49 protein-coding genes and 1 pseudogene are annotated in these 47,300 nt (G+C 62.0%); 21 read left to right on the top strand and 29 right to left on the bottom strand.

Going from position 1 to position 47,300, the window contains the following annotated elements; genetic code table 11:
- Positions 1-34: 34 nt before the first annotated feature.
- Positions 35-499: a hypothetical protein gene (locus RSA25_RS02160; protein WP_332807278.1), complete on the top strand. Its 465-nt coding sequence runs from the start codon at positions 35-37 to the stop codon at positions 497-499.
- A 165-nt stretch (positions 500-664) separates the two neighbouring features.
- Positions 665-928 carry a helix-turn-helix domain-containing protein gene (locus RSA25_RS02155; protein ID WP_332807277.1) on the top strand — a complete coding sequence of 88 codons (264 nt, stop codon included), beginning with the start codon at positions 665-667 and terminating at the stop codon, positions 926-928.
- 431 nt (positions 929-1,359) lie between these two features.
- On the opposite strand, the gene RSA25_RS02150 is transcribed toward RSA25_RS02155, so the two are convergent.
- From RSA25_RS02150 to RSA25_RS02140, 3 genes are all read right to left on the bottom strand, one after another.
- Positions 1,360-1,710, bottom strand: coding sequence for a thioredoxin family protein (locus tag RSA25_RS02150; RefSeq protein ID WP_332807276.1), 351 nt, complete (start codon positions 1,708-1,710; stop codon positions 1,360-1,362).
- A 60-nt stretch (positions 1,711-1,770) separates the two neighbouring features.
- Positions 1,771-2,094, bottom strand: coding sequence for a thioredoxin (trxA, locus tag RSA25_RS02145; protein ID WP_332807275.1), 324 nt, complete (start codon positions 2,092-2,094; stop codon positions 1,771-1,773).
- Positions 2,095-2,173: 79 nt separating this feature from the next.
- The gene (locus RSA25_RS02140) at positions 2,174-2,758 is read right to left on the bottom strand and encodes a TetR/AcrR family transcriptional regulator (protein WP_332807274.1); all 585 of its coding nucleotides are present in this window, start codon (positions 2,756-2,758) and stop codon (positions 2,174-2,176) included.
- Positions 2,759-2,956: 198 nt separating this feature from the next.
- Here RSA25_RS02140 and RSA25_RS02135 point away from each other — a divergent pair, with 198 nt between their 5' ends.
- The 4 genes from RSA25_RS02135 to RSA25_RS02120 all read left to right on the top strand — a co-directional run bounded on the left by RSA25_RS02135 (position 2,957) and on the right by RSA25_RS02120 (position 7,526).
- Positions 2,957-4,399 (top strand): dihydrolipoyl dehydrogenase, encoded by a 1,443-nt coding sequence (locus RSA25_RS02135; RefSeq protein WP_332807273.1) that lies wholly within the window; start codon positions 2,957-2,959, stop codon positions 4,397-4,399.
- A gap of 48 nt (positions 4,400-4,447) precedes the next feature.
- The gene (gene trxB, locus RSA25_RS02130; RefSeq protein WP_332807272.1) at positions 4,448-5,407 is read left to right on the top strand and encodes a thioredoxin-disulfide reductase; all 960 of its coding nucleotides are present in this window, start codon (positions 4,448-4,450) and stop codon (positions 5,405-5,407) included.
- Between the two features lie 13 nt (positions 5,408-5,420).
- The gene (gene dsbG, locus RSA25_RS02125) at positions 5,421-6,182 is read left to right on the top strand and encodes a thiol:disulfide interchange protein DsbG (protein WP_332807271.1); all 762 of its coding nucleotides are present in this window, start codon (positions 5,421-5,423) and stop codon (positions 6,180-6,182) included.
- A gap of 1,122 nt (positions 6,183-7,304) precedes the next feature.
- Complete coding sequence (locus tag RSA25_RS02120; protein WP_332807270.1) at positions 7,305-7,526, top strand: hypothetical protein; 222 nt, start codon at positions 7,305-7,307, stop codon at positions 7,524-7,526.
- A 51-nt stretch (positions 7,527-7,577) separates the two neighbouring features.
- Here RSA25_RS02120 and RSA25_RS02115 read toward each other — a convergent pair whose 3' ends face one another.
- Together RSA25_RS02115 and RSA25_RS02110 are read right to left on the bottom strand one after the other, a co-directional pair.
- Positions 7,578-8,132, bottom strand: a complete 555-nt coding sequence (locus RSA25_RS02115) for a cyclin-dependent kinase inhibitor 3 family protein (RefSeq protein ID WP_332807269.1) — start codon at positions 8,130-8,132, stop codon at positions 7,578-7,580.
- 1,167 nt (positions 8,133-9,299) lie between these two features.
- Positions 9,300-9,992 (bottom strand): hypothetical protein, encoded by a 693-nt coding sequence (locus RSA25_RS02110; RefSeq protein WP_332807268.1) that lies wholly within the window; start codon positions 9,990-9,992, stop codon positions 9,300-9,302.
- A gap of 202 nt (positions 9,993-10,194) precedes the next feature.
- Here RSA25_RS02110 and RSA25_RS02105 point away from each other — a divergent pair, with 202 nt between their 5' ends.
- From RSA25_RS02105 to RSA25_RS02095, 3 genes are all read left to right on the top strand, one after another.
- The gene (locus RSA25_RS02105) at positions 10,195-10,440 is read left to right on the top strand and encodes a helix-turn-helix transcriptional regulator (protein ID WP_332807267.1); all 246 of its coding nucleotides are present in this window, start codon (positions 10,195-10,197) and stop codon (positions 10,438-10,440) included.
- Between the two features lie 663 nt (positions 10,441-11,103).
- Positions 11,104-11,895 (top strand): hypothetical protein, encoded by a 792-nt coding sequence (locus RSA25_RS02100; protein ID WP_332807266.1) that lies wholly within the window; start codon positions 11,104-11,106, stop codon positions 11,893-11,895.
- Positions 11,896-12,236: 341 nt separating this feature from the next.
- Entirely contained in the window at positions 12,237-12,962 is a 726-nt protein-coding gene (locus RSA25_RS02095) for a class I SAM-dependent methyltransferase (RefSeq protein WP_332807265.1), read from the top strand.
- 471 nt (positions 12,963-13,433) lie between these two features.
- On the opposite strand, the gene RSA25_RS02090 is transcribed toward RSA25_RS02095, so the two are convergent.
- The 4 genes from RSA25_RS02090 to RSA25_RS02075 all read right to left on the bottom strand — a co-directional run bounded on the left by RSA25_RS02090 (position 13,434) and on the right by RSA25_RS02075 (position 16,373).
- Positions 13,434-13,970, bottom strand: a complete 537-nt coding sequence (locus RSA25_RS02090; protein ID WP_332807264.1) for a hypothetical protein — start codon at positions 13,968-13,970, stop codon at positions 13,434-13,436.
- 55 nt (positions 13,971-14,025) lie between these two features.
- Positions 14,026-14,730 (bottom strand): hypothetical protein, encoded by a 705-nt coding sequence (locus tag RSA25_RS02085; RefSeq protein ID WP_332807263.1) that lies wholly within the window; start codon positions 14,728-14,730, stop codon positions 14,026-14,028.
- A 384-nt stretch (positions 14,731-15,114) separates the two neighbouring features.
- Complete coding sequence (locus RSA25_RS02080) at positions 15,115-15,978, bottom strand: ImmA/IrrE family metallo-endopeptidase (protein WP_332807262.1); 864 nt, start codon at positions 15,976-15,978, stop codon at positions 15,115-15,117.
- Between the two features lie 2 nt (positions 15,979-15,980).
- Complete coding sequence (locus tag RSA25_RS02075) at positions 15,981-16,373, bottom strand: helix-turn-helix transcriptional regulator (protein WP_332807261.1); 393 nt, start codon at positions 16,371-16,373, stop codon at positions 15,981-15,983.
- 245 nt (positions 16,374-16,618) lie between these two features.
- Here RSA25_RS02075 and RSA25_RS02070 point away from each other — a divergent pair, with 245 nt between their 5' ends.
- Genes RSA25_RS02070 through RSA25_RS02050 form a run of 5 tightly spaced genes read left to right on the top strand, consistent with a single transcriptional unit; the run spans position 16,619 to position 21,072 of the window.
- Entirely contained in the window at positions 16,619-16,843 is a 225-nt protein-coding gene (locus tag RSA25_RS02070; RefSeq protein WP_332807260.1) for a DUF2188 domain-containing protein, read from the top strand.
- Between the two features lie 5 nt (positions 16,844-16,848).
- Entirely contained in the window at positions 16,849-17,835 is a 987-nt protein-coding gene (locus tag RSA25_RS02065; RefSeq protein ID WP_332807279.1) for a CBASS cGAMP-activated phospholipase, read from the top strand.
- Positions 17,836-17,843: 8 nt separating this feature from the next.
- Positions 17,844-18,986, top strand: a complete 1,143-nt coding sequence (locus RSA25_RS02060) for a CBASS cGAMP synthase (protein ID WP_332807259.1) — start codon at positions 17,844-17,846, stop codon at positions 18,984-18,986.
- Complete coding sequence (locus tag RSA25_RS02055; RefSeq protein WP_332807258.1) at positions 18,983-20,605, top strand: ThiF family adenylyltransferase; 1,623 nt, start codon at positions 18,983-18,985, stop codon at positions 20,603-20,605. The genes RSA25_RS02060 and RSA25_RS02055 overlap by 4 nt, the downstream gene beginning before the upstream one ends.
- Entirely contained in the window at positions 20,602-21,072 is a 471-nt protein-coding gene (locus RSA25_RS02050; RefSeq protein ID WP_332807257.1) for a Mov34/MPN/PAD-1 family protein, read from the top strand. The genes RSA25_RS02055 and RSA25_RS02050 overlap by 4 nt, the downstream gene beginning before the upstream one ends.
- 141 nt (positions 21,073-21,213) lie before the next feature.
- On the opposite strand, the gene RSA25_RS02045 is transcribed toward RSA25_RS02050, so the two are convergent.
- A complete protein-coding gene (locus tag RSA25_RS02045) occupies positions 21,214-22,368 on the bottom strand; it encodes a hypothetical protein (RefSeq protein WP_332807256.1) in 1,155 nt (384 codons plus the stop codon).
- 857 nt (positions 22,369-23,225) lie between these two features.
- Here RSA25_RS02045 and RSA25_RS02040 point away from each other — a divergent pair.
- The 4 genes and pseudogenes from RSA25_RS02040 to RSA25_RS02025 all read left to right on the top strand — a co-directional run.
- Complete coding sequence (locus RSA25_RS02040; protein WP_332807255.1) at positions 23,226-23,969, top strand: hypothetical protein; 744 nt, start codon at positions 23,226-23,228, stop codon at positions 23,967-23,969.
- Positions 23,966-25,816 carry a hypothetical protein gene (locus tag RSA25_RS02035; RefSeq protein WP_332807254.1) on the top strand — a complete coding sequence of 617 codons (1,851 nt, stop codon included), beginning with the start codon at positions 23,966-23,968 and terminating at the stop codon, positions 25,814-25,816. Before RSA25_RS02040 ends, RSA25_RS02035 begins: the two co-directional genes overlap by 4 nt.
- Positions 25,816-26,814 carry an ATP-binding protein gene (locus tag RSA25_RS02030; RefSeq protein ID WP_332807253.1) on the top strand — a complete coding sequence of 333 codons (999 nt, stop codon included), beginning with the start codon at positions 25,816-25,818 and terminating at the stop codon, positions 26,812-26,814. The genes RSA25_RS02035 and RSA25_RS02030 overlap by 1 nt, the downstream gene beginning before the upstream one ends.
- Positions 26,815-28,122: 1,308 nt before the next feature.
- Positions 28,123-28,629 (top strand): annotated as a pseudogene (locus tag RSA25_RS02025) (Wadjet anti-phage system protein JetA family protein); the annotation flags it as partial.
- Between the two features lie 661 nt (positions 28,630-29,290).
- Here the strand turns inward: RSA25_RS02025 and RSA25_RS02020 are convergent.
- From RSA25_RS02020 to RSA25_RS01975, 10 genes are all read right to left on the bottom strand, one after another.
- The gene (locus RSA25_RS02020; protein ID WP_332807252.1) at positions 29,291-29,857 is read right to left on the bottom strand and encodes a DUF6680 family protein; all 567 of its coding nucleotides are present in this window, start codon (positions 29,855-29,857) and stop codon (positions 29,291-29,293) included.
- A 60-nt stretch (positions 29,858-29,917) separates the two neighbouring features.
- Positions 29,918-31,225: a zonular occludens toxin domain-containing protein gene (locus tag RSA25_RS02015; protein ID WP_332807251.1), complete on the bottom strand. Its 1,308-nt coding sequence runs from the start codon at positions 31,223-31,225 to the stop codon at positions 29,918-29,920.
- Between the two features lies 1 nt (position 31,226).
- Positions 31,227-31,568 carry a phage coat protein gene (locus tag RSA25_RS02010; protein ID WP_332807250.1) on the bottom strand — a complete coding sequence of 114 codons (342 nt, stop codon included), beginning with the start codon at positions 31,566-31,568 and terminating at the stop codon, positions 31,227-31,229.
- Positions 31,568-32,551: a hypothetical protein gene (locus RSA25_RS02005; RefSeq protein ID WP_332807249.1), complete on the bottom strand. Its 984-nt coding sequence runs from the start codon at positions 32,549-32,551 to the stop codon at positions 31,568-31,570. The genes RSA25_RS02010 and RSA25_RS02005 overlap by 1 nt, the downstream gene beginning before the upstream one ends.
- A 133-nt stretch (positions 32,552-32,684) precedes the next feature.
- Complete coding sequence (locus tag RSA25_RS02000) at positions 32,685-32,837, bottom strand: hypothetical protein (protein ID WP_332807248.1); 153 nt, start codon at positions 32,835-32,837, stop codon at positions 32,685-32,687.
- 37 nt (positions 32,838-32,874) lie between these two features.
- Positions 32,875-33,126: a hypothetical protein gene (locus RSA25_RS01995; RefSeq protein ID WP_332807247.1), complete on the bottom strand. Its 252-nt coding sequence runs from the start codon at positions 33,124-33,126 to the stop codon at positions 32,875-32,877.
- Positions 33,127-33,129: 3 nt separating this feature from the next.
- Positions 33,130-33,408, bottom strand: a complete 279-nt coding sequence (locus tag RSA25_RS01990; RefSeq protein ID WP_332807246.1) for a single-stranded DNA-binding protein — start codon at positions 33,406-33,408, stop codon at positions 33,130-33,132.
- Entirely contained in the window at positions 33,390-34,481 is a 1,092-nt protein-coding gene (locus RSA25_RS01985; protein ID WP_332807245.1) for a replication initiation factor domain-containing protein, read from the bottom strand. The genes RSA25_RS01990 and RSA25_RS01985 overlap by 19 nt, the downstream gene beginning before the upstream one ends.
- Positions 34,474-34,719 carry a hypothetical protein gene (locus tag RSA25_RS01980; protein WP_332807244.1) on the bottom strand — a complete coding sequence of 82 codons (246 nt, stop codon included), beginning with the start codon at positions 34,717-34,719 and terminating at the stop codon, positions 34,474-34,476. The genes RSA25_RS01985 and RSA25_RS01980 overlap by 8 nt, the downstream gene beginning before the upstream one ends.
- Positions 34,712-34,921 (bottom strand): hypothetical protein, encoded by a 210-nt coding sequence (locus RSA25_RS01975; protein WP_332807243.1) that lies wholly within the window; start codon positions 34,919-34,921, stop codon positions 34,712-34,714. The genes RSA25_RS01980 and RSA25_RS01975 overlap by 8 nt, the downstream gene beginning before the upstream one ends.
- A gap of 229 nt (positions 34,922-35,150) precedes the next feature.
- On the opposite strand from RSA25_RS01975, the gene RSA25_RS01970 reads away from it, so the two are divergent.
- Both RSA25_RS01970 and RSA25_RS01965 read left to right on the top strand, forming a co-directional pair.
- Positions 35,151-35,642: a DUF3693 domain-containing protein gene (locus RSA25_RS01970; protein WP_332807242.1), complete on the top strand. Its 492-nt coding sequence runs from the start codon at positions 35,151-35,153 to the stop codon at positions 35,640-35,642.
- Entirely contained in the window at positions 35,639-35,929 is a 291-nt protein-coding gene (locus RSA25_RS01965) for a DUF3653 domain-containing protein (RefSeq protein WP_332807241.1), read from the top strand. The genes RSA25_RS01970 and RSA25_RS01965 overlap by 4 nt, the downstream gene beginning before the upstream one ends.
- 255 nt (positions 35,930-36,184) lie before the next feature.
- Here RSA25_RS01965 and RSA25_RS01960 read toward each other — a convergent pair whose 3' ends face one another.
- Positions 36,185-36,328: a hypothetical protein gene (locus RSA25_RS01960; RefSeq protein WP_332807240.1), complete on the bottom strand. Its 144-nt coding sequence runs from the start codon at positions 36,326-36,328 to the stop codon at positions 36,185-36,187.
- Between the two features lie 215 nt (positions 36,329-36,543).
- On the opposite strand from RSA25_RS01960, the gene RSA25_RS01955 reads away from it, so the two are divergent.
- Positions 36,544-36,822: a hypothetical protein gene (locus RSA25_RS01955; RefSeq protein ID WP_332807239.1), complete on the top strand. Its 279-nt coding sequence runs from the start codon at positions 36,544-36,546 to the stop codon at positions 36,820-36,822.
- 91 nt (positions 36,823-36,913) lie between these two features.
- Here RSA25_RS01955 and RSA25_RS01950 read toward each other — a convergent pair whose 3' ends face one another.
- The 8 genes from RSA25_RS01950 to RSA25_RS01915 form a co-directional block, all read right to left on the bottom strand.
- Positions 36,914-38,308 carry a DUF389 domain-containing protein gene (locus tag RSA25_RS01950; protein ID WP_332807238.1) on the bottom strand — a complete coding sequence of 465 codons (1,395 nt, stop codon included), beginning with the start codon at positions 38,306-38,308 and terminating at the stop codon, positions 36,914-36,916.
- A 94-nt stretch (positions 38,309-38,402) separates the two neighbouring features.
- Complete coding sequence (locus RSA25_RS01945) at positions 38,403-41,405, bottom strand: YadA-like family protein (RefSeq protein ID WP_332807237.1); 3,003 nt, start codon at positions 41,403-41,405, stop codon at positions 38,403-38,405.
- Between the two features lie 415 nt (positions 41,406-41,820).
- Positions 41,821-44,466 (bottom strand): YadA-like family protein, encoded by a 2,646-nt coding sequence (locus RSA25_RS01940; protein ID WP_332807236.1) that lies wholly within the window; start codon positions 44,464-44,466, stop codon positions 41,821-41,823.
- Positions 44,354-45,124: an ESPR domain-containing protein gene (locus tag RSA25_RS01935; protein ID WP_332807235.1), complete on the bottom strand. Its 771-nt coding sequence runs from the start codon at positions 45,122-45,124 to the stop codon at positions 44,354-44,356. The genes RSA25_RS01940 and RSA25_RS01935 overlap by 113 nt, the downstream gene beginning before the upstream one ends.
- Before the next feature lie 163 nt (positions 45,125-45,287).
- The gene (locus RSA25_RS01930; protein ID WP_332807234.1) at positions 45,288-45,776 is read right to left on the bottom strand and encodes a fimbrial protein; all 489 of its coding nucleotides are present in this window, start codon (positions 45,774-45,776) and stop codon (positions 45,288-45,290) included.
- Between the two features lie 8 nt (positions 45,777-45,784).
- Complete coding sequence (locus RSA25_RS01925) at positions 45,785-46,264, bottom strand: fimbrial protein (protein WP_332807233.1); 480 nt, start codon at positions 46,262-46,264, stop codon at positions 45,785-45,787.
- A 9-nt stretch (positions 46,265-46,273) separates the two neighbouring features.
- A complete protein-coding gene (locus tag RSA25_RS01920) occupies positions 46,274-46,768 on the bottom strand; it encodes a fimbrial protein (protein ID WP_332807232.1) in 495 nt (164 codons plus the stop codon).
- Between the two features lies 1 nt (position 46,769).
- On the bottom strand, positions 46,770-47,300 hold a 531-nt coding region (locus RSA25_RS01915), incomplete at its 5' end, for a fimbrial protein (RefSeq protein ID WP_332807231.1).

The following is a 47,300-nucleotide window of genomic DNA, read 5'->3' as shown; positions in this document are numbered from 1 at the left end:
CCGCCCCACCCACCCACCCTGAGAGAAATTGAGGATGAACGGAAAGATCAGCGCTTCATATGCACAGGCATCGGTCCCCTCGCACCGCGGACAGATTCAAGGTGCCGGCCTTCCGGCGATACTGCGCAGCCGCGGAGGTCTGATGATCATCGGCCTGCTGTCGGTGGCCATTTCGGTACTCGCTTGGGCAAGTGACCTGAGCGGCATGGTCTACGCCTGTCCCTACTGCCGTGTGGAACGCACCAGCATCGGCGTGCTCGGTCTGGTCATCCTGGCGATGCCTTGGCTCAATCGCTTCTTCGCACGCTACTTGTCTGTGGCGCTGGGCATGTTCGGGTTCGTGGTTGCGGTCATGCAGAACTTCACCTACGGCTGGCTGCTGATGTTCCAAGGCACCTTCAAGATCCATGACCCTTGGACGCTGGATCCCATGCTGCTGTCCGGTGCGGCGATGGTCATCATCGCGTTCCAGATGGGAGTCATCTTCGAGTCCAAGTAGAAGCTATCGCAGGCGGCCCCGTTGAGTGAACTTCGACGGGGCCACCTCGATGCATGGTGAGTGCTCATCACCGTGGTGACAGCTGCAGAAGAGGGGTCGAGAGAGCATGGAGTCTATGGAAAGGTGGCATACGCAGGGCGGACACAGGCGTAGGGCCAAGCCAGCATGAGTACCCAGCTTACGGAAACGGGTAGCAGCGGCCGGTGGAATCGCATTCGTGAGCGGCGCAGGCTGCAGCTGCTCAATGGTGCTGCCAGGGTGTTCGCCGAACGTGGCTATGACCATGCCAACATCCGGATCCTCGCCGAAGCGGCCAACGTCACCAAGGCGACCGTCTATGCTTATTCCACAACAAATGCGATCTTTTCAAGGCTGTGGTCAATTACTGGGTTGAACTGCGCCCGGAGCCGCTGCTCAGTTGTCCGCTGACGACATCGTTGCATACGTTGCTTCACGAGGCTGCGCGCTCGATCATCCGCCAAGCAGAACATCCTGCATCACAGGCCTTCGGGCAGGCGATACTTCGTTCCACGCAGCTACCGATGGACCATGTGCAGGCATGGCACAGCCAGTACGGTCGGCATGTCGGACACCTTTGCCAGGTGTTTGGGCATCACACGGCGGCGAGCGATCCGAGGATATACGCTTGGCAGTTCGTCCAAGTGATCTTGGGCTGCCTGCAAGGCGGGATGGCCTCCGGAACGGCATGCCAGGAGACCTACGTCGCTTCATCGGTGGAGCTGTTCGTCAAGGGCACGCCGCGCCTGCTTACGGCCAGGACAGTTGCAACGGATTCTCCTGACCCGCCAACAGTTGGCTGTGCAGGAGCGAGCGGCAGCATCTGAGGATGCGACGGACGGTCAGCTGCCTGGGGGTGACAAGCCACGCTCCAGCAGTGATGTGATCTGCACTGCCGTCAGTGCGCCGGTGAACCGGGCGATCTGGACTCCATTGCGGTCCTGAAGGATCAGCGTTGGCACCGATGCGATATTCAATGCCGTCAGTAGCTGCGAATCGGTAGCGGCATTGATCTTTAGGAAAAGCACATCCGTGCGCGCAGCAGCAGCCTTTACGTACTCTGGACCCATCGGTAGACAGGGCGGACACCAGGGTGCCCACAGGTAGATAAGAATGGGGTGAGATGACTCACGTGCCAACCGATTGAATGCCGCAGCATCCACGTCGTGCACCAGGCCAGTCTGCAGCGTCATGGCCACTCTCCGAGGTCAAGGGGCGGCCGGCACAGTGCACGGCCGCACGCCTGGAACGCCTTACTTGGCGAAGGGGACCAGCTGCGCCTTCAGTGCCGGCTTCGGCAGGGCACCAACCAGTTCATGGACGACATCACCATTGACGAAGACCTTGAGCGTGGGAATGGAGCGCACACCATAGCGCTGGGCCAGCTGCGGGTTCTGGTCGATGTCGACCTTGATGATCTGCAGCTTGCCTTCGAACTCCTCGGCCAGCTCTTCCAGCGACGGCGCAATGGCGCGGCACGGCGGGCACCAAGGCGCCCAGAAGTCCACGAGGACCGGGGTCTGGCTCTTCAGGACGTCGTTTTCGAACGTTTCGGTGGTGGTAGTTTTGGTGCTCATGTCAGCCTCGGTTGTCAGGGCCCGGATGACACCGGGCGTTATCGGGCGGGCATCGGCTGCCCGCAATCAGGTGGAAAGTTCAGATCTGCATGCCCAGCAGCACGGTGCGCCCGACTTCTGCCGGGCCGCGGGAACAACGGAGCGCTCGACCAACGACCATCGAGCCTTCCAGCGCGCACAGCAGTGCTTCGGCCAGGCATTCGGGGGGCGTGTCCGTCCGCAGCGTTCCATCGCCCTGCCCTGCCCGGATGACGTTGGTCAACCAGGTGACGTTGATGCCGAAGAATTCCTCGGCAATGGCGACCACGGAAGCAGGCAGGGAATCGCTTTCGGCGCCGAGCATGCCGCACAGGCACAGACGACGCTCGCTGGAGAACGTTCCTTCAAACAGCACGCTGTAGGCGAGCAATCGTTCGATCGGCGCGCCCGAGCTGCCCTCGATCTTCAGAAGCCGCTCGCGGAAACGATGGCAGGAGCGCTGGGCGACGATGGCGACCAGTTCTTCTTTATGGGGGAAGTGGTGGTGGATGCCGGGCTTCTTGATGCCCACCAGCGCGGCGACATCGTCATACGAGAAACCGTTGTAACCGTTCTGTTGCACCAGCCCTTCCGCGGCATCCACGACCCGAACGGCCGCAGGGCTCAGTTCCGAAAAATGACGCATACGTTGCTCCAGCCCGACCAATTGGTCAGTAGATTAGGCCCGATTCCGATCAGAATCAATGATCCACTGGTGCGGGGGTTGGCCCGTTAAACTCCGGTTGTGGCCAGTGAAAGGGTTAAGGAGGGGCCTGTAGGGTTGACATTCAGAATTGACGGCGTAGATTTCGACTGACCAAAAGGTCAGTTTCTGGATCGTGATATGAACAGGTTAAAGGTAGACGTGGCGATCATCGGTGCGGGCAGTGCGGGCATGACCGCCTACCGCGCCGCGCGCCAGCACACGGACAGCGTTGTCGTGATCGATAGTGGCCGCTACGGGACCACCTGCGCCCGGGTGGGCTGCATGCCGAGCAAGCTGTTGATCAGCGCAGCGGACGCTGCGCACGGGGCTGCCTTGGCGCCCTCCTTCGGTGTTGAGACCGGAGCGGTGAAGATCGACGGCCGGAAGGTGATGGAGCGCGTACGCAGCGAGCGCGACCGCTTCGTCGAGTTCGTCGTCGATGCCGTGGAAAGCTGGCCGGACGAACACCGCCTGCGTGGAAGTGCCCGTTTCATCTCCTCCCACGAACTGATGGTGGGCGAAGAGACCGTGGTGCAGGCCGACAGGATCGTGATTGCAACGGGCTCCAGCCCGAGCATCCCCAGCGGTTGGCGGGAGACGCTGGGCGATCGGCTCATCGTCAACGACGATATCTTCGACTGGGAGGACCTGCCGGAATCGGTCGCCGTGGTCGGCTCGGGCGTCATCGGCCTGGAACTGGCGCAGGCGTTGCATCGCCTGGGCGTTCGTGTGCGTGTCTACGGCCGAGATGAAACGATCGGGCCGCTGACAGATCCTGCGGTTGAACGAGAGGCGACCCGAATCTTCTCCGAAGAGATCCCCACGAGCTTGAGCGTACGCGTCACGCCCTCACTGGCAACCGATGGTCGCGTTTCAGTGATGACAGAAGACGCACAAGGCGCGCGCTCCCTTGAGGCATTTGACTACCTGCTGGTTGCCGCCGGCCGTCGCCCCAACCTCGATCGGCTGGGCTTGGCTTCTGCAGGCATCGAGCGCGATGAAACGGGAATGCCCACCATCTACCGGGCTACCATGCAGAGCAGCCGATCCCACATCTTCATTGCCGGTGATGCCAACGGTTTCCGCCCACTGCTGCATGAAGCGGCAGATGATGGGCGTATCGCCGGCGACAACGCCGGGCGCTATCCCATCGTCCGGGCTCGCCCGCGCCGGGCCTCGCTAGGGATCGTTTTTTCCGACCCGCAGATCGCCATGGCGGGCGCATCCCACCGCGATCTGCTCAGCACGGGCGTGGCGTTCGAAGTGGCAGAGGCGAGCTTTGCAGACCAGGGCCGCAGCCGGGTGATGCTGCAGAACCGCGGAATGATCCGTGTCTATGCGGACGTGGCCACCGGAACCTTCCTGGGGGCGGAAATGGTCGGGCCTGCTGCGGAGCACATTGGCCATCTGCTTGCCTGGAGTGCCCAGCGCGGCGACACCGTCCAGCAGATGATCGACAGCCCCTTCTACCACCCGGTCGTGGAGGAAGGGGTGCGAACGGCACTGCGCGACCTGCAGAGAAAGCTCAGCATCGCCCCTCCCACCCCGGAGAGCTGCCTGGACTGCATCGCCGGCGCATAAGCGCACGATCGGCCACGCATCACCTCTCAAGCCAACTGGATTCCTGCAATGAACACGAACAGCACCCATCGCAACTTGATCATCCTTGGCAGCGGCCCTGCCGGATGGACCGCCGCCGTGTACGCCGCACGTGCAAATCTCAAGCCGCTGGTGATCACCGGCCTGCAGCAGGGTGGCCAGCTGATGACTACCACCGAGGTGGACAACTGGCCGGGTGATGCCCATGGCCTGATGGGTCCGGACCTGATGGCACGCATGCAGGCCCACGCCGAGCGCTTCGAGACCGAGGTCATCTTCGACCACATCCACACCGCGGACCTGTCGCAGCGCCCGTTCAAGCTGATCGGCGACAGCCACGAGTACACCTGCGATGCCCTGATCATTTCCACCGGCGCGACGGCCAAGTACCTGGGCATCCCGACCGAGGACGAGTTCAAGGGCCGCGGCGTGTCCGCCTGCGCCACCTGCGACGGCTTCTTCTACCGTGATCAGGACGTGGTCGTGGTCGGCGGCGGCAACACCGCCGTGGAAGAAGCGCTGTACCTGTCCAACATCGCCCGCAAGGTCTACTTGGTCCACCGCCGCGACACCCTGAAGGCGGAAAAGATCATGCAGGACAAGCTGTTTGCCAAGGTGGCTGCCGGCAAGATCGAAACCGTCTGGCACCACCAGGTGGAAGAAGTGCTGGGCAACGAAGCCGGCGTGACCGGCGTGCGCGTGAAGTCGACCTTGGACGGCAGCACCCGCGACATCGAGGCCCACGGCTTCTTCGTGGCCATCGGCCACCACCCCAACACCAGCCTGTTCGAGGGCCAGCTGACCATGAACAATGGCTACCTGGACATCCGCTCGGGCCTGGGCGGCAATGCCACCCAGACCTCGGTGGAAGGCGTGTTCGCCGCCGGCGACGTGGCCGACCAGCACTACCGCCAGGCCATTACCTCGGCCGGCTTCGGGTCGATGGCGGCCCTGGATGCCGAACGCTTCCTCGATCAGGCGAGCAACTAGGATGGAGCCTTCATTGCTGGCTACGCGTGCATTCCTGGCCCTGTCAAGCGTTCTTGCCGCAGGCTGCAGCGGCGCGGCAGAACCGCAGAAGCCCAAGGTTCTCCAGGCCATCAGCAGCCAGGGCGTTGAGGTGGTGGGCGAGTTCCCGGCCAGTGCCGGCGTGCGTGCGTACGCCGGCTCTGCCTCTGGCAATCCGCTTGCTATCTACGTCCTCAGCGACGGCAGCGCGATCGTCGGGACCCGGGTGGGAAGTGATGGCAATGTTCTGGACCAGGACGCATTGGCGCGGCTGGTAGCCAAGCCTGCTGCCAAAAGCGCGATGGCAACGCTGGAAAGGTCCTCCTGGATCCAAGATGGCTCCAAGAGCGCCCCGAAGATCATCTACGTCTTCACGGATGCGAACTGCCCATACTGCCATCAGTTTTGGCAGCTGACGCGGCCATGGGTCGATACCGGAAAGGTCCAGTTGCGCCACATCATGGTTGGCGTGATTCGTGAGGATAGCCCGGGGAAGGCGGCGTTCATCATGACTGCCCCGGATCCGGCGGCGGCGTTCAGGCAGAACGAGACCGCTGCGGTTGGCGGCGGCGCCAAGCCGCTGGCCGTCATACCTGCGCACATCCGGAAAACCCTGGAATCCAATGAGCAACTCATGGTCTCGCTGGGGTTCCAGGGAACGCCGGGAATCATCGGCATGGATGCGTCTGGAAGCCTGCAGAAGGTCAACGGCATGCCCAGGGACAATGCACTGACCGAGCTTCTGGGCCCTCGCTGAACCATGTGTCCCTGCGTGTCCGTTCGAAACCGTGGATTCGGCCCATTGCGCCGCTCAGTTCGAGCAGAAGTGAGCGGATGACTGCAAATGGGGTGATGCAGTCGCAAGCCTAGGGTGTGTCGCTAAGTGTCAGGCCGGCGGGTAACGGTGTTCGCGGATCCCATGCCTAGATGCGTACGGATCGGCTCCATGGTTGGGCGAGGCAGCTGGCAAGGCATCCCGAGTCGCCTCTGGTGGAGGGTGCTGATGAAGGGCAACGCACTGGCCATGCTCACCATCCTCAACCTTCCACACTTGCGGCCTGAACTCCCCTGCCTTGGATGTCCTCTCTTCATCGTCAATTCCAGAGTGTCGTGCCACCTCTAGAGCCAGTGTCCCCTGCCCTCAAGGTCGCGCCCACGAGGCTGCTTGACCGCCCTATATGGCCGTTAATGCAGGGGTGAATCGGACAACGGCCGGCCCCTCGGCTGATCTCTGATCCGGTTCTGCAATATCTGAAAGTCAGATAGACAGCCTGTGGGTAGATTGATATCCTGAAATCTGGAAGCGCGATTTGAGGGCTCTGTGGCCTATGTCGTCAACCAACCGACCCTCACGTTGCCTTGGCCAGAATTGGACGAATTCGTTCGTTCCATCGGTCCATTCCTCGCCTGTGCGTGGTGCGCGCTTGAACGTTCAAAAAGCATAAGTGCACCGGTCGCCTCAGGAAGCTTGGCTTCTGATGCGCTGGATACGCTTGCAGCGCTCCAAGTCCTTCGTCGTATTCCCGTTGAGGATTCTCACGCTGCGGGTAGGTCGTTGTATGACCCCTTGGCCTGGATCTATGAACCTCGCTGGTCGCGTCCTGGTGCTAACCTGGAAGCTCTGCTGACGAGCACGCTAATGGGATGGGCTGCTGAAAGCCGCTCTGGCGTGAAGCGTAGCTTGGGAGCCGCACTGAGTAGCAGCGAGGCACGGGCGTACCTTGCGAACCTTCTTCGCAAGCACGGCCTGAGTCCTGCGCTAGGCGATGACCTACGATCAATCCAGCTGACTGAGTGGGAAGCGTTGAGTCTGGGTCGAAAGCGCTACGTTCTGTGGGCCAGCATGCGGAGCGCTGCGTCAGAGTGTCTGCAACACGATATGAGCGAGCAGGTCGCCCGCCGAGTACTGGATCGCGAGATCAGCAGAAGGTCCGCGTGGCTCATTGATCGCACCAAATCGGGGTCGTTAGCGCAAACCGATTTCTGTTTTCTGCCTAGTGAGGGCTGGCGGCAGCCGCTCATCCTGGACATCGCGATGGAGACCTTCCTGCCTCTGGGTAAGCTCTACTGGCTCGAGCCCAGTGGCCAGTGGCGATTGTGAGGCCCGGCAAGATTAAATTCCGGTCGAACCATACATCGTCTATGCGCATATTCAGCGAAGATGCCGATGGTGACAATGCGCCCATTGCTCCAGGAATTCCTCTTGGGCTTGGGTTTCAATGGCACCGGGTCTGACTCGCCGGACCATGCACATGGCGTCTGATGCCGTGGTTGTTTTGCCAGTCTGCAGCACAAGCATGGCGGCAACGGTGCCCGCCCGTCCAAGCCCGCCCTTGCAGTGAACTAAGACCCGGTGCCCACTCATCAAGTCGAGGACCAGCTCGGGGCTCAGCTGTGACCATTGCTTGAGCAGCCTCTCATCTGGTGCGGCTCCATCCGTAATTGGCAGTCCATGCCACGAAATGCCCTTCCCTGCTGTCACCTCTGGCAGGCGTTCGATCCCAAGTTCCTTGAATTCCCAAGGTTCAAGCAACGAGATTAGATGCGTAGCACCCCAGTTCTGAATGGTGCACAGATCCAGTTCGAGGTCTCGCGCCCATGCCCCTGTCATGGCGAATTTCTGATGTTTTCCCGGCGCAAATGTCAGTCCTATCACGCCTCCCTTGCTCCCGACGGGTAGTTCTGCGATAGCGAGGGGGTGGGTCAAGCTAGTGCGCATCATTGGGGCTCTCTATGAATTCTGGGTCTTGATATTGGTTGTCCGTAACGCAGGCTCGCGCTGATCAGCGGGACCTTCAGTCATGAGTCTCAAACTCCGTGCGGGCAGCGAGTAGAACGCCGGCTGGGTCAGTCGCCAGCACTGTTGACGGCGACTGACCGTTGAGAAGAGCGTGAGGGGATAGGAACCACTCGACTTCCCCCCAACCGGTAGTGCGACGTAGGTCATTTGATTCCCGCTGGAATGGACCCAAGCTCCGCATGATTCTCAGCATCTGGGCCAGGTTTCGCACTGGTTGACCATCAGGGCTGAATTGCCAGGTCGGATAGCGGTAACTCGGCACAGGGTTGGCGATGTAAACCGCCAAAAGCTTGCCCTCGCGGCGAAGCTGGCCTGCGCGTCGGGCCCGTCCGAGTGGTCTCAAGCTGAGCTGGACGCTGACCTGCACGGCGCTAAGCCACTGCGCTGCCAGAGCGTCGCGCCCAAGGGCGGCGTCGTGCAAGATCTGGTCCCGGAGCACAAGAGGGGCCGCCGCGGGTTGGTCGCCCCGTACAGCTGCGCTGGCTATTCGCGTTCTGCGCGACGAGGCGCGGTCTGGAGGCTGCATGTGGTCGGTCTCGCGGTGGCATGGGTGGGCTTATGGAGGCGCGCTCAAGCGCTTTCCAATTTCGTCGAGTGCGACATCGAGTCCGGAATCGCCTCGCTCGTACGGCGCCCCAAATAGCGCAGCCTTAACCCAGTACGCCTCTTGGCCAGGATGGACGTATCCTTGGTGGTCATCCAATAGGAGTGCTTTGCCTAGGGTGGAAGAGACGTTGCGTAAGTCCTTCGTGGCCCCTGCCCAGTCAACGTACGGTAGTTGAGCAAACCATTCGGGCGCAGAGCCTTCGCGAACGAGCAATGCTGCGATCTTCCGGAACGCTGGCTCCGGCACGGTGGTGTAGATGACCAGTCGCTCGAAGCTCACGTTGACAGACTCAAGAAATCGATACAAGCCAGGACGTGGGAACTGGCTGACTGCGTTTGATATCAGCGTTCCCTCCAGGTCCATTGCAAGGATGTTAGGTCGCATCGGCGGTTTCCCGGTGAGGGTGGTGTCTTTGGGTCATCAGGCCAGATTGCATCGCGTGACGATCCAATCTGGCCTTCAGCACGTCAGATGTCTGCGAATCTTGCGGCTCGCTCCAGCTGTTGCTCAAGCAGCTTGATGGCCTGCTGATGATTGCCTCCAACGTAGGGCTTATCACTGAAGTCGAGGGCAGACTCAGGTATCACGCTGAGTTCGACGCGAGTGGTAGTCGCTTGGCGAATGGCCAGCGTTGTCCACGCCTCATCGCCCTTCACGAATCCCACTTTGAAACGCGCGGTGACTTCACGCGCCGGCTTTAGTCCTTCAATCTTTCGGAAGTCGCTGTGCACTTGGGTCTGCGCCGACGGCTGCGCTTGCTCATTGACGTATAGCGTGGCCAGCCAGCTAACTTGACTCAGCGGCAACGAGGACGCATTGACGATACGCGCCTCGATGATTGGGGTAGGCCCGAAGAAGCCGCTCTCAACAACAAACTTTGCGTCGTTGGTCCGAATATTCTGCAGGTCAGCGAGGATGGGCGCTTGCGCCTTTGCCTGGTCTAGTAGCGACTGAATCCTATGCGGATTTTCCGATTTGATCGCCTTCACCTGACCACGCACCAACTCTTTCACAGAAGCATTGGGGTACTTCGCGTTTAGGTTCTCCAGATCCATGCCGGCGACTGCCCAATTGAAGGCGTCCCTTTCGTGAGGGCTCAGTCTTGCGTCGATTGCATCAATTGAGGCGCGGTAGTCCTGTTGACTGCCGTCGGTGATCATCTTGGTGTCTGCGGGCCCGCCGCACGCCGTGGCCATAGCAGACACTGCCAGTAGTAGACCCAATCGTCCCTTGGTTACCGCCAGGTGCGATTGCTGCTGTTGCTTCATACATCCCCCCTAGTGTGAGGGCCTGAGGATATCTGGTTTTTAGATATCTGAGAACTGGATATAGCTTCTGAGGCCGCTCAACTTAGGCGCGGCCATGGCTAAGTCCATTCATCGCAAGGAATACGCTGCACTGATCGAGGCGGTGAGGGATGCGCGCCTGGCAGCCGGCCTGACCCAGGCTCAGGTGTCAGAGAAGCTAGGCCGAAGCCAGTCGTTCATCAGCGATGTTGAGACTGGGAAGCGCCGGGTCGATGTGGTGGAGCTCAGGGATATCGCCCGGTTAACCGGGCTATCGTTAAACGCTCTTATTGCTGACTTCGAGAAGCGGCTAAAGCGGTGACGGTCGCGCCCTCGCCTCCGGCTTGATAAGCGCGTACCAGCACGGTCACGGACGTAGCGAAGTCTTCGCTCGCTGTCGACTTAGCCCACTTAGCAAGCGGTGTCTATTCGGCAGGCATTCGCCCGGCCTGCCATGTCTGTACTCCTTACCCTATTGCGCCTGGTGCTTTAGGAATTCCTCCTACGCTACGGTCTCAATTGCGCCAGCCCTGACGCGCTTCACCATCCGGATCGCATCTGATGCGCTCATGGCCTGCCCTGCCTGTGCCGCGCCAGGGCGCGGCCGTGCCCAAGTCCATAAGACTGGCGCAAGCCAGCGCTTTGGCGCACTGGCCACTGATGACGGGCCAAGAGGCTCACAGCTCCAGCCGCGGTCCGTCGATCCACTAGGCCGGCGGGGTCCCTGAGGACGCGCGCCGCGTTAGCGAGCGGCCGCTTGGGTTTGGGACCAGCATGGTCTAGGTGGCGTTGCTCAAGCATGTTACGCGGCTTGGACAGAGAAAACTTTAGTGCCGTGGTTGGAACCGAGAGATGCGCCAGAATCAGCCCCGCGCTTCAACTATGCGCTTAGAGTTGACGCGTGAAATCCTTTAACCGCCCAACCCCGCGGAACTTGCGCAAAGCAATGAGGTCATCGCCCGAATGGATGAGGGGGGCAATTCGCATGGCCTACAGAACATCGACGCTTTTGTCGCGGATTGAGGATGCAGCGCTGCGCAAGGTCCGCCTGTTGAAAGCGTTTGCTCTCTCACATCAACGAAAAGCACGGCGCTGGGCGGAAAGTCATCCCTACATGCTGCTGGCCGCTTTCCCGCTCTGGGGTAATCCGCGGTCATTCCCAGCGGTTCCGCACTCCAGCCTGAAGAAGCGAGTCTGGAGCGGCTTGGCCTTGATGGGGGTGGCAACAGGACCATGGGCGATCGCATACGCTCAGCTTCAATCCCTCATTGCAGACATGAATGAAGCGAAGGCGGTGGCGGAAATTGGGCAAGTCGCATTCGAACAGACGACGACCATTTTGGAGCTCAGCGCTGCCCTTGTCCCATTCTTTGGATACATCACCATCGGCCTCATGGCTGCAGTTGCAATGGGTATACATCGTATGGAGGTTGTGGCCACTCAGTTGGATCTCAAAGCCAAGCCGTGCGTTGGCTACCGCTTCCATGTAGTCCAAATTAGCTCGATCGCGCTGTATCTGGGCCTTCTCGCCCAGTGTCTGTCGTGGTCAATGAACCATCGAAGCTCCGTCGAGCCCTTTTTTCGCTGGGTGACCAACACCCCCCTGATCCTGCTTCCGGCCATCCTGTTCCTGCTTTTGCGCCGCGCTCTGGCCAGGAATCGCAGGGCGGTAGGGATCAAACTGTATGGAAACACCACACGGGCCCTGTTGGCCTCGCTTCTTTCCACGGTTCTGTGCGCAGGGGTCCTATTTCTTCTGATGAGGTGCCTTCGGTAGCCCTTGAATGGTCGTCGACGGTAGCCACGGCCGTTTGATCGGGGCGATCATTGGGGGCGTACAGCGGGGGGTGTTGAAATCGGCGCCCGTGCCGACCTACCTGGGTGATGCATTGCCGCGCTCTGGCGGCCCTGCTCCAGCAATGCCAGCCAATGTGGAAACGCAACTTTCTGTGCGAGTCCTGGACGAGGTGAGGCCTACCGGAGAGCAGGGTGGCAAGGCGTTGAGTTGGTCGCAAAGCTATGGAACGCGCCTCAAGGCGAGCTAGCAAATATCGTTGCGGGAGCGATCTGCGTAGTCGTAAATGCTCTAAAAATCTGTCAAATTTAAAGGAGGTAGTAATGCTGCAGCGTATGACACCAAAGGACTATTCGGAGTTTTGGGAGCGCGAATCATCTCAATTCGCCCTTGATAACATCTATGCACGTCTCAGCCAGCTTGTCCCCGAGGAGGCGACCTTGGAGATCGGTTGTGGCGCGGGGTGGAGTACGTTGAGCCTTGCGAAAACGCGGCCGGTCTTGGCTGTCGATAACAACACCCATCTGATTGGTCTTGCGCAATCGCGATTGAACGATAATGGAGTGACGGCGCAGATCATCCAGTCTGACTTGTTTGAGCCGTCCGCAAACCTTCTCAGCGCGATCCAGGCGTTCCAGCCGAAGGTCGTCGTTGGATGGTTCATCGGTTCTCATCCGGACGACAACGACAAGCGTACCCCCGCCAATTTGCGCGCGGAAGAAAAGCCTAAGGTGTATCGCGAAAGCGTCGAGGATCGACTGGTTGCGCTGCCGTTGTGCCCGCCGTCCGTGGAGTGGGTTCACACCGTGCAGCGCGGTGGCATCCCGCCCGGTGTTACCGAGGCTCAAGTCAAGGAAGGGATGGCCAAAGAGTACGAAAAGTACATGTTCAACAACTCAGGATTTACGGTCACGGATGTGCAGTTGCTGCACTGGAATCAGGTGGCAGGCAAATTTCCCTATGTTCAGACCGTTAGACCCGACCTTCCTGCCGGCAAGCCCCAGCCCGTGATCATTTCCATTCTGGCTCATCGAAAGGTCAGCGTGTAGACCCCATAGCCCTAAACCCAAAGCCTCCGATAGTTCGATGTAGGTTTTGCAGCCAAACCGGCTTTCCGCGTCAGGACTGCTCTAGTCATTTATCCAGGCGACAAGGCACGACTCGGCCGCTGAGCATTGGATAGAGCGGATATGTCTGCTGCACAGAATCCAAATCGAAGAACGATGCTGGGGGTGGGGCTAATACGGCCAGGCCGAGCATCCAAGCGCTCCGCCCCCACGTTTGTGTGCATCCAAGGCGGTGCCTAGAACGTAGGGGGCTGTTGCTAGCCCAAGCAGGTACAGGGCGTTAGCTCATCAGAAAACTACCTTGGTACAGCCAGCTGCTGGTACCGAGGCGCTTCAGCAAACCGATGCGTAGCGCCGCTTACGGCATCCGTGGCCCCTCCCCTCGTCTGGCGCAAGCAATTTCGCATTCAACACCAGCGCCCCCCTTCCGGCGGTACAGCTGCGCGTGCGTCGCTAGGTGTTGACTACGGATTTAGGCCTGAGGATGACAAACTTATGCAGACTTTCTGGCTCGATCTCTCCGAGCTCAAGCATCCTGCGCAAGTAACTGACACGATGGGTTCCCTCGATCAAGTGAATATCACGGCCGTAGACTCGCCAGCCGCTATCAACCAACAATGCCGATTGGATCAAGATCGGCGGAAATGGCGGGGTCAGCTCTTTGGACATTTGCTGATAGATAGAGTAATCATGATTCACCTTTTTGAAGTAATCGTATTGGGCTCCCCACTCGGTCATGGGCTTGTTGTGAAAGAATTTGATGCGATCATAGGCCTCTTCCGCAGTCATGTACTCAACGGAAAACCAGTAGGCAGCCAAGTCAAATTCGGGGTAGTGTTCGTTAAAGTGCTCGAAGTGGTCATAGACCACTTGCCTATAAAACTCCAGCGTTGCTTCGCAGTCTGGAAGTGAATGGCGCGCTCGGTAGTCGCTCCAGTCTTCCTTATCCCACGTATTGAACCCGTGCGGCTTTACTTCAGATGGCAGCATTGTGCGAAACCATATTCTGCGACAGCTCTATTTTCGGGAGGGGGGCTTGAGTCCGCTATTGATGAACAGCGGAGAGATCGACAACCAAGATGTCTCCTTTTATTCCCAAGTCAAGCAGGTGGCTCTGCATTGCATCCGCCGGATATCGCTGACCTTCGGTGCACTCGCAGATGGCTCGCACTATGTCGCCAATGCTAAGCATGTTAGCTGACAAGAGCGCCGTAAGTTCGGCATCAGTCCAAGGCATTGTCTGCGTCCTTGCAGAGGAGACAGCACAAGCATCTCTGTGCCATATACAGGCTGAGCCATGTTCGGGAAAATGCGGATTCACCCCAAAAGGCTCCTCTGAGTAAAACATCTCCCAGATTGCTGCGTTGGAAATGCCATGCTGCCTTTTCAACTGGCTGTCGAAGTGAGATTTTGAGGTGCTCTTCTGTATGGAATCCCAGCAATTGGCGTGAGTGCTTAGTCGAGGCCACTTTGCTTCAAATAAACCCACTTTGAAGAAATCATTGTTGCGAAAAATGATGCACGCGTCCGTGCCAGTCTGGCGCTCAACCTTGGGGGTCAACACCTGTGAGTGCGCCACTAGGCCAGGAATGCACCTGCTGTTGATCTCGCGGCGAAGTGCGCAGGTGAAGTTCGATGTGTAGTCGTTTTCAGTGACTACGTACCCCCTTATCAGATCCGCGCGCACCAGGCGATCAGCCCACTGCGCGCACTCCTCCACCACAGCAATCAGGTGATGCGGGGCGAGCATGAATCCCTCCTTACGGAAAAACTACGTGATGATCAGATATTAGGGGTCTGGCCGCGTCAGTTATTCACAGCCCACTACACGGCGGGCCATTCGCATCTCGTCCGATATTAGGGCGGCTCGCTGGAAGTAACAAGCCGGCCAAATGTCGCTGTGTGGCTGCAATGGTGGCTCATGCTCTGACTGAAGTGGAGCGCGTATGATTCCTGATGAACCACTCTTCCGCGGGAATTTCTGGCGATCAGACGTCGTTGTACGTGATCGGTGATGGGCCGAACGATGCAGTGCTCGCCTACCAGCGCTCGGCACCTGCCGGAGTTACGGGTAATTCTTAAGTGGCTGCGAGCCAGCACAGTGTGAGTGATTCATTTGGATACGCGGGGCGCATCAACGCTTGCGCCTGTCCCACGACAGGTGGCCCGTGAGCTCTTCCAGCCCTTCGTCCTCCTGAATGCGCGCCCCAAAACGATCGAGCTCCCGATCAGGCAGCTCGTCTTCGTCAAACCAAAGTAACGATACAGTGGTATCGCGACTAGCGAAGTGGCGGCTGATTTCCCGCAAACTGCCGCCCTTTTCCCAGTCGTCGAACCAGACGTCTTGAGCCACTTCAGCGGAGGCAATGGCGCTGACACCTGCATCATGTAAGCGTCTAGCCGCCGACCCCGCTGGAATCACCGATCGAGCCGAGATCCGGGCATTGATGTTGCGCAAGGAGGTCGAGCGTGAGGCATACCGAACGGCACCTCGTTCCATGGTGACAAAGGCGCATGGTCGCTGACTTAGGCTTGCATACCGTGACGCAGCTGCAGGGAAAGAAGTGCCAAATTTGACTGCGAGAGTCTCGATTACCTCCATGGATGGGTCGTCCGAAGGCACCTTCTCCAGCCACAGTTTGTAAGGCATCAAAAGCTCTGATGCGAAGGTATCGCAGGCCACCTCATTGGGGTGCCGCTTGGCATAAGACCAAGAAGGCACCTCTTCGTGACTGGAGGGAAGCTCCAGCACGATGTGCGCAATCTCATGGCAGATCGTAAAGCGCTGGCGCTCCAGCGTTTCAGTACTGTTGACCGTCACGATGTGGCGGCCATTGGGCTTGGTGATGGTGTACCCGGATTCACCCTGGCCAAGTTCATCGTGTCGGAGCTTGGCATTGATAGCGTCCAGATAGGGCGTCAGATCACCAAAGACCGGCGGCAACGTCACCTTGGCAACAAATCCGCGCGCCTTCTGCCTAACCCACAGCTCGTCCATGCTCAGCCGTCCTCATCATCGTCCTCGAATGCCCGCCTCACCCTGGAAATCAGAGTGGCCGGGTCCGGCCTGATTGTCCCTCGATGCTTCATTCCTGCAGCAGCCGAGAAGACTTCCAGGCTCACATCTCCATCTTGCAGGGCATAGTCCACCAGATTGACGTCTGCCTCGGGGTGGTCCATCAGCCAGTAAACGATACCCGCATCGCGCTCGCTTGGTCTTAGTACAGCCAACAGCTTGGCTACCAGCTCATTGGAGGGGCTGGTCTTTTCGCCCGTTTCCAACCGATGGATGTACGCATGGTCAGTCGAGGAGCGCTGACCAATTTCCCTCAACGACATCCCGTTTCGCTCTCTAAGCGTCTTTAAGGCAATGCCTAAGCCGGTCTGCGGCATTTTTGACTCCTGATCGGTGCAAAGGCACGTCCGGCAAGGCCTTACACCCATTTGGGGTGTCTCAGTTGCTTTCGCGCCCAAGGCCTGCTAGCGTGTTGTCCATCCAGACAACACACCCTATTTTCACGAAAAGGGTGACCCGTTCCCGGGGTGTTGTCTGGATAAGCAACGCATTGTGCTTCATCGCAGTACTGGCAGCAACCTAGTTCTCAACGTGGTTCGCACGACCTACACAGGAGCTCGATATGACACGCAAAAACCAACATGTTGTACCTCATCAGGATGGCTGGGCCGTCCGCGGCGCTGGCAACCAGCGGGCAACCTCGGTCCACCAGACCCAGCAGGAAGCCATCGATGCCGGTCGCGGGATCGCCCGGAACCAGCACAGCGAGCTGGTGATCCATCGTCCGAACGGGCAGATCCGTGACAAAGACAGTCACGGCCATGACCCCAACCCGCCGAAGGGCTGATGACCATGGCTGACATCCCGACCTATCACGTGCTCGCACTTTCAGGAGGCGGCTATCGTGGCCTGTACACGGCCACGGTACTTGCTGAGCTGGAAGCGGCTCTGGGGCGACCCATTGCCGCGCATTTTGACCTGATCTGCGGAACGTCGGCAGGCGGGATGTTGGCCTTGGGCTTGGCTAACGAGATTCCTGCCTCAGAGCTCAAAGGCCTGTTTGAGGACCAAGGCAACCGCATCTTCGGTCGGCGTAGTCTGGCGCGCCGGCTGTTTGGGTTCTGGCTGGCAGCCAAGCACGATTCGGCAGGCCTTGAGGGTGTGCTGCATGAGCGCTTTGGAGCCACGACCATCGGCGATCTGAAGCATCGCGTGCTGATTCCGGCGGTGAACTACACCACAGGACGGGGCCAGTTCTTCAAGACGCCCCACCACCCTAGCTTTGAGCTTGATCACCGCATGCAGGTGACGGACGTGGCCATGGCGACGGCCGCAGCACCGGTCTACTTCCCGCTCTCAAGGAATGATCGGGGCGTCTTCGCAGATGGGGGCCTGGTGGGCAACGCCCCGGGATTGTTCGGGCTGCATGAAGTGAGGACCTTCCTGGCACCGGGTGGCGAGGCCGAGATCCGGGTTCTCTCCATCGGAACTATGACTATCGGTGCCACCCTGCGCGGCGATGCAAGTCTGGACCGAGGGTTCGGCAAGTGGCGCGGCGGGCTGTTCGATCTGGTCATTTCTGCGCAGGAGTCCTCAGTGGATTACATGCTGCGGCAATCACTTGGAGACAAGTACCTGCAGATTGACGATCAGGCTACGCCGGACCAATGCCGCGATATCAAGGCTTTGGATCGCGTGTCCGTCGGTGCCACCAACACTCTGAAGGATCGGGGCAAGCATGCCGCCCAACGCGCACTGGGCAATCCTCTGTTCAAGCCTTTCCGTGACCACATCGCCACCTCGCCCGTGTTCTACCACGGCCCTCACAAGAACGCGTAGGAACCCATATGCTCAACCTCAGCCCACTGTTGTTCACCACGGTCGCCGATGAGGCGTGCCTGCATTCCAACCTGGACTTGAGTGACGCCGAGCGCGCACTGATTGCGCACGCACGGACTGAGGTTCGCGACTGCCTGCGTACGGGCATTCCTCGTGTTCTGGCTGAACGTGGATACACCGATACGGTGCCGCAGCCGCGATTCTTCACGCAAGGCTCGTGGGCATACAAGACGCTCAATGCACCGGCCAAAAAGCCGCAGCAGGCCGACGTGGATGACGGTTGTTACCTGCCGATGAGCTTTGTATCTCAAGGCACGCGGCCGAGCGTGGCGTCCACCATTTTCTTCGAAGCCGCTGAGCAAGCACTTGCTCCGTTGATCGAGCGGAAGAATTGGAAGCTTGTGGACAACAAGGACACCTGCATCCGGATCGTCATCTGTGGCTTTGCCCACATCGACATCCCGCTCTACGCCATCCCGGACAACGAGTTCACTGCATTGGCCAAGGCGTCCATGGAGCAGTATGGATTCGACTCCATAGCCGAGGCAGCCATCTATGCCGAACGCGACGCATGGACCGCCCTGCCCCGCGACAAGGTGCTTCTGGCTCACCGCAAATGTAACTGGATGGCCTCAGACCCCCGTCCCGTCAAAGAGTGGTTCCTGCAGGAGGTTGACGAGAAGGGCGAGCAGTTCCGCCGGGTCGTCCGTTATCTGAAGGCCTATCGGGACTGGCACTGGGAGAGCGGCGGCCCTAGCTCTATCCTCCTGATGGCAGCTGCAGCCCCCATCTTCGAAAAACGTGACCGGCGCGATGACCTTGCGCTACTGGATGTCGTCGCTGCGTTGCCGGCGCGGCTGCGGGCGGGGGTGGTAAACCCGGTGGAAAGCGGCGAGTCGTTGACCGATCGCCTTGGCAAGCGCGGGGTGGAAGACGCCGCACAAGCCTTTGAGGCCCTTGAGGTCATCCTTCGCGGTTGCGTGAATGCCTCCAGTCCTTCCCAGGCTTGCGTGTGGATGCGCAATGAATTCGGCGATCGATTTCCCGCCGATGAGGCGCGTATCAAGGTGGTGTCGGTCGTCTCGACAATCGGTGCCACTTCGCCGCAGCCCGGACCCAGTGAACTCATCGGCCGGAGCAAAGCGGGGTGAGCCGCGCCACGCCCAGCCAGGTGATTGAAGCATTTGCACGCGAAGGCTTCGAATTCGCGGGCAAGGCCGACAACGGCTGGTTCCGGGTTTCTGGGCGCTTGTTCTCGGACGTCACACCGGAGGGTGTGCCATGCGAAATCAAACTGGATCCCAACTTCTTCGAACTTCCGCGCGTCCGGCTGCTCGAGATTCCGTGCCATCTGCCTGCTGCGGTCCCCCACCTCAACGCCAATGGCGTGCTTTGCTACATCGCCAATGGCACGGTGACCTTGGACATCTATGACCCGATCGGCCAGTCGCTGGCTTGCCTGCGGCAGGCACAGCATGTGTTTGATCGGATCATGCGAGGAGAGATGGTAGAAGACTTGGCCGAGGAGTTCTACGCGTACTGGAGTGGTGCATATTGCCTTACCGACCTCGACGGAAATGCTCAGGGACGTCAGGAGTGCTTCGTCGTGGATGGCAACGAACGCCCAATCTGGTTCGTCACAGACAACCTTGCGCGAACCAAAAAGAAGGCTGAATTGCTAGGGTTCACCCCAACCGACAGGACCACCCCAACCTACAGAATCAAGACCAGCGCCCAACCACGCCCTGTCCCAGGCGTGTGGCCGCCCACCACCGTCAGCTCGCTGCTGACCTGGCAAAGCCAACTGGACCGTCGCTGCAGGCGAAGCATCCATCGTCGTATCCTGCAAGGTGAACGCGATCGCCTCAATGCACTTCTTATTCTGATCGACTCACCAAAAATGACCTATGCCTTTGGGGTCATCTATGAGCGAAATGAGCAGGTGCCGAGGGTGAAGTTCGCATATCGGCGCGATCGAACGCTGGGATTGCCTGTACTCCCGTTTTCCGTGTTCAGAATTGACGAGCACTACATCGCCGAGCGCAATATCCCAGGCCGCATCACTCTTGCGGGAAAGGCAATTGCATTGATCGGTTGCGGGACCATAGGCGGCTTCCTGGCCGAAATGCTGGTGAAGGCTGGTGCTGGAACTCAGGGTGGCATGCTGAAACTGATCGATTTGGACACGCTCTTGCCTCAGAACTTGGGGCGGCACCGGTTAGGTTTCCCCTCCCTGCTTCAGAACAAGGCCGTGGCCATGGCCGATGAGCTTCGGCGCTTGGCACCTGGCGTATCAATTGAAGCGGTCACACTAGATGCCCGCGAGGTTGACCTGTCCGATCAGCACCTTCTCATTGATGCGACCGGCGAAGAGTCGTTGGGCCATTGGCTGGCAGACTACTACCCACGGCCGACTCAAGTGCTTTCCGTCTGGATTGAAGGACCTGGAGTCGCCGTGCGAACGTTGCTTAGAAAGCCGCAAGGCGGCTGCTATCGTTGTCTTTGGCAATTCACCCGTCGCGGAGAGTTTTGCTCGACCACCGAACCATTGCCCAACATCCTGGCAGGGCACGGGTGCGAGGGTTTGTACGTGCCCTTTAGCGCCTCCGCTTCCATTCAAGCAGCTAGCCTGGGGTTGGATGCTGCGCTCGATTGGGCCAATGACATCATCTCCCCCGCTCTGCGTACGCGGGTCTTGGATCGTGACTTCGCACAAGCTGCGCCGGACGGTGAGCTGCCCATTGAACCCGATTGCCCAGCATGCCAATGACGAATGACTGGTCCAGCTCTGATCAGCGCAGGCTTATCCATCTGTCGCCGGCCACCTTGGAAGTGTTTGCCCGCTATGTACAAGACAGTGACCAGGCTCCCGAGTCAGGTGGGCTGCTTCTTGGAACGGTGCATGGCGAGCATCTGATCATTGAGCAGGCCACCGCCCCAACCGTCTGGGATCTGAGGCTGCGCACCTTTTTCCATCGCTCCGCTATAGGTCATGCCAAGCTTGCACTTGATCGATGGCGCGCCTCCCGTGGCACCGTACGGTACCTGGGCGAATGGCATACCCATCCGGAGGACTACCCAATCCCGTCTGGGTTGGACCGCGCGGAATGGCGCAGACTGGCCGCGGGTAGAAGAGACAGGCGACAACAGCTTTCAATCATCGTCGGACGAGCTGGCCTCCATGTCGAGTTGGTCGGCAGTGATGGCGCAGGCGACGTTTTTCAACCACATCAGTAGCGGCACTGACCGTCAACGACCCAGCCGGGGTCAGTGGGCTGGCGCATGTTCAAAATGCAAGAAACGAGGTCGCCCCAGTCTTGGGGAGCCACTGCTCATGCGGGTGAAAGGCGATGCAATCACTTCGGCTCACGGGATCGGTCAGCCGCTGCGATGAACAATCATTGCGGCAGCGGTACTGACGCGGGAGTAGCGGGAGCGAGTGTTCGGCGGATGGGGCAGGAAGTTAGCCAGGTGAGCATAGGCTTCGTTGATGTGCTTAAACTGATGAAGATGCGCGAGTTCGGCTTCACAGCTGTCCTCGGGAACATCAAGCAACGTCTCTAAGCCGTCGGCTATGTTCAATCCGTCAAACGACAGTTCTTTCCTCTCCTGTTCGCTAAGTTGAGGCAGAACAACATCTGTCAGCGCCAGCGCGTCCGCAAACTTGAGGCGGTGGGCGGGAAATTGGGCAAAGAACTCGTGGCTTTCATTGCTGCAGGGGGCCACAGGAAGCATGCACGGCAGGTCATCTGTAAGCGACGTATTGTCCTCAGAATCTGGGCAGCAAAGTGGCTGTGCAGCCTGGCCGAGTGGGTACCCAATCAACTTCGCCGGTAGCGCGCCATGCCGGCGCCGGATGATCCGTTGTTCGACCAACATGCTGAAGGCGTAGCTAGCGTCTTTTCGAAGTCTGCGTGTAGTGCAAAATCGCGCCACGCCCCATCGCAGGACTTCTCGGTGCCCGATAGCCGCTTCGAGCCGACCGCAATCCAGCGCAAGTAGGTAGTTGCAGGCGCACACGCCAAGAGCATCCAAGCAGCCGCCCTCCACGAGGTTGTACATGGACTCCACCACGTCCAACTGACTCGGTGCGTATGTACTGAAGCCTGGAACCTCGTGGTAGGCGGCTACCAATCGTTCAAGCACAGTTGGGCGATGCAGTCCAAGCTGCTCCATCAATGTGCGACGAACATCGATCAATTGCTCGGGTGTGCATTGCAGTGGTCCGCTGATCTTCCAGATGGGGTGCTCATACGCCCACTTTGCGACCCAGAAGCGTGGGTCGCCATGAACGGTATCGACCAGTTTTCCATCAGCAAGACTTGCCGGGTCTTGTCCCGTGCTGAAGTAGCGATACAGCGTCCTGGGGCGTGTTCCCGCACCCCCTTGCCCAAGTAGGCCGGCCCGGGCAAGCAGCGCCTGGTCGGCTTCGTCCCAGGTCAGGCTCTGTCCCTGTTGTTGTCGAACTAGCCAAGCCCATATGGAGTTGCGTACAGCTTCGGCACCGTCAATGGCAACTCTTCCAGGCGGCATAGTCTTGGATTGTTTTTTGGGGGGTTAAAAAATCCCCCTTCGCGGGATACAAATTGTGCATCATTGACGTTAACTGTCGAAAGAGGTGCAGTTGTGCCCGACCAGACCTCGGTGCCGTCCAGTGCCGCCAATTGCATGCAGGAGCTGCTGGAGCGCCACGGGGAGCTCATGGGGGGAAGTGATCTGCAGAGAAACCTCGGCTTCGTGAATGGTCGTGCCTTCGGTCGAGCAGTCCAGCGGAACCTTGTGCCGGTGCGCACCTTCCCCCTTCCGGGTCGCCGAGGATAGTTTGCCAGAACACGAGACGTTGCCGCGTGGCTTGAATCGCTTTAGCGCGAAGTCTGGTGCAGGCACGGCAGTGCGCGCAGCAGGTAGCGAGGAACACCAGGCGACCGTGGTGCGGCTGAGTTCGAAGGCCGGCGGAGCCAATCCAGGCCGTTAGTGACAATCATGGAGGTCTCTGAAGCCCCAAGATAGACAAACTCCGGACTACGGAAACGAAATCGCCCCCGCGTCAACGGAGGCGATTGTCTCTCGCCGGAGCGAGAGATGGCGAAGCACTACGACCTACATTCGTAGGCTCCCTCAATTCCGACTTCGTGTCAAGCAGCTTGGCTGCTTGCTCGGGCACCCGTGCGTCTCCGAAGCCCATCTGGCCAAGTCGGACACTACGTCGTGCCCGCCCCTTTCCGGCCGGTCCGCTTTGGACCCGCCTGGCGCCCATTACTGGGCACAAATGGAAGTCGACGAATGCTTGCGAGTTTCGCCACAACAAGGGCGGGAGCCCCCCATCGCTGCGCGCGCGCCTCTGCCTGCGTAGATTCCGTCCGCCGTTCCCGCTGCCAAGGGAGCCGCAAATGAAAACGGATCCCCTTAACACCCTCTTGCCATTCCAAGGCCTCCGATCTGCAGAAGTGGCTCAGCCGCTCCACAACGGGCAGCGCCGGCCCATGGTGGCCCGCGAGCTTTCCGCAAGTCAGATCAAGCGCGACGATGTTTTCATGTTCTTCAGCCCCAAAGAAGACCGCCGAGTCAGTGTGCTGGGACCTCTGCAGCTGGCTCTCCGACTCCAGCTTGAATTCGATCCGGTGGTGGCCGCAGCAACCGAGCGCCCCCGCTCCATCCCCGTAGGCACCGAACAAGTAGAGCTTCACTTTTGGTGGCAGTACGTAGGCGGAAGTGAGTTCTACGCTCTGGTAGTACCAAACGCGCAAACGGTACCGGGTACCGACGGCCAGCGCCGCCCCCGACAACTAGATCGCCTCCAGGCGGCCGCCCGGGATGCGTCGATCGCGCTCAAACTCATCACGGAGGACCAGCTTAAGAGGCCTGAGGGTAGAACCGAGCTGTGCTATCAGCTCTTGGGCATCTGTCAGTCCGCCCGCGATCTCGGCAGTGCCCTGATTCTCAGGAACGAGGTCGCGGCCGTCGTCAATCGGAGCGGGCGTATCACGGCCAATGAGCTGTTTGGAGAGTTGGGCCATTTCCCGCAGACACATGTCCAAGCCGCCCTGGTAGAGCTACTGCACATTGGATATCTCTCCACAGACGCAAATCCACGCATGTCTGGCCGCGCACGGGTGTGGAGGGCGGAAGGATGAGCAGCAGGGTCACCATCGAAGATAGCAATGCTATCCGTGCCACCGCGAAGCCTGATGAAGCATCGGTTCGCCCAGAAGATCGCGAAGCCTTTCGCGCTCGAGTGGCGGCGTTGGACAGCTGTCTGGATGGCGCGACAGTCCAGGATGCATCCAAGCGCTGGGGTGTTCCGCGTAACACCGTGTCCCGAATGATTGCCAACGCGTGCCTTCTCGATGAAGCGCACGCCAGAATCGGATACCGGGCATGCGTGCCACACATGCGTTTCAATCAGTCAGAGCGGAAAGCTGCCATCGTCCCGGCCAGTCCGCACGCCTTTGCCATTGACGCCGTCCTCAGCGCCGTTCCGGAGCTTCGAAAGCTCGTCGAGAGCTTCCGGGGAACTTTGCCAACCAAGACGAAGCGTAGTCCAGGCTTCGATCGACTACACAGACAAGTCACCAAAGTACTCGGCCACCAGGGTTACGGAACGATGTATCCCCTAAACACTGGCGACCAAGGGCGTCGGCGGCTGATTCAGTACATCAAGAGGCTCAGGGGAGCGCGGCAAGCAGAGATGACTGCCAACCTTGCAGAGGACCCGAGCGCTACCCGGATCGAGCACCTGCTTACCATTCGGCCCTTTGATCGCGTCGAGTACGATGAGCATGTGATCGACATCGACGCATGGGTCGCCATGCCGATGGCTGATGGATCTTTGCGATTCGAGAAAATCAGTCAGATATGGCTGCTTGCGATCATTGATGTAGGTAGTGGAGCCGTCCTCGGATGGCGTGTTGTCACTGGTCGGAAGTACGACCGGCATGACGTGCTCGCACTGTTCGCTGAGGCAATGGCGCCATGGGTGCCGCGAGAGCTGAGCCAGAGCGAGATGCAGTACTCGCCAAACGCTTGGATGCCCTCAGCGTACTTGACTGACAACACAGTGATGCGCAGCACCATGGTAGCCATGGATAACGATTCCTCGCATTTGGCCAAGCAAAGCGTGGACAACGTCATGGACCATCACATGGGGATCTTGCATTTCGGTCGCTCTGGCATGGGAGAGGGCCGACCCCACATTGAGGCCTTCTTCAAGAGGATCGAAGATGGCCTGTTCCGCTATGTCGCAGGTGGATATTCGCCCGCTACAGATATCAATGAGAAGCAGATTACGAGCACCTTGGAGGGCAAGGATTACCCTGTCCTTCTGGAGGTCTTTGAGGACCTTGTGGACACTTACGTTACGGCATATAACGTAACGAGCCGGTCTACACGTGAGCCAAGGTCACCTAAACGCCTGATTGACGAGCATCTCGCCAGCGGCGCGTGGGTTTGGCATGCGCCGGGAGCAGCGCGGAACATCCGTCAGATGACAGTTTTTCGGAAGCGCGTGACGATACGGGGATCACAAGGCAAGGGCATTCCACCCGTCGTCTATCTTAACCATGCCCGCTATCGCTCACCCAAGCTCTTCGGTCAATGGGATCTCATTGGCAAAACGTTTGACGCGACCTACGAGGACTGGCAGGACGTCCGGTTGCTGACGCTCTGGTGGAAGGATGGAAAGCGGATGGTGACCCTGCACGCCATGCCGCCTTACTCGGAATGCGCCCATACGCTCTCCGTCAGGCTTCGCGCAGCAAGATGGGCCAAGCATCCCGAGGCGAAGGATCAAGAGTCGTTTGACGTCATGGACAATGTGCGCGCCTACCATGACGCGGTTCGTAAAGCCGCTACGGGCATTAAAGACCCCGGCGCGAGGCTCGCCGCCGGCGAGGTTCCCAATGCTCCTCAGACTCGGAAGCTGGAGATTGAGGCCCCTCTGAAGGGGGTGCGTCAGGGTCTCACCACCATGAGGCTCCGCTAATGAACAATCTCATGCCTCTCTCTTCCCACCCAATGAGTCAACGGGTTCGCCCGACGATCCAGACGTTGCCGGTGGTCCGCCTGGCGCTGGCCACGTCAGTCTGCCTTGAGTATGGCCGGCCCAGCCTGCGCGTCATTGGCGATGGGCGTGCAGGCAAGTCCACTGCAACATTGATGCTGGAAAACACAACGTCGTGGCGCCCCTTCTCGTGCGGCTTCCTTCGTATGGTGGTTGGACGGCCAGCCGTCGCCAGTGAGGCGAACTTCTTTCGGGAAGTAGCCCTAGGGTTGGGCATGAAGGTGCCGCGGATCACCACCACACAAGACTTGCTGTTGCGCATCATCCGTGCTTTTGAACAAGAGGCAGCCCGCTCTGCGGCCGAGGTGGTGATGCTGGCGATCGATACAGCCGAGAACCTCACGTTAAAGGACTACGAGCACCTCGCAAAGCTGCAGAACCACTTCTTGGGCAGCGTGGTCCAGCCCTTCTTCCTGTTCATCCACCAAAGCGACAGCCAGATCGAGGGTGCTGATGATCTCGGCAAGGCGGCACCGCCTCACCTGTATGGAAGGTTCTTTGTTGATAGCCACGACTTCACGGGGTTGCTCTGGACGATCCCGCCGGAGGATTCTGACCAGGATGCCTGCGATGTCGCCTTAGCTTTTCGAGAGTTTGATCAATCAATGAGGTGGCCTGAGATCACGGGCCCGACCTATACAGAGGCATTCGCACCGCTAGCCTATAGCGCCGGTTGGCGACTGGAGAAAGAGACCGATGCGATAAGGCGGCGCATTGAAGTGCTCTGTGCAACGCACGGGTATGCGATGAGCAGGGACTGGCTCATGGTTTCCTTCAACGCCTTCGTGTTCGATCTGTTGACTAAGGTCGCAGCCGGACGTGCTGAATTTATGGCCCTTGCCGAGGATGACATTGACACTGCCCTAAAGCGTAGTGGCTTTATCGGCTTTGAGAGTGCAAGGCGCAGGTCGTCACGATGAGCGCCCCCCCCCTCCTCCGCGGATCATTGGTTGGTGATGATCTGAGCCTTGTGCCTTATCAATCGGCCTTCGGCTGTGCAGTCCGCTTGGCACGCCTGAACCAGGTCAGAGTTCCTGCTGAGTACAAGGAGCTTCTCGGCATCAAGACAGGCACATCTCAGACCCTGCTGCATGCACTGTCAACGTCTCGCGCTCAACAGGAGGCGCTAGCAGGTGCGCTCGGTATGGCGCGGCCTGCAGAGTGGGAGCCGGCGCAATGGTATCCGTTTCAGACCAGCATTCCGAGCGAGACCTTATTCTCGCGATTTCGCTATTGCCTTGCGTGCATCAGGCTGGGCTTTCATTCGATCTTGCAGCAACTGCCCTGGATTGACGTTTGTCCATGGCACCGAACGCGTCTGCGCGTAGGTTGCCCGCGCTGCGGGCAGGAGCCGTGCACATCCGCGAGATCTGGAATGCGATTGTTGACTTGTGTCTGCGGTTTTGACCTGGTCAACGAGTCGGCATCGGCTCTGCAGCGCGTCGCAGCCCGGCGTTCGGCAGAGATGCAGGCGGCCTACCTGGAGTGGTGCGGTCATGCGAGGAAGAGTGCACACGTGATTTTTGTACCTGGAGTCTCGATTAGCCGGGAACAGCTTGGCCGATTGATTGATCTTCCACCGTGGTTACGAGACCGGCCCAAGTCACACCATACAAATGTCAGGTCTTACTGCATCAGTAAACGCACAACAACACCTCACACGTCGCACGAACTTGGGAGTCTGGCGCTCGGTCGGGCGGTGTCCATTGTTGATTCCCAATTCCCGGCATTTGGGCACATCTCAGTTAACGTGGCCAAGATGTCCGGCGTACCTCGGCTCTCAATGTTGGACCACGTCCGCCTTGGGTTGCCCGAGCCTCTGGGTAGCGAGAACCCGATCGACCCTGCGCGGCGTGGGGTCTTCGCGGTACTGATACTCCAACCTCAGCTTTTGCACCCTGTGCAAGCTGCATTTCTGCTCCGGATGAATGAGGCCTACGATAGACATGGCGACATTGATGACGCGCCAACTCATCGCACGACCACCACACTGGTTCATAGGGTCCACGATGCTCTGCTCTGCAGGGCCTACGCAGAAGGGATGATGGTCGTGGCGTGCGGCACCGAGGGTGACAGCTTGCCGCACCGGTATCGGCGGCCCTCTCCTATCGGCTTGATGGTGTTGGACTCAGATCCTCGGATACGCACAGTGTTGTAGGGCCGCCGCCCCTTGTGACCGCGATGGATCGGATTGACACGGGCATAAGCGCGTTCCGGTTAGGGCCAATGAGATCGCCAACAAGCTCGTCGAGACTGACTGGCTGTCTGAGCGAAGGCGTGGCGCAGTGAAAATGCTCACGGTGCGGCCTGTCGTGGCGCAGTTCTTCAACATCCTCTGCGACTTTGCCACCCGAGAGCAGGAACTCCTTGGCAGCAAGTTCCGATCCATCCTGCTGAACCTCAAGGCGGTCCACAGCGGAGAGGCTGGTGGAGAACAGTTCGTGGAAGCCGCCAGGCAGGCCAAGCAATGCATGGCGCATATCGTCAACACCGCCTGCAAGGTTCAAGACGTCATGGAAGAGCTCTTGCGTAGATCAACCGCAAAGGAATTCGTAAAGGGATTCTTCGAAGAGTACGTGCAAGGGCTTTTCATTGCCGACTACAGCGAGCTTCGAACACGGGCGGAATGCCCTCCCCTGCTTGGGCGAGTGCGTATTCCAAGATACTGGAAGCATGTTCGCCTTCGATCCAGATCTTCCACTGGGGCGATATTGACGCTGGCGGCTTCCGAATAGCCGCCCGCATTAGAGAAATTGTCCCTGCCACGCATCAGCTCCTGCCATGGTTGATGGATCCTAGGGAACTTCCGCCCTCCATTGAGAACCAAGAGACAGAGCCTGCGACGAAGTCCGCTGTGGTGCGACACGCGATGCGTGCTGGCTGGCCAGACTTGGTGGCTGGGCTTGATGAGAGGTGTATTGAACAGGAAGCGATTGAGTCGCGCTTGCCCTCACGATGAACGGCCTCCGGCCCGCCGCGACAAGAGACGCTGGCAGGTACCGGTGACCGGGGACGCTCAGATGAGGGTCGCATCTACCAAGTACTAGGCACGCCCGACCGCATTGCCAATGCATCATGTGTTACTGCATTTCTTTGCCGATGCCCCAAGATGGCTGCAGGATGTTGCTTATGCGCCAAGTTCGCTGCATTGCGTGGATCGATATCCGTGTTTGCGGCATTGAGCCATGCAGAAATCTGGTGCATTCGAGTTGATGCGCCCTTGTAGATCAATAACTTGCAAGTCACGACCATTGGCGCGTGCAACAATTCGTAGAGAACGGCGGTTGGGCATGGGTGACCCCGGTGCCGGCGCCGAGCCTTCAAATGTGGTCCACATGTCGCGTGGGCCACGACGCCCCAAGCGCGGATGAAGCGTTAACCGTAGGGGCGACGCCCCTACCCCCCGCCATCCGGTGCAGCAGCCGGATCTGCGGGTGAGCGATCAGAAAATGCAACTTTCAACTCGCGATCACCGCTGAACACCGCGAGAGCGGCATCACGCAAGTCCTCGTTCTTGCTCTCGTGCAGACCATGTGCGACGGGAGAATATGCGCCCCTTCTGAGCTGAACTCGATCAAACTGGTAGCCTAGATCGGTTGCCATCTTCTCCAACAGATTGACGAAGAGTTCGTCGCGCCGAGCGCTAGCAACCTCAGGGGTCATTTCGTTCCGCTCAGAGAGGAAGTCAAGATACTCCCTCCAAGCCGCAAGAACGTCCCGCTCTCCTATCTTTCGACGCTTCTCGGATTCACCGTAGAAGGTGACCTCAATCATGTTCAGCCCACGCACGTGTTCCTGAGCCAGCCGAGAGCCTCGGGTGGCCATAAGCATTTCAAAAAGTACCTTCTTTCGCCCGTGGGCTGCAGTTCGACGCTCAAGATACTTCTGCGCCTGGACGGCCAGTATTGGCCCCAACAAGGTCGCCGCCACGATTAGGCCATCGCTTATGGTTGGTTCGATCATCGCCTACCCCCTGTAGTCGTAATTGGCTCAAGGAGATAGGAAATTTGGACAGTTTGCAAGCTAGCTGCCGCTATAGCGATTTTGAACGGACTCCGGGAACGTGGCCATCGGACGGTTCGCGACGCCGATGATGGTGCCGCCAGACGGGGTGGATGCACGGACGCCGACGCCGCCCCCACTCGCTGCGCTCGCAGGTTCAGCGCCGCCGTTCTCGCGGTCCAACCGGTATAGGCGTGCCTCAGGCTCTCGTCGCGGTGCCTGCCGAGGCCACGCGGTAGCGACCGACTCGTATGTCCTGGCGCTGATCGTCACGCCAAACACGGCCACCTTGACCTTGTACCCCATGGCAATGAGCTGGTCGAAAGTGAGCTGATCGGCGGTGTTGCCCGAGCTATCCACCCATTCGACCATGCCGACTTGGCGCTCACCCATGCTGGCCCGGAACACGAGCCGGATGCGGTTGACGTTGGTCAGCTCGGCCACGTATCGCTGCTCAATGGTCATGCCGGCAAGCGGGTCGGGCGGAGGCGCTGCCTTGGGCATCATCGGCATGGCCGGCGCGGGGTTCGCCGCGGCTGGGCCTGCCGCCCTCGCCCCCGGCACGGCCTGCGCCTTTGCAGCGCCCTCGCCCGCTGGACCGCCTTTGAAGAAGAAGCTGATGAAGAAGTAGGCCCCCATCAGGCCGACCACGCCGAACAGGACGCCGCGCAGGGCCATGGCGCGCCACACGTTGGTCCCGCCCTCATCGTAGACCTCCGTATTCTCCGCGCCCACCGCATAGCCGTGGTAGAGCGGATAGATGCCCGGATCGTACTTCTCGGTCTTGCCGCCGACCTTTTCGTACTTGCCGGGGCTGGTGGTGTGCCAGAACGTCACCCGATAACGCGACTTGAGGCCCACTGCGGTGAGCTTCTGAAACACGTTCTTGCGCTCGATGCGAGCGCGCACCGCCTGATGCACGCGGTTGATCCACTGCGTCATGATTACCGCGTCGCCGCCGTTCTGGCCCAGCAGCGCCCAGAAATTTTCGACAGCATCCGGCAACGGCAGGCGCTGGGATACATAGAACTCGTGGACCTCATCGATCACGACGAGCGAATCCTTGAACTGATCCGGGATGCACCACTGACCGGTTTCAGCGTCCTTCTCGCAAGCGAAGAGCTTGGACACGTCCTTGGTGTCAACCAGCACAAGCAGATCCTGCACCTCATCCAAGGGCATGCCCAGGTATGCGGCGATGCGCTCGTGGCTGAGGCCGTTGAGGCGCGCGAACACGCGGCGTCGCTTCTTGAGATTGGGCAGGATGTGGTTCTTTACCGCGTCATAGCTCTTGCCGGCACGCGGCACACCTTCGTTGAATACGAGCATCTCACCATTTCCCCAACGTCAGTATCTTGCGCATCATTCGGAAGGTGATCGCCGCCGAAATCAGCGCGAAGCACTCGGCAACCTGGAAGGTCTCCACGAACCAGCCAACGACCGGCCCGGCCTTGCCGAGCATCGCGTTGAGGCTGTTCTGCTCCAAGAACTCCGGCACTGGCAGCATTTCAAGCACCAGCGCTACAAGTTCAAGGGACTGATCGATGGCGAAGAGGACCAGGTCTTTAAAGAACAGCACGATGGCGTCCCAAAGACGTTCGACCTGCTTGCGCAAGAACTCGCCGAGGTCGCCAAGCCAACCGGCGTGCATGAGGGTCAGAAGTAGGTTCATCACATCAACGCAATTTTGGCCGCCTGATAGGCAGCGATCGAAAGAAGCACCCATCCCATCAGGGAGAGCATCTCGGCGAACTCGCCGCCGCAGTGAACGTCGAGCGTCATTGCCTGCCAGTAGTCGCTAGCGGCCAACTCAAACACCGGGCATGCGCCGCCGACGTTGATCACAAAGAAGCCGGTTGTGGCCTTGAAAATGTCCGACTTGGCAACGCGGTCTTTGAACTTGTTCAGAACCTCGCCAACGTCGCCAGTGGAATACTCTTGGGTGTAAAGCGGTCCACCCCAGTCACCGGGGGTGCCGGGGTCCGTGCCACCCTCGCCGGGATCAGTGCCACCTTCCCCCGGATCGGTGCCACCGCCCTCGCCCGGATTTGTGCCGCCGCCCTCCTCGGGCACGCAGATGCCTCCAACTTCCTTCTCGCCCTCATCGCACTCTTCCTCTTCCTCTTCTTCTTCCTCGTCCACCGGCACAGGCTCTGGAGCATCCCCTGCCCCACATGTGGAACCGGTCGGGTCGTAGGCATGGCCGCTAGGGGCTTCCACATCGAGCGAACTGCGGTACATGCAGCCCTCATAGCAGACGTTGACCGATCCAGCCGTTGGACCACCCTTCCAGTTGAACTCCGTCGCCCGTTGACTGCACATGTAGATGAAGTAGTGCATGAAGTATTTCGGGATGGCGACATACAGGGTGTTGCCGGATCGACAGTTCACGGCGACGCTGAAAGAGTTGCCGGACTGCGAGTAGGAGGGGGTGAGCTTCGGGCCGTAGTAGCTCATGTTGGGGTAGTTGACACTCGGCCTGCACAGGAACGGACCTACTTCGTTCGCGCTGGCAAGGGCAACCTGATACGCCCGTCCCTCGTCGCACCAGTCCTCAAAATCGTCGCACTCCTGCGACCCCTGCTGGGCATGCGCAGTCTGCGGCACAACGGCCCCTGCAATCACCAGAAGCAGCGCGAGGATGACGCGGATCATTGAGCCAGCCCCAGCGCGACGGCGATGCCGCAGAGCGCGCTGATGAATCCGGCGAACAGACAGACAATCATCACGAAACTCCTTTTCCATTGGCCTGAAATGAAAAGGGGGAGGTCGCCCTCCCCCGCTTCACTTACTTGCCGAAGAACCCGGCGACCTTCTTGCCGCCCCAGGTCGCGAAGCCGACCACTGCCATGATCGCGCACGCTCCCAGCACGGCGAGGGTGGCGGTGGACGCGTCCAGGCCGCTGAGGATGTTGCTGAAATCGATACCGTTACCGCCCATGGTGAATCTCCTTTTCTGTGATTGAGGTTGATGCCGGTCATGCTTTGTTGAACACCGCCGCGACGGAACCGGCAATCCGCGCGACGACGAAGAGGAAGACGATCAACCCGAACGGACCAGCCGCCCACGTTGCCAGCACCTCTTTGTCTGGAATTTCGAATGCCTCAGCGATCAAGGCGACGGTGGAAGCCTCTGCCCCGCTCAGCAGCACGTAGCCGGTGCACTCGGCCACGGGTTGCCCCGTGGGCACGACGGTCCCGTTCTCAGTGAATGCGACGCAGAGGCCCATGGCTTAGGCCTTGACCGGCGGCGGGGCCGACTTGGCCACCAGCGGAATCAGGTCCACGTAACGCTTGAGCGTCAGATCGCCGTACGGGCTGAGAGCGAAAGACTTGGGGTCGATGTCGTACTCGCCAGCCGGATAGGCCGGGCGTTTGCCGAGGCCAACGCGGAACGGCAGCTCGAAGTCGTTGCCCAGGTCGAGGCCGACCATCTGGGAACGGATGATGGTGCCGGTCTTCTGGTTGTGCTCTTCTTCGACGGCGGCGGATTTTACGCGGCAGATGGGCATAGTTCTTCTCTCACGAATTTGTGTAGGGCGTCACCCTTGGCGATACCTCTGAACCTTCCGGGGTGACCGTCGCGGAGGATGAGGGCTTCGGCGACGTCCGACCACGAGTGGCCATATGCGCCGCGCAGAACATTGAGCCAAGGACCAACGGCCCGATGGGACCATTTGATTGCGGCCATGGCAGAAACTTCGACTTGCTTGCGGATCGTCTTAAGGCGGGTGCACACACCTTGGATAAGCTCGCGCATGACGCTGTACGCGCCGCGCAGATACGCGCCGGGGTTGAGCAGCACCTCAAGCGGCACGTCAACGTGCTTGCCGTACAGCCGCACCTCTGCGCGCACCCATGGCGAAGACGGCAAGCCCAACTGCTTACCCTTTTCGTAGACGCAAAGCTCTTTATGGCCTTTACCGCCGATGTAGAGCGTCGAGCCGGTGCCGTGGCCTTCGTCGGACATGAAGCGGTGTTTGGGCGGACAGCCACCCTCACAGAAATCACCAGCGGCGGCGCGCTCACGGAGCGCATGCACGTCCAGGCGGGTGCCTTCGTAGTCGTCGTGGGCGCAATCAACGCGGCTGATTTTGGCGCGCAACTGCTGGGAAGCCTTGTAGGTGGTGCGCCAATTCTTCACCCACTTGCAGCCTGCGCCGGTCAGGCTCACGCAGATGGTTTCCTTGTTGCCGCCAGCGCCGATGCGCCCGACAAGCTCACCCTCGCGGTCGATCAAGACGGCGGACAGGGTGTAGAAATTCCAGTTCTTCTCGCGAAGCGGACCGGCGCGAACTTCACCCCGGAACCCGAACAGCTTGAACAGCAGCAGCTCAATGTTGGAGCAACGAAAGTCCTCAACAGCGGTTTGGGGCATCACAAGTGTCAGGTAGTCAATAATTGCGGTCTGCTGACACTTTTGGCCCGTGTTACTCCCCGGGCCAACCTGCCCTGCCCCTTCGCGACTTTCCACCGGCCCAGCCGGTAAAAACTGCTGTGCTACGCGAGTAGCACACTCAGCCGCAGCGCGACCGCGCGCCCAAAATTCACTCTCTCCAAGCTGCATGCGTGCGGAATCAGTCACGGGGCTGCACCTCGCCCTGAGTGACGCAGGCGCAGGTGCGGCGGCAGTAACAGTGACCGGGCACGCAATGCGGCAGGCACCACAGCCGCTGATACGCGCTATCGAGCAGAACAGGGCGCGAAATAACCGCGAGCCATGCAGCGCCGACAAGGACGGTAGTCGCGAGCAACCCGAGGGCGATAAACACCGCCTCACCATGGAGAAGCTCGCTGATGATGGACCACGCGGCGTTAGACATTCCGCGCCTCGATACGAGCGAGGTCGCGGGCGGTTCGCTGGGCGAGCTCGGCGCGTGCCAGGGCGACGTAGTTCTCGCCGCGAACGACGCTTGATCGACGGTCTGCGAGGTAGTCCAGCAGCGCCCCGCCGAAGCGGACCGCACCGAACGCGAGCGCCATGCAAGCGCCGACCAAAGAGACGATGCAGAGGACGGCGCTCACAGCGCACGTCCCTTGCGGTGGCGGATGTAGGCAAGCAAACCCTTTACCGCCAGAAACACCAGAACCGGCACCACGAACACGAGAGGATCCATCCGCCCTACCCCATCCCTAGCCCCTAGGAACCCCGCCAGCGCCCTAGGGGAGCGGCTGGCGGGCGATGTCAGCAGTGTGCTGACATCAGGGCGCGAATGTATGCTGGGTGCTGACACTGTGTCAACCGGGTGCTTACATGAGCCAGAGCTACGACCTTTTCTGCCGCTGGAAACACGTCAAGAAGATCCAGAGCGACAACGCTGGCGCCATCGCTTTGGGCGTGACCCGCGCGACGGTTTCTAGCTGGAAACAAGGGAAAAACGCGGAAATCCAGTACATCGAGCAGATGGCGTTGGAGATCGGTGACAGCCCGGAAACGTGGTCGGCTCTGGTTATGGCCGAGCGCAGTAATTCGGAGGCCGAGAAAGCGGCTTGGAAGAGAATTGCGCAGAAGTTGGCATCGGTCGCCATGGCCCTAGCGCTGGGGGTCGGCCTCGCCTCGCCTCGCGACGTACAGGCGGCCGTGGGCGGCTTTGATGCGGCACCCTCTATACATTATGCGAAATGCCGTAATGGCCCGTCTGGCCCGTCTGGCGCGGTTTGTAGGCTCCGGCTGGCGCTGGATCAAACTCTGGATCGGCTCTTGCTTCCCTACTCGTCCCCCAACAAGGACGAGATCCAAGCATGAGCGAGATGGACCCGCACGAACGTATAGACCTGACCGGCCCCTGGGCCGGTTTCGGCTTTGAGGGAGGCCACAGGTTCACCCCCGAGGGTCACAGCCTCGAGCCCTGCGACATGACCTGGTGGTCGCTGACCTGCAACATCGCCCGCGAATGGAGGCTGATGATGGAGGAAGCCCGGCCACGGCAGGCTCGTTCGCTGGCGGCCGGAAAGCGGTGCGCCACGTTGGATTCCAGCGTCGTATACCCGCGCGAGTGCGTCAGAAGCTGCGCGCCTGCCTTGGCCTCGTAACGGCTGCTCGTGGTTGCTCGTGGCGGCAGTCGAGTAACCATACAGGCGTGCGCCGACTCGGGTCTGCAGGCAAATCGATGTAGAGGCCACCATCGTCCTCGGCATCCTGCATCCAAGTGTCGTAGACACCCAGCGCACGTCCATCCACGAGGCCCTCAGCCCCATAGCCGGTGAGGTCAGAGGTGATGCGGTGGGTGGCCTGGCCGCTGACGGCCATCTGGCCGCCCCAGAAGGTAAGATCGCTGCCCGCCTGCATCACGTTGCGACGCCCCTGCCCCGCCAGTTGGTCATTGACGCGGTGATGCGTGCCCAGGCACTGGCCAGGTTGCCATCGCCGCGCTGGCGCTGGGCGAGGTTCGGCTCACCCACCCGCTCGTGCAGGTCCAAGTTGTTCGTCATCGCCCAGCGAGGTGTTCATTGCCAACAGGCCGTTGTTGGCGTGGAAGTTGCCCTCCACCGTAAGCGTTTTTATCGCCCGTCGGAGACTCGCAGAAGTGCCTGCGGCAGCGGCCTCGATTCAGTGCAATGTCAGATTTCGCAGGACACGATTACGTGACGTTAACGGCCTCGCATTATGCTCAAGCCCTCATTGAACCGCCTCGAGGCGCAACCACATGACCAAGCTGCACACCCTGATGCTCACCGGCTGCCTGCTCGCCCTCAGCCCGTTGGCCTCGGCCGAAACGGTCAACCTGACCAACAGCGCCGACGGCGCCAACCGGGACGCCGGCATCACCGCGGTCAAGAAGAAACTGCAGGACGCGTGCACCGACCGCAAGGGCTCGCCTAACGCCGATTCGTTCGAGGTGGTGTTCGAGAAGACCAGCGAGAATCCGAACGTGCCCAAGCCGTATTACGTGGACGGCAAGATGCAGTGCGAGTTGCCGGGCTGATCCAGGCCCGTATCCCATGCCATCCACGGTAGGTCCATCTTCCTGACGACGCAGCCGCAACGCAGCGGTCCTTGGCCGCTTGCGTGGGCAGCTACCGGCGCCCGCGCTGCCTGCCCGGGCCGCCGGCATCGACGGATTGCGCCGCTGTCGATTCCGGCAACAATGCGGTTGGCGGGGGCGGTGCAGACGGCTCGGGAGACGGGAGAACCACGACATCGATGCTCCAGCCTGCCACGACAGCATGCAGTCGCTCTCGCACCCTGGCGACCTCCTCGTCAGGCATCGAATGTGGAAGTTCGGCAATCATGCGGCGGTGGGCCGTGTCAGCGGCAACCCGCGCGGGAATGCCATCCAGCAGATCGTGTACGCGCGCTACGGCCAGACTATCCAGCTCGCTGCGCAGCTCGCCGGTCTGGGTGGACAGCAGGTTGACCGCCAGGCGCAGTCCATCGAGATCAACGCGATTGCGTCGCCCGTCCTCGTTGGCCTCCAGCGTTTGCCGGATGCGGATGGATACAGGCTTTGGCAGGCGGGCCTCCAATCGCCCCGACAGCTCACGCTGCGCCTCGGTGATGTAGGTTGGCACCATCGCCACCAGGTCGACCGCGTAGCCGTCGCCGGAGCGCACCACGGACATCTGATCAATCGATGCACTGTGGGAAGCGAGGTAGGTAGATACCACGGCGCGAGTCTGGTTTGCCGTCCATGTCTGTTCACCGATGTCGCGCAGCGCAAGGCCCAGCGGAATCGCCAGCAGGATGAATGTCGAGGCGATGACCACGGCCTGCCAGGCGGTGTGGCGTGGAGAGTTCTCCATCCCGAAACCATACCACTTGGCAATCAGCGTCACGCTCAAGGCAATGGCCAGCAGATTGGTCATGAACAGAAACAGCGCCCCGCTGGCGATTGCCCTGTCGCCGATCGCCAGTCCGAAGGCGACCACCGCCAGAGGAGGCATCAGGGCAGTTGCGATGGCGACGCCCACGATGGTCTCGCCCTTGCGCGTGATTACTGCATAGCCGCCTGCCAGCCCGGACAGCAGGGCAACGAGAAGATCGAACAACGTGGGCTGCGTCCGCGCCAGGATTTCGCTGGTCGCGTCGCGTAGCGGCGAAAGCCATACGATGCACATGGCCGTTCCCAGGGCCAGCACCAGCCCCGCCAGCAGTGCCAGAAGTGCACGGCCCATCATCCTGAAGTCGACGACGCACAGCGAGAATCCCAGCTGCACGATCGGGCCCATCAGCGGTGAAATCAGCATCGCGCCAATCACCACCGCGCCGGATGACTGGATGAGGCCGAGGATGGCAATCCCACACGACATTACGGCCATGAAGGCGAAGCGTGGGGTCAGCCCCCCCGCTTCGCTTACGTTGGACATGACCACCTGGTGGTCGATCGATGTGAAAAGCAGCGAGCGCCATTGGCGCCAGAGCTGGAACCCCTTCACCAATGGCACGGACAATAGAGATCTAAGGGCATTCATTGTTCTGTCCTGGGGTGTTCTGTCCTGGGGAGTGCGGCGGCGGTCGATGGGAGACAAAAGCAGCGCGGGATTGCACGCTGCTGCCTTGGGCCCATCAATCGAACGCCATGCCGAAGCCCACGCTCAGCAGCGGCTGGTCACCGCGGGCAACCGATACCCCGCCGTTGAGGTTGTAGCGGCCATCACGGCTCCAGCGCGACAGCCCCAGCGCCAGGGCCGACTCGCCGCGATAGGTGGCCGTGCCGAAGTTCAGCGTGACCTTGCCCGGCAGGTTGGGCGTGACCTGCACCAGCGCGGCGGAGGCCGCGATGCCGCGGTTGATCTGCCGGGACATGTGCGATGTCTGAACGCCCATGGCCTGCTCCATCGCCTCCACGCGCTGGTCGGTATAGCGGTTCACCGATGCCATCTGCTCCTGCAGCTGTGCGACGTTGACCGCGTCGGTATCGGCGCTGCCGGCCGCCACATGGGCGATCTGCCGCTCGCTGCCGGCATGCCCGACCGACACGCTGTCGGCACGATCGGCGATGGCATCCGAGCCAAGCGCCACGCTGTTGTCCGCACGGCCCTGCGCGCCCGAGCCGGCGGCTACCGCGCCCTGCCCGTCGGCCACGGCCGGCGCGCCATCGGCCACCAACGCGTCGTTGCCGGTGGCGCCGTAGTACGGCATGTCGGCCGGGGCGGCGTCTGCCGGCTGCCCGTCCAGCAGGGTGACACGATCCTGCAAGCCGTCCAGCTCACGCCCGATGCGGTCGCCGATCACCGCCAGCTGGCCGCCATTGACCGCCTCGCGGCTGCCCCGCTGCACGCGGCCGTCGGCCACGTTCGCCAGCACGGTGCCGGCGGTCCCCGCGAAGGCGACCTGCGAGCGGTTGCTGCCGGCCACGTAGCCGACCGTTTCGTTCACCTGCCCGTCCTCGCCGACCAGCCCGGCCGACTTCAGCTGGCGCAGGTTGACGGCATCGGTATCGGCGCTGGCGTCGGCCACGTGGGTGATCTGGCGCTCGGCACCAGCACGCCCGATCGACACCGCGTTGGCGCGGTCGGCGACGCTGCCAGCGCCCAGCGCAACGGCGCTCTCGGCGGTGGCTTGGGCGCCCTGCCCCAGCGCGATGGCGCCCGCGCCGTCGGCTCGTGCCGAGGCACCGACGGCCAGCGCGCCGGCGGCATTGATCGAGGCATCGTCGCTGCCGTCACCGCGCCCGTCCACTTTGAGGTAGCGGCTGTCTTCGGGCTGCGCGGCCGACAGACCGTCCTGCAGCTGTGCCAGCGTCACCGCATCGGTGGCGTCGGTGGCAGCGGCCAACCCCTTCACCTGGCGCGCGCCCGCGGTGCCGGTCAGGTCGACCACGCTGCCGGCGCGGTCCGCGGCCACCGTGATGCGGCCGCTGGTGGCGTCCTGGCGGACCAGTCCCGCGTCGCCACCGTTCCAGGCATCGACCTGGCCCTGGATGTCCAGGATGTCGTCTTCGTGATCGGTGATGCGCAGGTCCAGGGCCTGCAACTGCCCGTCCACCGCGCCCAGCGCAGCCCCTGCATTGTCGTAGCGCCCGCCCTGCACGACATAGGTCGGGCCGGTGACGTTGCCGGTGGCGACATCGATCTGCGCGCCGCCGCCCAGCGCGGCCACCACGGCCTGCAACTGCTGGCGGTTGACCACATCGGTGGCGTCGGTGCCGTTGGCCACGTTGACCAGCTGGCGCATGCCGACCGCGCCGCCGCCCAGCGAGACGACCTGGTCCCGATCAGCGACCGAACCGGCGCCCAGTGCCACTGCACCCAGGCCACTGGCCTGCGCGCCGGCGCCAAGGGCGACGCCATTCTGCCCGGTCGCACGGGCGTCGGCACCCAGCGCCAGCGACTGCTGGCCACCCGCTTCGGCCCCGCTGCCCAGTGCGGCGCTGCCGGTGCCACCAGCGCTTGCGCGCGCGTCGATGACGCCCGCGTTCGCCTGGAAATAGCGCTGGGCCACGCCCACGGCGCTGCCCAGATCGACCAGGTCGGCGCGCTGCGCGCCATCCTGCGTCTCCAGCGCTTGCAGTGCGTCGCCGACGGTATGCACGGTGGTGCCGACCACGTGGAACTCCGGTGCGCGCAACGTGCCGTCTGCCGCCACGCCGGCACCTGCGCCCAGCGCAGCGGCTGCGCTGGCCACACGGGTATCGGCCTGGGCCTTGTTGATGGCCTGGTCGTCGGCAACCGCATCGGCCACGCCGGTCAGACGCCGGGCGCCGGTGGTACCGGCGAAACCAACAGCGCTGCCATCGCGATCAGCACCGACGGCGAGGTCGGCGCCGGGCATGGTCTGCTGCACCACGCCCAGGGTGCCCTGGCGGATCCGGGTATGCAGGTCGTTCACCGTCACGTCGAGGGAGGAGACGCCGTCATCAAGGGCGCTGAGCGCGCTGCCGATCGTGGTATGGGTGCCCCCCTGCGCAAGGGTGAAGTGCGGCGCCACCACGCTGCCGTCGGGCGACACGCTGCCGCCGGTCGCCTGCAGCAGGCCCTGCAGCTGCTGCAGGTTGACCACGTCATTGACCTGGCTGCCGTCAGCCAGTTGCGCGATGCCACGGCGCAGGGTCGTCGAACCCATCGCCACGGTGGCATTGCCGCGGCTGGCCGAGCCGGCCCCGATGGCCACACTGTTGGCATGCGTGGCACGGGCGCCTGCACCGATCGCCGCGGTGTACTGGCCCGTGGCAGTCGCCGCGCGCCCCAGGGCGATGCCGCGCTCACCGGTGGCCGCGGCCGCCGCGCCCAGGGCAGTCACCACGGTGCCGCTGCCATTGGCCTGGAAACCGATCGCGGTGGCATTCCACGTGCTGCGGGTGCTGGCGCCCAGGGAGGTCGCGCCGCTGGTGCCCGAGCCGTTCTGGCTGTCGGCGGCTGCGCCGTAACCGATCGAAACCGCATACGAGCCCGCGGCAACCGCGTTGCTGCCGAGCGCGACGGCGCTGTTGTTGGCGCCATTGCTGGCAGGGCGCGCAACGGCGTTGCTGCCGATGGCGATCATGTTGATGCCGTTGACGCTGGCAGCGCTGGCATTGCTGCCGGCGTTGACCACCAGCAGGCCGTCACTGGTAGTGGCCTGCGGCATGGCGCCGCGCGGTGCAACGCACGCCCCGTCGATAAGTTCGTACGGGGCGCTGCAGAGCGCCTCCTGGATCTCATGGGCGAGCGCGGTTGGCGCAACCACGGCCAGGAGCACGGCGGCTACGGCGGCACCCGCACGACGGCGACGGCCGCTGGCCAGTTCGGATGCGACTACCCACGTACCGGTAGCCACGTTCCAGACAACGCGATAGATGCAGTTCATGGTCGTTCTCCGAGGGCGCGGACGCCCGGTTGGGGGGTGCGGCAGGTCGCTCCCGCCATACCTGGATGCTAGGCAAGCGCCCCCCGGTGGCGTATCGGACGCGGCTTAAAGCGCGTCCGGCTACACCCGTGAAATGGTTGGGTATTCAGTTACTTGCTGGCGGGCGCGGCGGGTTCGCCGCGCCCGGGGCCCAGGCTCAGTCGCCCAGCACCACGCCGACGCCCATGCGGAAGATCGGCGTGTCGCCACGCGCCATCGAGGCGCCGCCGTTGACGTTCACGCGGCCGTTGTCGGTCCAGCGCGACACGCCGACGCCCATCGCCGTTTCGCTGCGGTAGTTGGCGAGGTTGGCGTTGATGGTGGTCTTGCCGGGCAGGTACGGGGTCATCGGCGCCAATGCTGCCGCCGCGGCGATGCCCCGGTTGGCCTGGCGGTTGACCTGGTCCAGGCGCCGCTCCATCCCGGTCCAGGCATCCTGTACCCGATCATCGGCATAAGCGTTGGCGTCGTGCACGCCCTGCTGGAGCTGGCCGACATTGACGGCATCGGTCGCCTGCACGCCAGCGGCCACGTTGGTGATCTGGCGCTCGCCCCCTTCCCGGCCGACCGAAACGCTGTTTTGGCGATCGGCCACCGAGCCGGCGCCCAGCGCAACGCTGTCGTCCGCCACAGCCTGTGCGCCAGCACCGGCCGCCACGCTGCCCTGGCCGATTGCCTGGGCCGGGTTGTCCCCGGTCTGGTCGCCCGGCTGCGGATTGGCACCGTAGTAAGGCGGATTGCCGCCATTGCCACCGCCGGCATCGCCCGCTTCCAGCGCGCCCACACGGCCGTCCAGGTCGCTGATGCGGCCCTGCAACTGGTCACGCAGGGCGGCCAGCTGGCCCCCGTTCACGGCCTCACGGCTGCCGGCGCCCACGCGACCATCGGCCACGTTTGACAGCACCGTGCCCTGGGCACCGGCGAAGGTGACTTGGGCGCGCTGGCTTCCCGCATCGTAGGTCACGGCATCGAGCATCTGGCCACCGTCGCCGACCAGACCTGCGGCCTTCAGCTGGCGCAGGTTCACCGCATCGGTGTCTTCACTGCCGTCGGCCACATGGGTGATCTGGCGCTCGGCACCGGCTGCACCCACCGAGACGCTGTTGGCACGCTCGGCGATGGCGCCAGCGCCCAGCGCCACACTGTTGTCACCCAGCGCGACCGCATCCTTGCCCAGCGCCACGCTGGACGCCCCATCGGCCTGCGCGGAGGCACCGACGGCCGTCGCGCCCCGGCCACTTGCCCGCGCATCGTCACTGCCATCACCGGCACCGTCCACGCGCACGTAGCGGTTGCCGGTGGCGCGCAGGTCATCAACGGCCGAGGTCAGCTGGCCCAGGTTGACTGCATCGCTGGCGCTGCTGCCGGCGGCCACGCCCTTGAGCTGGCGCGGGCCATCGGTGCCGGCCAGGTCCACCACGGTCCCGCCGGTGCCTGCACCGATGGTGATGGCGGCGTCTGCGGCGGACTGCCGGACCAGGCCGGCTTCGCCATTGCCCAGTTCCACCAGGTCCTGGCGCAGCTGGGTGATATCGCCTTCGTTGCGGGTCACCCGGCCATCGATCACGGTCAGGCCGCCATCCACCGAGGACAGTGCGTCGCCCACGTTGTCGAACGTCTGGCCCTGCACGTTGTACTGCGGACCGGTCACGACACCGGTCAGTGCATTGTGGGCCGCCCCGCCGCCCAGGCCATCGATCACGGGGCGCAGCTGCTGCACCGTGATCGCGTCGGTGGCCTCGGTGCCGTTGGCCACGTTGACGACCTGGCGGGTGCCGTTGCCGCCCATGCCCCAGCCGACGGACACGACATTGTCGCGGTCTGCTTCGGCGTCGGTGCCCAATGCGACCGAGTTTTCGCCGCTGGCGCGGGCGTTGGCACCCAGCGCGATCGCCCCTGCGCCGGTGCTCGCCCGCGCGCCCTGGCCGATGGCCACCCCATGGCGGACGTTCGCGGCGGCACTGGCGCCCACCGCGACGCTGCCCTGCCCGGTCGCCGCGGCGTCGTCGCCGGTCCCGGCGCCGTCGGCCTTGAAATAGCGGCTGCCTTCTTCCAGGGCATCGCGCAGGTCGGCCAGGCCCTGGCCGGTGCTGCCAAGGCGACCGTCCAGTGCGGTCAGTGCGTCGCCCACGTTGGCATGCTGGCTGCCGCCCACGGTGTAGCTGGGCGCGCTGATGCGGCCCTGCGCATCGGCACTGCTGCCGCCGCCCAGCGCATCGGCCATGGAGGCCGACGCGGCCTGCAGCTGGCCCAGCGTCACCGCTTCGTCAGCCGCGGTGGCATCGGCGACCCCGGTCAGGCGCCGGGCGCCGGTCGTGCCGGTGAAGGTCACGGCAGCACCGTCGGTGCTGGCACCCACGGTGAGGTCGGAACCCGGCGCGGCCTGCTGCACCAGGCCCACGGTGCCGTTGTCCAGCGAGGTGCTCAACTGGTTCAGGGTGGTGGTGGTGCTGGTCAAGCCATCGTCCAGCGCTTCCAGCGCCCCGCCCACGGTGGTGTGGGTGCCGCCATGGGCCAGCACGTAGCTGGGCGCGGTGATGCTGCCATCGGCAGCCACGTCGGCGCCGCCGCCCAGCGCCTGCACGCCAGCGCGCAACTGCTGGACGATCACCGCATCGTTGGCCTGGGTGCCGGCGGCAACGTTGACGACCTGGCGGCGCAGGGTGCTGCTGCCGACCGAGACGGTGTTTTCACGGCTGGCAACCGCCGTGCGGCCGATCGCCACCGAACCTGCGGCGGTAGCCTGGGAGGAGCCGCCGAGGGCGATGGCGCCTTCGCCACTGGCGTTGGCATTGTCGCCCATCGCCACACCCTCTCGCGCAGTGCTGCGGGCAGCCCGTCCGACGGCGCTCGCACCGTCGCCGCTTGCGCTGGCGTTGTAGCCCACGGCCACGCTGTTCCAGCCCGCGGCGCTGGCGTTGGCGCCGACCGCCAGCGACCCGGCCGCGCCCTGCGCGTTCTGGCTGCTGGCGCTGGCCCCCATGCCGATGGCCACCGCGTTGTTGCCCTGGGTGGTCGCGTTGGCGCCCCAGGGCGATGGCATTGTCGGCATTGCCGTCCGCATCGGCCAGGGCGCGTGCATTGTTGCCGATGGCAATGGCGCCGATCCCGGCGGCCGTGGCAGCGGTGCCCGAGCCATTCACCTTGACGTACTGGTCATCCACCGCAGCCTGCACCCCGATGGTGCGGGCCAGGGGGGCGGTGTCGACGTTTGCGTCGGCATCGATGGCCACGCAACGGCCCTGCGCATCGCGCACGCCCGTCTGGTCGGTGGGGAGCTCACAACGCGCCGGTTCGGCGTCGGCCGCCCACAGCGGCAGGGCCAACATCAGCAGGCCAGCGGCGGCCAGGCCGCGGGCAGCGCGGCGGCAACCCTGCTTGGTGCGGCCGGTGGCCAGTTCCGAAGCGACCACCCACTTGCCGATGGCCGCGTTCCACACAATCCGGTAAATGCTGTTCATGATTCTCTCCGTAGGCGATGTGCCTGCTTTGTCGGGCGGGTCGAAGGCGGCCGATGCCGCGTCTACGGACAAATGCTAGAAAGCAGTGGCCCCGTGCCGAATCGGACCGGGCCTAAATGGCATCTGGGATGGCGGCGAAATGCCCGCCGTTCATGCGCCTGACTCAGTTGTAGGTCATCGAGACCGTGATCGGCCGGTTGACGGTGCCGGCGGCCACCGTGGCCGCGCTCTGCACGAAGCGCACGCGAAAGGCGTGGGTGCCGGCGGCCGTGGTCATCTGGGCCAGGCCGCCGGGCGCCAGTCGGGTGCCGGTGGCGGTCCGCTGCAGTTCGATGCCGATCCCGGCCACGCCCTGGAACAGCGTCGCATCGGCGCCGTCGGCAGTGCCGGCAAAGCGCAGGCCGACCCGGCTCACCAGCGGGTCGCACTGGCTGACCACCACCGAGACCGCCTGGAAGGGCGTGGTGAAGGCGCCGGTGAACTGGGTGGCCTGGTAGGTGCCCAGGTCCACGTCGGCGACGGCAATGCGGCACACGCCAGGCAGGATGGTGCCGGTGACGTTGAAGTTGGTCGTGGTCGTGGTCTGTGCCGATGCGGTGGGGGGCATCAGGAAAATCGCGGCCAGCGCAAGGCCGGGGATCGACAGGTGCATGGACATTCTCAGTTATAGGTCAGGGACACCGTGATCGGGCGCTGGATGCGCCCGGCGGCGACCGGGGTGGCCGATTGCAGCAGGCGCGCACGGAACGGATACGTGCCTTCGGCGGAGGCGTAGTGGGTACTGCTTCCAGGCGGGAGCGGCACGTTCAACGAGCCGACTACGCGCACAAGCTCCACGCCTACGCCTGGCACGCCCTGGAAGAGCGCTCCGTTGTCGGTATCGGCGCTTCCGTCAAAGGCCATGGTCACCCGGCGCACCAAGGGATCGCAGTCGCTGACGGTGCCGCTGAAGTCGATGTAGGCGGTACCGTAGCTGCCGGTGAACAGGTTCGCCTGATGCGAACCCAGGTCCACGTCTGGAAAGGCAACGCGGCATGCACCCGGCAGGATCTCGCCGGATACGGTGAACGGCTGGGTGTCCTGGGCATAGGCGGGGGCCACCGCCAAGGACAACAGCAGCAAGCGTGCAATGGAATGCATGGGGGGGTCTCAGTTGTAGGTAACCTGCACGGTGACCGGCGCGCGGAGGGTGCCGGCCGAGACCGTGCCGGTGCGGACCAGGCGTGCGTACAGCAGGTGGCCAGCTGCGGGCGTTCCGCTGGTGAGCCAGTCGAACCCGGCCTGGTTGGGGGCCAGCGTCTGCTGGGCCGGGGTGTACAGCCACACCGCCAGCCCGCGTACACCGCCGGCAGCGGGGATGGCGAAGTAGCGTGGGTCGCTGCCGTCGGCAGCACCGGCCATGCGGATGTGCAGAACCCGCAGGTCGCTGCCGCAGCCGCTGCGGCTCAAGGTGAAGCCGACCGCCGGCGACTGCGGGTTGGCGGTGAAATAAGGCGCATCGAAGGTGCCCACGTCGACATCGGCGACGCTGATCTGGCAGGTGCCCGGCTGGAAGCGGCCGGTGAAACGCAAGGTCAGGTCGGCCGCCTGCGATGTCAATGGCAGCAGCAGGTTGAGCGCAGCCAGCAACAGCACGACACGCATCTCAGTTGTACTCCAGGGTGATGGTGGCCGCGCCATTGGCCTGCCCGGAGGATGCGGCCGCGGCCAGCCGGTAATAGCGTGCCCGCAACATGATCGTGTACTGCGCGTTGTTAACCTCGGTCAGGTTCAGGCCGGCATCGCGCATGGCGTTGAAGCCCACCGAGTCGTCGGCCTGCGTTCCGATCTGGATGCCGATGCCGGTTGCGGTCATGTTGATGCCGTCGTCCTGCAGGGCCATGACCGAGCGGGTGCGGTCGGCCACGGCGGTGACCGGGTCAACGCGGTAACGGATACGGTTGTCCACCCGCCCGTTGGCGGTCTGTACCGTGCCGGTGGTCAGGTGGCCGCGGTAGCGACCGAAGAACGCGGGGCAGTTGCGCAGGACCACGGCCACGTCGACCCAGCCGGTGGCGGTGCCCACCGTGGGAATCTCGCTCATCTGGTGGATGCCCATGTCCACCGGCACATCGCTGGCGCTGCACGTGCGCGAAACAATGTTCAGGCTGCCCTGTACGCGCCCGCTCCACAGCAG

The organism is Stenotrophomonas sp. (assembly GCF_036662295.1).
In the GTDB taxonomy this organism is placed as follows: domain Bacteria; phylum Pseudomonadota; class Gammaproteobacteria; order Xanthomonadales; family Xanthomonadaceae; genus Stenotrophomonas.
The sequence above is the reverse complement of the archived record's forward strand: the minus strand, read 5'-3'. Positions and strand labels throughout refer to the sequence as shown.

Excerpts from the sequence above, each read along its gene's own strand:
- RSA25_RS02160 (WP_332807278.1), top strand. The coding sequence starts at position 35 with ATGAACGGAAAGATCAGCGCTTCATATGCACAGGCATCGGTCCCCTCG.
- RSA25_RS02155 (WP_332807277.1), top strand. The coding sequence starts at position 665 with ATGAGTACCCAGCTTACGGAAACGGGTAGCAGCGGCCGGTGGAATCGC.
- RSA25_RS02150 (WP_332807276.1), bottom strand. The coding sequence starts at position 1,710 with ATGACGCTGCAGACTGGCCTGGTGCACGACGTGGATGCTGCGGCATTC.
- trxA (WP_332807275.1), bottom strand. The coding sequence starts at position 2,094 with ATGAGCACCAAAACTACCACCACCGAAACGTTCGAAAACGACGTCCTG.
- RSA25_RS02140 (WP_332807274.1), bottom strand. The coding sequence starts at position 2,758 with ATGCGTCATTTTTCGGAACTGAGCCCTGCGGCCGTTCGGGTCGTGGAT.
- RSA25_RS02135 (WP_332807273.1), top strand. The coding sequence starts at position 2,957 with ATGAACAGGTTAAAGGTAGACGTGGCGATCATCGGTGCGGGCAGTGCG.
- trxB (WP_332807272.1), top strand. The coding sequence starts at position 4,448 with ATGAACACGAACAGCACCCATCGCAACTTGATCATCCTTGGCAGCGGC.
- RSA25_RS02120 (WP_332807270.1), top strand. The coding sequence starts at position 7,305 with ATGAGCGAGCAGGTCGCCCGCCGAGTACTGGATCGCGAGATCAGCAGA.
- RSA25_RS02110 (WP_332807268.1), bottom strand. The coding sequence starts at position 9,992 with ATGATCACCGACGGCAGTCAACAGGACTACCGCGCCTCAATTGATGCA.
- RSA25_RS02105 (WP_332807267.1), top strand. The coding sequence starts at position 10,195 with ATGGCTAAGTCCATTCATCGCAAGGAATACGCTGCACTGATCGAGGCG.
- RSA25_RS02100 (WP_332807266.1), top strand. The coding sequence starts at position 11,104 with ATGGCCTACAGAACATCGACGCTTTTGTCGCGGATTGAGGATGCAGCG.
- RSA25_RS02095 (WP_332807265.1), top strand. The coding sequence starts at position 12,237 with ATGCTGCAGCGTATGACACCAAAGGACTATTCGGAGTTTTGGGAGCGC.
- RSA25_RS02090 (WP_332807264.1), bottom strand. The coding sequence starts at position 13,970 with ATGCTGCCATCTGAAGTAAAGCCGCACGGGTTCAATACGTGGGATAAG.
- RSA25_RS02085 (WP_332807263.1), bottom strand. The coding sequence starts at position 14,730 with ATGCTCGCCCCGCATCACCTGATTGCTGTGGTGGAGGAGTGCGCGCAG.
- RSA25_RS02080 (WP_332807262.1), bottom strand. The coding sequence starts at position 15,978 with ATGGACGAGCTGTGGGTTAGGCAGAAGGCGCGCGGATTTGTTGCCAAG.
- RSA25_RS02075 (WP_332807261.1), bottom strand. The coding sequence starts at position 16,373 with ATGCCGCAGACCGGCTTAGGCATTGCCTTAAAGACGCTTAGAGAGCGA.
- RSA25_RS02070 (WP_332807260.1), top strand. The coding sequence starts at position 16,619 with ATGACACGCAAAAACCAACATGTTGTACCTCATCAGGATGGCTGGGCC.
- RSA25_RS02065 (WP_332807279.1), top strand. The coding sequence starts at position 16,849 with ATGGCTGACATCCCGACCTATCACGTGCTCGCACTTTCAGGAGGCGGC.
- RSA25_RS02060 (WP_332807259.1), top strand. The coding sequence starts at position 17,844 with ATGCTCAACCTCAGCCCACTGTTGTTCACCACGGTCGCCGATGAGGCG.
- RSA25_RS02050 (WP_332807257.1), top strand. The coding sequence starts at position 20,602 with ATGACGAATGACTGGTCCAGCTCTGATCAGCGCAGGCTTATCCATCTG.
- RSA25_RS02045 (WP_332807256.1), bottom strand. The coding sequence starts at position 22,368 with ATGCCGCCTGGAAGAGTTGCCATTGACGGTGCCGAAGCTGTACGCAAC.
- RSA25_RS02040 (WP_332807255.1), top strand. The coding sequence starts at position 23,226 with ATGAAAACGGATCCCCTTAACACCCTCTTGCCATTCCAAGGCCTCCGA.
- RSA25_RS02035 (WP_332807254.1), top strand. The coding sequence starts at position 23,966 with ATGAGCAGCAGGGTCACCATCGAAGATAGCAATGCTATCCGTGCCACC.
- RSA25_RS02030 (WP_332807253.1), top strand. The coding sequence starts at position 25,816 with ATGAACAATCTCATGCCTCTCTCTTCCCACCCAATGAGTCAACGGGTT.
- RSA25_RS02020 (WP_332807252.1), bottom strand. The coding sequence starts at position 29,857 with ATGATCGAACCAACCATAAGCGATGGCCTAATCGTGGCGGCGACCTTG.
- RSA25_RS02015 (WP_332807251.1), bottom strand. The coding sequence starts at position 31,225 with ATGCTCGTATTCAACGAAGGTGTGCCGCGTGCCGGCAAGAGCTATGAC.
- RSA25_RS02010 (WP_332807250.1), bottom strand. The coding sequence starts at position 31,568 with ATGAACCTACTTCTGACCCTCATGCACGCCGGTTGGCTTGGCGACCTC.
- RSA25_RS02005 (WP_332807249.1), bottom strand. The coding sequence starts at position 32,551 with ATGATCCGCGTCATCCTCGCGCTGCTTCTGGTGATTGCAGGGGCCGTT.
- RSA25_RS02000 (WP_332807248.1), bottom strand. The coding sequence starts at position 32,837 with ATGGGCGGTAACGGTATCGATTTCAGCAACATCCTCAGCGGCCTGGAC.
- RSA25_RS01995 (WP_332807247.1), bottom strand. The coding sequence starts at position 33,126 with ATGGGCCTCTGCGTCGCATTCACTGAGAACGGGACCGTCGTGCCCACG.
- RSA25_RS01990 (WP_332807246.1), bottom strand. The coding sequence starts at position 33,408 with ATGCCCATCTGCCGCGTAAAATCCGCCGCCGTCGAAGAAGAGCACAAC.
- RSA25_RS01980 (WP_332807244.1), bottom strand. The coding sequence starts at position 34,719 with ATGTCTAACGCCGCGTGGTCCATCATCAGCGAGCTTCTCCATGGTGAG.
- RSA25_RS01970 (WP_332807242.1), top strand. The coding sequence starts at position 35,151 with ATGAGCCAGAGCTACGACCTTTTCTGCCGCTGGAAACACGTCAAGAAG.
- RSA25_RS01965 (WP_332807241.1), top strand. The coding sequence starts at position 35,639 with ATGAGCGAGATGGACCCGCACGAACGTATAGACCTGACCGGCCCCTGG.
- RSA25_RS01960 (WP_332807240.1), bottom strand. The coding sequence starts at position 36,328 with ATGACGAACAACTTGGACCTGCACGAGCGGGTGGGTGAGCCGAACCTC.
- RSA25_RS01955 (WP_332807239.1), top strand. The coding sequence starts at position 36,544 with ATGACCAAGCTGCACACCCTGATGCTCACCGGCTGCCTGCTCGCCCTC.
- RSA25_RS01950 (WP_332807238.1), bottom strand. The coding sequence starts at position 38,308 with ATGAATGCCCTTAGATCTCTATTGTCCGTGCCATTGGTGAAGGGGTTC.
- RSA25_RS01945 (WP_332807237.1), bottom strand. The coding sequence starts at position 41,405 with ATGCCGCAGGCCACTACCAGTGACGGCCTGCTGGTGGTCAACGCCGGC.
- RSA25_RS01940 (WP_332807236.1), bottom strand. The coding sequence starts at position 44,466 with ATGGGCGACAATGCCAACGCCAGTGGCGAAGGCGCCATCGCCCTCGGC.
- RSA25_RS01935 (WP_332807235.1), bottom strand. The coding sequence starts at position 45,124 with ATGAACAGCATTTACCGGATTGTGTGGAACGCGGCCATCGGCAAGTGG.
- RSA25_RS01930 (WP_332807234.1), bottom strand. The coding sequence starts at position 45,776 with ATGCACCTGTCGATCCCCGGCCTTGCGCTGGCCGCGATTTTCCTGATG.
- RSA25_RS01925 (WP_332807233.1), bottom strand. The coding sequence starts at position 46,264 with ATGCATTCCATTGCACGCTTGCTGCTGTTGTCCTTGGCGGTGGCCCCC.
- RSA25_RS01920 (WP_332807232.1), bottom strand. The coding sequence starts at position 46,768 with ATGCGTGTCGTGCTGTTGCTGGCTGCGCTCAACCTGCTGCTGCCATTG.